The following is a 42627-nucleotide window of genomic DNA, read 5'->3' as shown; positions in this document are numbered from 1 at the left end:
GCCTGATCACCCACCCCAAGACCGGGGTGCTCATCAAGACCGACCCCACCACCTACCGTCCCACCGCCGAGACCGAACGCCACGTCATCGCCCGCGACGCGACCTGCGCCTTCCCTTCCTGCCAGATGCCCGCCCACCGCTGCGACCTCGACCACATCCAACCCTTCAACCACCAGGACCCGAAAGCGGGCGGGCCGACGGAACCGGACAACCTCATGCCCCTGTGCCGACGCCACCACCTCCTCAAACACCGCGCCGGATGGGAAGTGGAACGCAACCCGGGTACCGGCGAAGTCCACTGGACGGCACCGACCGGCCACACCTACACCAACCCACCCCACACCCCCACCACCTAACCCCCGGCAGCAGCAGCGGGCTCACCGGGCCAGCCCCTCCGCCACCGCGCGGAGGGGCCCACACCCATGCCCAAAATCACGAGACCACCCACACCGCGCCAACCAACCCCCAGGCACCGCACGGCAGTCGGGTCAGCAACGGGCACTAAAGGCTCCTGGCGGAGGTGTGGCTTCTCCATGCCTTCACAGCACCCCGAGCCAGGTCGTCAGCGACACCCGGAGCCCAGTCGTGAAACCCAGCCCGTCCACCGGGGAGACCCGGACCGAAAACTGCGACGCCCCGCCCTCCAGGCCGACCAACCGCGTGCCCCCCTGACCGGGCACCGGGCACCGGGCACCGGGCACCGGGCACCGGGCACCGGGCACCGGGCACCGGGCACCGGGCACCGGGCACCGGGCACCGGGCACCCGAACCGACCCCGGCGGCATAAGGCCCCGGATAGACGACCGACCACGGGCCAACCCCCGGCACGGATGCCGTAACCCCAGCCGCAGCGACACCCGCCGGACCGCGACGCACCCGCCACCACCACCGCGCCGCCCACCCGGCGCCCGAACCCCAACCCACCCACCGGCGTCACAGGCAAGCGGCGCAGCAATTCCCAGCAGGGCGGCTACGGTCAACGACCCGCAACGCACCTGTCGTCGCCAGTACCCAACAGCCACCAACGCGGCCGGGCCACCACGGCGAGCACCGCCGGTGCACAGCCGCCACCCACCGTGCATCCGGCACGGCGCGGCGCGGCGCAGCGCGGCACGGCACGGCGCGGCACGGCACGGCACGGCACGGCGCGGCACGGCACGGCACGGCACGGCACGGCACGGCGCAGCAACGCTGCGCCTCCCTCGGGCCTTCGGCCCCGCGCCGCCCTCCTCCCCACCTTCTGCTTCTCGCTCCCACCCCCGCGCTGCGCTCACTCTGCGCTGCTCGCACTCCCCCACCCCTTCGTTGAAGACAATTCTGCAAAAATAATTTTGCAGAGTCCTCAACCGCCGCTAGTCTCACCTCCCATGGCCCACGAAGAGCGCGAACGCGTCCTCGACCCGGAGCAGGACTCCGCGGCTTTGAAAGCCCTCACCCACCCTCTGCGCATCCGGCTGCTCGGGATGCTGCGGCAGGACGGGCCCGCCACCGCTACCGAACTGTCCGGCAGGACTCGGGAATCGTCCGCGTCCACCAGCTATCACCTGCGAGTTCTGGCCAAGTACGGATTCGTGGCCGAGGCCGAACACCGCGACGGCCGCGAGCGTCGCTGGCGGGCGGTGCACGCCGTCACGTCCTGGAACAACGCAGCAGTCAGCGCCTCCCCCGAGCACCGGGCCTTCCTCGACGTGGTGCGCAGAGCACAGATCGAGCACTTGGAGCGCTCTCTCGTCCGGCACCACGAGGATCTGGCAGCAGCACGACTCGGCCCGGAGTGGCGGAAGCCATCCGGCATCTCCGACCTCGTCCTGCGCCTGACGCCCGAATCCCTCGGGCAACTCCTTGAGCACTTCGCACGGCACGCCGAAGAACTCGCCGCCGGTGACGCGTCCGATCCACGCGCCGAGCCAGTCGTGCTCTTCACCGCCGGCCTACCCGTCGCCGCCCGCGACGGCGAAGTCGGTGCGGGACATCCCGAGTCCGCCGCGCGGGCGGAGACGCGATCGGGCGCGGGCACAGGCGCGAACGCGAACGCGGGCGCAGACACCAACACAGGCACAGACGCACAGCAGGGTCCACGGTCGAGCGCCGAGCCAGGCGCGAAGGCGGCCGTATCGGCGAGTCCCGGCCGGAGCAGCGCTCACCCCCGCGCCCCTGCCGACGCCGGCAGCCCGGCCCACGCCGACACGGACACTGGCAGCCAGGCCCGAGCCCATGCCCGCACTCACACCGACACCAGCACCAGCACCAGCACCAGCACCGGTACCGACACCGGTACCGACACCGACACCGGCACCGGCTCGAGCGCCGGTATCTCATGAACCGGACTCTCACTCCCCGAAGCGCCCGCCGTCGGTTCGCTGCCGTCAACTTTCTGTTCTGGCTGCCGGTTGGGCTCTACATCCCCTCTCAAGTCCTGCTGCTCGGTGAGCGCGGCATGGGGCTTCCGGCGATCGCCGCGCTCTTCGCCGTGCACTCCCTCACCGTCGCCGCGCTGGAACTGCCGACCGGGGGTCTGTCCGACGTCATCGGCCGCCGCACCGTTCTGGCCGCCGCCGGCGTGCTCAGCGTCGCCACCCTCATCCTGCTGGCCCTGGGTACGAGCCTCTGGGTACTCACCCTCGCCATGGTTCTCATGGGTTCCGGCCGGGCCCTGTCCAGCGGGCCAGCGGAGGCCTGGTACGTCGACACCGTGCAGGCCCATTCCGGCCCCGGCGCCGAGCTGCGCACCGGTCTGGCCCGTGGCAATACGGCATCCGCCGCCGCGCTTGCCGTCGGCACTCTCGTCGGCGGTGCGCTGCCCTGGCTCCTGCACGGTCCGGCTTCGCGGCTCGGTGACCGGCTGTACGCCGCGACCGACGGTTCGGTGCTGCCGCTCTCCGTGCCGGCGCTGCTCGGCGCGGCGGTCGGGCTGGTCTTCGTGACGTACGCGCTGACCGCTCTTCCGGAGCCGCCCCGGCCGCCGGCCACACTGCGCGGTGCGCTGCGGGGGGTTCCGGCGACAGTCCTGGACGGGCTCCGGCTGGGATCCCGGGACGGTTTGGTGCGCCGGGTACTGCTCACGGCCGCGGCGGCCGGAACGGCCCTGGCCACGATTGAGCTCCTGGCCCCCGGACGCGCTTCCGCGCTCACCGGTGCCGCCGAGTCGGGAGCGCTGCTCTTCGCGTCGCTCGCCTGTGCGGGCTTTCTCTGCACGGCTCTGGGCAGCCACTGCGCACCGTCGGCTGCCCGGTTGACGGGGAGTGGCGAGCGGGCGGTTCTGGTGAGTCTCGCCGTGAGCGCCACGGGTCTGGCGCTGCTCGGTGCGACCCTGCTGTGGGCGGGGACGACCGCCCTTGTGTTCGCCGCCCTCGGCTATGCCCTGGTCTACTTCGGGCTCGGCTCGGCGGGGCCGAACGAGAACGATCTGCTGCACCGCCGGGTGGGCAGCGCGGGCCGGGCCACCGCGTTGTCCACACAGTCCCTGGCGCTGCAATTGGCCGGCGCCTTGGCGGGTCTCCTCGCGGGTGTGCTCCCGGCCGGACCGCTGCCCTGGCTCTTCGCGGCCCTCGTCCTGCTGGTGGGAGCAGCGCTGTGGGCTCGCCCCGCGCCGCTGCCGACAGGGTGTGCCGGATCCGCGGGGTCTGCGGGATCGGCTGGGCAAACCGACTGGGCGGAGCCTGCGAGGTCGGTGGAGCCGGTGAGGCCGGCGGCGGTTGACGCATCACGGGCCGAGCCGGCCCCGGTGGTGCACCGCTCCGGAGCGGACCGGTCGCCCACACCCGGCCGGCCCGTCCCACCCTGACTCCTCCCACCGGCGGGCCGGCTGTCCCTTCAGCAGCCCGGGCGCCCTCCAGCGGGCAGGCACGACAAGGCAGGGCGCCTCGATCCGGCCGGCCGGTCAGCCGATCGGCAAGTTCGCCGGCCGGCCTGCCGGTCCGTTGGCCGGGCGGCCGGCCGGTGCGGGACGAACCGCCGGACGGACCACAGAGGGAACCACCGGCGGGGCTCCCGGAGAGAGCCCCGCCGGGCCCGCCCCGGAGGGCGGTTACGAGCCTGCCGGAGGGCCATCGGGAGACCCCGGGATCGGCCCGTCACCCATCGGGTTGAGCAGGTCCGCCCGGCCCTCGAAGGCGTGGAGCAACAGGTCGGCCATCGTGAAGGTGCCCCTCCGCCGCGCCGGCAGGCTCGGACGCCAGCGGCGGTCCCGGACGATGGAGTGGCGGCTGCCCTCCATGGCCCGGTGGAAGACCTCCGCCACCAGATTGCCGCCCACGCCCGTCAGCCGCCCCGGCTGCTTCGGGTTCACCTCGGCCTCGCGGAGGACGTAGAACCACAGCGGAGTGTGGGCCACCAGTTCCTCCCGTTCGGCGTCCGTGAGCCCGTCGAGCGGGGCGCCCCCGTTGCCGGTGAGGATCTGCTCGTCGGTCAGCGGGTCGAGCCCCATCTCCTTGGCCAGTTGCGGGCCGGTCGCCAGCTCGACCATGGCGGCGCGGGTGAGGTTGCGGAAGGCCAGGTTGAGGTGGATGGGGTCGGGGGCCGGCCCCCCGTCGCGGCCGCCGAAGGTGCCGGTCGGGAGGGTGGCCAGCGGATCGACGAGTACGGTGTCGATCCGGCGGGTGAGGTTGAACTCGGCCGCCGGTACGGTGAGATCGGACCTCCCCGCCTCACCGAAGTCGTACAGCCGCCGGAAGTCGGCGATCCAGTTGCTGGGCAGCCGGAGGTTGTCCCCGGCCTCCGGGTCGTTCAGGTCCGAGAGGTCGTCCGGTCCGGGGCTGAGGTTGCCCGAGGTGCCGCTGAAGCGGAACATCAGGCCGAGGGTGCCGATGCCGCCCGGTCCGGTGTTGCCGTTGAAGACCCGGTTCCACTGATACGCGCCGCGGATCATGCTGTGGCCGAGCCGGTACGCGGCGACGGAGAACTCGACCGGCATGGTCGGCCGGTCGCCGTGCCGCATACCGGGGAAGGGGCCGGGCCGACCCGCAGGCACTTCGAAGAAGCGCCGGCCCTCGGTGAAGACGCTCTCGACGATCTCCTCGTCGACGATCCTCGGCAGGAAGTCGGTGCGCAGCATCCACTGGTAGTGCTTGACGACCAGTTCGCGAGCCTCCGGGAACAGCCGGCCCGGCGGGAGGCCCCGGCGCTTGAGGTCGGCGTGGACGCGGTTGTGGAGGCGGATGAAGGCGAGATGGGTCTGGGCGACGATCAGGTTCTCGTCGTTGCGCGGGTCGGGGATGAGCGGCGCGCGCCGGTCGGCCCTGGTGCCGCCGGCGGATTCACCCGCCCTGGGCAGGTCGAAGCCGGGCTGGTCGGTGTTGGCGGGTTCGAAGTCCGCGGGGAAGGGCACACCGAGGGCGGTTCCGGTCCTGAGCCGGCCGTCACGCTCGTAGAAGGCCCGGGAGCCGGGGTGGCCCGGGCCGAGGCCGTACACGGAGTCCAGGTCGAGCGCGGGCGAGCGGCCCTGCTCGAGTTCCTCGACGGGCAGGTTCTCGCCGAGGTCGATCCGGGTGGCGTCCATCGTCAGATCGTGGTCGACGAACTGGCCGAGGTAGGTGTATCCGGCCGGGATGCCCGGGTCCGAGTCCTGGTCGACCGTGCCGGAGGCCGTCATGGCCAGGGCGAGCTTGGTACGTAACTCCTCGCTGATCTGCTGCCCCTTCTCGCGGCTGAGCCGGGAGAAACGGAAGCGGGACTCCCGCTCCTCGGCGGTGGCGGGCCGCGCGGTGGGCCTCCCGGCCGAGGTCTCCAGTACGCGGCCGTCACCGCCCTCGTTGACGATGAAGTAGCTCTCGCGGTGGTGGCGCGGGTGCGGGCTCCGGCGCGGGCTCCGTGTACCCCGGCGCCGGTCCTGCCGCCGCCCGTCCCCGGTGTGGTCCTGCTCCTGGTGCTGTTCCCGGTCCTGCTGCCGGGCCTGCTCCTGATGCCGGTCCCGGTGCTGCTCTTGGTGCTGCATGAGTCGTTCCCCCGTATCTCGGCCCGTTCGGGGCGGACAGCCGCGGCTTCGGACGGCGCCCGTCCGGGCGTCCGCAGTCCACTGACCGCCGGGCGGCTTACGCCCGGACGGCCGCGCGGCCGGTTCCGCCGGAAGGGACGATCGGTGTCCTCTGTCGGCGGGAGTTGCTCCCCTTGTCCTGGGAGACCTCACCGGGGGGAGGAATGGTTGACTGCCACTTTTGGGCGGATAGATCCGGGCTGGTCGCGGTGGCACGGGCCGCCAGAACGGGACGTTCCGGATCCGCGCGCCCCCGCGCGGTGCGGCCCCGCGCGGCCCTGCACGGCCCGTGCGACCCGCGCGAGACCCCCTGCCCGCGCCCCGGACGGGAGACGCGGGCAGTGATCGCGGCGGACATCCGGGACGCCGACGCCCTACTTGCTGTGTGCGATCTGGATCAGGTTGCCGCAGGTGTCGTCCAGAACGGCAGTGGTGATCGGACCCATGTCGAGGGGTTCCTGGGTGAAGTGCACCCCGAGTTCGCGCAGCCGGGCGAACTCCGCACGCACGTCGTCCACGGCGAAGGATGCGGCCGGGATGCCGTCCTGGACCAGCGCCGTCTTGTACGGCTGCACCGCGGGATGACCTGAGGGCTCAAGCACCAGTTCGGTCCCGTCGGGATCTTCCGGTGAGACCACGGTCAGCCACCGGTGCTCGCCCATCGGGACGTCGTGCTTCTTCACGAAGCCCAGCGCGTCCGTGTAGAAGCGCAGGGCCTTCTCCTGGTCGTCGACGAAGACGCTGGTCAGATGAATCCTCATGGGGTGCTCTCCGGTTCGTCGGGCCTGAGCCACCGGGTCACGATGTGCTCAAGGGGTTCGGTGTTCAGGTCGTGGAACTTGTAGCGGCCCTGGCGGCGCGTGATGACCAGACCCGCGGATTCGAGCACAGCCAGATGCTGGCTGATCGCCTGGCGGGACAGACCCAGGCCGTGCTTGGTCACCAGCCGGGTGCATATCTCGAACAACGTCTGGCCGTCCCGTTCCGCCAGCTCGTCGAGGATGCGGCGACGGGTCGGATCGGCCAGCGCCTTGAAGACATCCTCAGCCATGACCGACACCATAGGCAAGTATCCACTTGCCTATCAAGGGCGAGGGCTTCGAGAGGGCATTCTCGAGTTGGGTGCCGGCCAGTCGCCGGGCCGTGGTGGGATGCTGTCCGCCCTCTCTCTTCGCGCCGGAGAAGGGCATGAACGGCCCCGCCGGGACCGGCCTCGTCGGGACCGGCCTCGTCGACAACCCGGGACAACCCGGGCCCCATCGTCGGCGTTCGGGGGCCGGGCCGCGCCGCGCCGCTGGCCTCAGCCTCAGTCTCGGTCTCAGCCTTGGTCGAGGGCCCGGCCTCAGCCCTGACCTCAGGCGCGTGCCCCCGACCGCGACGCGCCCTCGGGCCTCGGCCTTGACCTCAACCACGGTTCACCTACAACGCTTTGGCGCATGGAGATCACGAACAGCGGCACCATTCTCTTCCGCAACACCATGCGCATCACCGACGGCCACCTCGACGGCTTCCGGCACGCCATCGCACGGGCGGTGGCCTTCGCGCGGGAGAACGGCCCTCAGCTCATGGTGGAAGTCTTCATCGACGAGGAGCGGATGCTGGCGCACAGCTTCCAGCTCTACCGCGACTCCGAAGCCATCCGCGCCCACTGGCGGCTGTCGGACCCCTACATCCGCGAGGTGATGGAGCACTGCACCGTGCAGCGCTTCGAGGCATTCGGCGAACCGGACCACGACGTCGTGGCGGCCCTCAGGGCCCCCGACGGCGCGTCCTTCCCCGTCACCGTCTCGCCCCGTCTCGCAGGGTTCAGCCGTTTGGGGACGTCCGAAGAGGGAGCGTCACCCTCTGACGTCGCCTGAGCGAAGAGACCCGCCCTGACGCCCGGACGGCGAAACGGGCCGGGAGGCCCGGGCGCGGGCCAGGTGTGTACCGCGTTCGAGGAAGACCATCCGCGCCCGCTTCTCCGGCAGTTCGATCTCGGGGCCGAGTTCGAAGCCCGTGCGCAGCAAGCGTTCGATGGCTTTCGCGTTCCGGGCGTCGGGCTCGGCGACGATCCTTGTGCGGTGCGGGTCCTCCGCCAGCAGGTGGTCGAGGAAGACGGAGAGGAGGGTTTCGGTGAAGCCGGGTTCGGGGGCACCGTCGGCGGGACCGATCATCAGGTGGAGGCCGAAATCCCCGGGCTGCACGTCGTAGCACTCGCCCACCGGGTCGGCGGAGGGGTCGTAGGTCTGGAAGAGCGCCGCCGGCCGGCCGTCCCGGTGGATCAGATAGGCGTGGTGGGTGGGGAGGGAATCGAGGAACTCGTAGATCTCGCGGACCTGTTCGCGCGAATGCTCACGCATGCCCCAGAAGCGGGCGCGGTCCCGGGTGACCCAGTCGTGGAGGAGATCCGTGTCGCGGGCGGGATCGACCGGCACGACGCGGACGGTCCCGAAGCCGTCGACGTGCGTTTCGTGGACAGGGGCGCGGGGAGGGGTGGCCATGGCCCGGGCGCCGGCTCCGGCCCCGGTCTCCACCCCGGCCTTGATCCGGGTGCCGGCCCCGGCCTCGGCCTCAGTGGTGATGGGGGTGCCGCCCCCGGCGTTGGTCCGGCTGCTGCCCGCGGCCTCTGCCCCGGCTTGGGCTCCGGCATCAGTCTCGGCTCCGACGGAGTCCGGGGCGGGGACGGGGGCGGCGGCACCGGCCTCCGGCGCGTCGGTCCGGGCTGTGGCTGCGGGGTCACGGAAGTCGTCGGGGAGCATGCCTCTCCTGGGTCGGCTGTGAGGTGGGCGGCGGAGTGACGGTGGACGGTTTCCTGACCGGGTCAGTGACGGGATGAGAGTCGGTGGTGAGGGCACCGCCCATCGCATCCTGAACGCCTGCCGACTCCGGAACGCCTGCCGGCTTCGGGCCGGTCGCGTCCGGAGCGGTGGTCTTCAGAACCGTGGTTCCCGGGCCGGTGGTCCCCGGAGCCGTGGTTCCCGGAACGGCGCTCTCCGGAGCCGTGGTTCTTGTACCGGCCCCGTTCGGACCGGTGGTCTCCGGAGTGAGCCGGCTCCAGTCGGTGACCACGGGGACGAGATCGCCCCGTATCCAGAGCGGCAGTTGGTCTCTGTGGTGCGGATGGCCCGGTAGCCCGGACGCGCCCAGGGGTACGACCCACCGGCTGTCCTCGCGGCGGGCCAGGTCCCACACGAAACGGGCGGCCGAGGCTCTGGCGCTGTGGTGGGTGAGACCGGGCACGCTGGAGGTGGCCAGCACGCAGTCGTGGTCACCGGAGAGTCCGGGCCAGGAGCGGGGAGGCGCGTCCGGCGCCGCCGGTACGGACACGGCTGCCGTGTCCGGGCCGGCTTGTCCGCCCGGCTCGGGCTTCTCCTGCCCACGCGGTGCCCCGGCCTCCGGCTCCGGCTCCGGCTCCGGCTCCGGCTCCGGCTCCGGCTCCGGCTCCGGCAAAGCCTGCCACGGGGCCAGGCGGTGCAGGTCTCCCCACCGCCGTGGCGGGCCGGCCGCTGCGGCCTCCTCCGCTGCCGTCTCCTCGACGGCCCGCCGTACGGCCTCGGCCCGGTCCGTCTCCGGTATCCGGTCCACCGTCAGCAGGGTCTCCAGGGCGAAGGCCACCCGGGGTACCAGGGCCAGCCAGGGCTGGAACACCTCCGGGTGGGGCGGAGGCACGGCAAGCGGCGCGAGAGCGGGATGCTCAGCCAGCCGCCGGACGACTCGTGCCCGTACGGTGGCGAACGTCGCCGCGTCGGCGCTGTCCGCGTCCATGTGGCGGTCCCAGCGCAGCAGCCGGTCCCGCAGCTCCACGCCCGCACGGCTCAACCGGCGGGCGGCGGACGCGACGCCGGGCCGGGCCTCCGGCGCAACAGGCCCCGCCGCGCGGTCGAGGGTCGCGAGGAGCCGCAACAGCGGTTCGGCGGACGCCAGTCGGGTGTCCTGGTGGATCGCTGCCATGTCCGCGGCGGACCAGGAGGCCGACCGGTCCAGCAGGTGGCTGATGCGCTCGGCCCGGTGCGGCGGCGCGAACTCCACACCGAGCGGGCTCGCGATCCCCCGCTGGTTCGCCATGACCGCAGGTCCCCGCACGGTCTCCCGTGGCATCGGGTGGTGCCAGCCCTGCCATGCGCGGCCGGCCTCCCACGCCGGTACGACGCGCATCCGGTTCTCGTGGTGGCGCAGCGGTACGGCGCCGGCCACGCGGTGCAGCGTGCCGCCGGCGGTGTCGGCCGCGTGGACGACGTTCACCGGCTCGACCCACCGGTCCAGCGCCCGGTCGACGTCGGCGACGCTCTTGGCCCGCAACAACGCGGGCAGTACGGAGAACCCGAGGTCCGCACGCACGCGGGGCGGGTAACGCAGGCTGATGGCATACGAGTCGCCACCCGCCCGGGCGCGTCCGTCCGCGCCCTCCCCGGGCACCGGACCGTCTCCGGCCCCACCGGCCGGCACTGACGCAGACTCGGGCTCAGGGACCGGCTCAGGCGCCGACTCAGGCGCCGACTCAGGCGCCGACTCAGGCGCCGGCTCCGGATCGGGTACCGGATCGGGTACCGGCACAGCCACTGGCACGAGACCGGAAACCGGCGCGGGCACAGGCACAGACACAGACACAGGCACAGACGGGATGATCACCGGCCCGCGCTCCGTCTCCAGGATCTCGACCCGCACCGGATCGGCGCCCGCCACCTCGATGGTCTCGACATGGCGGCTCACCGGCCGCCAGCCGTCCGGACCGAGCGCCTCGACCGTGCCGGAGGCGCCCGCCTCACCGGCGCAGCCCGCGCCGTCCGCATCGCCCGCACCGCCCGCGCCGTCCACATCACCCGCACAGTCCGCACAGTCCGCACAGTCCACACCGTCCGTGCCTTCCGCACCGCCTCGCCCGCCGCCGCGCCGGAGTCGTTCGGCGTACAGGTCCTGGTAGTCCGCCATGGCATTGGTGATCGACCAGGCGACGTGACCGGTGTGGCCGAAGTGGGCGATGCCCGGGACGCCCGGTACGGCCAGCCCGATGACGTCGAACTCCGGGCAGGCCAGCCGGATCTGCTGATAGACGCCCGGGGCCTCGATGAAGCGGTGCGGGTCTCCGGCAAGGACGGCCGCGCCGGTGGCGGTGCGGTCGCCGGGTACGAGCCAGCCGTTGCTGCCCGACGTTCCGGGCCCGTCGGTGGCGAACAGCCCGGTCCATTCCTCGCCGAGGCGCCGGGCCACCTCCTCGCGCCACAGTTTGGTGGGGAAGCCCGCGAAGAGGATGTGAGTGGACAGCCAGATTCCCAGCGGTGTCCACGGTTCCCAGCGCCCGGGGACGAGCCCGGCCGCGGCGAACTCCGGTGCGTGGGACGCCCCTTCGGCCAGGCCCGCGTTGACGCCGTCGACGTAGGCACGGAGCCACGTCGCGGTGTCCGGGTCCTCCCGGTCCAGGGTGCGCAGGCAGCGTCGGGCGGTGTCGTCCAGCCGGGCCTGCCGGGCGAACCGGTCCCAGCCGACGGCTTCCGGACCCAGGAACGCGGCCGTGGTGCCCCGGGACCGGTGCCGTTCCACCTCGATCTGCCAGGCCCGGTCCAGGGCGGCGTTGTGCCCCTGGGCGAAGGCGAGTTCGATCGCGCTGTCCGCCCGGAGATGCGGGATCCCCCAGGCGTCGCGGTAGACCCTCATGTCCGGTTTCCTCTCCTGCGGCCGTCATCGGGCGGGCCGGGTACGTCGGGCGCGGCGGGTGCGGCCGGTGCGGTCCGTGCGGCGGGTACGGCCGGTGGGGCGGGAGCTGGTGCGGCGGGTACGGCCGGTGCCGGGGACACAGCCGGGGCGGCGCCGGGCGCGGCACGGCGCAGCAGGTACCCCGCCACGCAGCCGCCCAGGAGCACGGCCGCCGCGCCCGCCAGTTGGCCCGTCTCCAGGCCGGAGGCGAAAGCCGAGGTGATCCGGTCCCGCTCCGCCTCGCCGGCGGCACGGCCCAGGGCCTCGGGGAGCGAATCGGCACCGGCCGCCGGAGCGGGCAGCAGACCGCTGAACCGGGAGGCGAGGACGGCGCCGAGGACGGCGACGCCGAGCCCCGCTCCCAGTTCGGCCAGGGTGCTGTTGACCCCGGCGCCCGCACCGGCCTTCTCCTTCGGGATGGACCCCATGACGGCCTCGGCGATGGCGGGGTTGGCGAAGGCGCAGCCGACTCCCATCAGCACCAGGCCGAGCAGCAGCCCCCCGTATCCCCCGCCGCCCACCAGGGCCACCACCACGAATCCGGCCGCCAGCACGGCCATTCCGCCGGTGATGACCGCCGGCAGGCCGAAGCCGCGGATGAGCCGGGCCGAGACGCCGGTGAAGTTCAGCGCCACCACGGTCAGCGCGAACGGCGCGATGGCCAGCCCCGCCTCCAGCGGAGTGCCGCCGCGGACGAACTGGAGCTGCTGGGTGAGCAGGTAGAGCGCTCCCCCGCTGCCGAAGGTGATGAGGACGACGCCCGTCACGGCGCCCGTGAAGCGGCGGTTCCGGAACAGCCGGGGGTCCAGCATGGGGTGCGGGACACGGCGTTCCCAGGCGGCGAAGAGGGCGAGCGCGGTCAGGCCCAGCAGCGCGGGGAGGACGACCTGCCCGGAGGTCCAGCCGTGCTCCGGTCCGGTGATCACCGCGTACACCAGTGCCGTCATGCCGGCGACGGACAGGGCGGCGCCCGGCAGGTCGGGGCGGCCGGCGGCCGGATCGCGGCTCTCCGGGACGAGGACCGCCACGGCGCCCAGGGCGAGCAGCACCACGGGGATGTTGACCAGGAAGATGGCGCCCCACCAGTAGTGGCTGAGCACCAGGCCGCCGACGACCGGTCCGGCGGCGAAGCCGAGCGCGTTGACGGCGGCCCAGATGCCGATGGCCTTGGGGCGTTCCGCCGCGTCGAAGATCTGCAGGACGACGGCGAGCGTGGTGGTGAGCAGCAGGGCCGCGCCCACGCCCATGCCCGCCCGCGCGGCGATCAGCTGCCCGGCGGATCCGGCGAGTCCGGCGGCGAGGGAGCCGGCGCCGAACAGGAGGAGCCCGGCGAGCAGCATCCGTTTGCGTCCGTAGCGGTCGGCGGTGGCGCCCGCGGTGAGCAGCAGCCCGGCCTGGACCAGCGCGTAGGCGTTGATCACCCATTGGATGTCGGCGGTGGAGGCGCCGAGCTCCGCCGTGAGGGCCGGGATCGCCACGTTGAGCACGGTGTTGTCCAGGACAACGACCAGCTCGGCGAGGCAGATGACGCCGAGGATCAGCCACCGGGCGGGGTGGCCGGGGCCGGGCTCCGGGGCCGGCTCCGGGCCCGGGCCGGGCGGCGGTTCCGTGCCCGTGCTCGCCCGCGCGTCCGTGCGCGTGCCCAGGTCCGGGCCCGTGCCCCTTCCCGTCCCCGTGCCGGCCGCGGTCACGCCCGGTCCTCCGCCGGGGCCGCGAGGGCCGGAACAGCCCGGTCCGGGGCGTCACGGTGCGCCGGGGCATGGTCGGCGATCGGGTTCCGCAGGGTGCCGGCCAGTTGCAGGGCGCCGGAGGGGTCCTGGAGGTCGACCATCTGCCGGTTGTTGCGCAGTTGGAGCCGGTTCAGGCAGGACAGGGCGAACTCGCCGGCGAAGATGTCGTAGCGCGCGAAGCGGTCGGCGAGTTCGGGCACGGACTCCTGGTAGGCGGTGACGGTCTCGGCGACCGTGCGCCAGAACGCGTCCTCGTCGATGACGTCCTCCACCGCCAGCACGGCCCCCAGATGGCGCAGGAAGCAGTCGAAGACGTCGGTGAGGATGGACAGCAGTTTCATGTCCTCCGGCACCTCGGCACGGACGCGTTCGACCTCGGGCGGCAGCTCCGCCTCGGGGTTCATGACGACGATCTCCTCGGCGATGTCCTTGAAGACCACCCGGGCGACGGCGTCGTCCTCCAGGACGAGGATGACGTTCTCGCCGTGCGGCATGTACGCCAGGTCGTGGGCGTAGAAGCTGTGCAGCAGCGGGGTGAGGTAGGCGTCGAGATAGCGGCGCAGCCAGACCTCGGCGGTGAGGCCGGAGCGCTCGATGAGGGCGGCGGTGAGGGAGCGGCCGTCGCGGTCGGTGTGGAGGAGGGCGGCCATGGTGGCGAGGCGCTGTCCGGGGCGCAGGCCGGGGACGGGGCTCTCGCGCCAGAGGGCGGCGAGCATCTTGCGGTACGGGGAGTGCTTGTCGGTGGCGGCCTCGTAGCCGCGGTGGCGGTAGCCGATGGCGGCGCGTTCGCGGATGACGGTGAGGCCGGTGCGGCGGAGGACGGGGTCGCGGGCGATGAGGTCCGCGAGCCAGTCGTTGATGGCCGGGGTGGCCTCCATGTAGGCGGCGGACAGGCCGCGCATGAAGCCCATGTTGAGCACGGAGAGGGCTGTCTTGACGTAGTGCCGGGCCGGGTCGCTGGTGTTGAAGAAGGTGCGGATGGACTGCTGGGCGAGGTACTCGTCCTCGCCGGGGCCGAGGCAGACGAGGCGCCGCTCGGCCAGCTCGGCGGCGAAGGTGACGGACAGTTTGTTCCACCACTGCCAGGGGTGGACGGGTATGAGCAGGTAGTCGGCGGGGTCGAGGCCGAGACCGGTGAGCGTGGCGGTGAAGCGGGCGAGGAGGTCCTCGCCGAGTTCGGCGCGGAGCAGGGTGTCGTAGTCGGTGTCGGCGGAGCAGGTGAAGGTGGTGTGGTCGCGGTGGGCGGCCAGCCACAGCAGCCGGACGGGGGCGGCGGCCTCGGGCGCGTAGGCGTGGTAGTCGTGGATGCCGAAGCCGAGGCGGCCGTTGTTGGCGACGAAGCAGGGGTGTCCCTCGGTCATGCCGGTCTCGATGGCCTGGAAGCCGGCGGCGGCCAGTCCGGCGGCGCCGGCGGAGGGTTTGGCGAGCTTGTAGGCGGTGCCGGAGAGGGTGGAGCCGATCTCCTCCAGGTAGACGGGGAGGATGTCGTCGGCGATGCCGAGGGTGGCGCGGAGTTCGGTGAAGAAGGCGAGCCCGTCGAGCGGGAGTTCGGGGCCGGGGGCGCCGTCGGCGGCGTGCGCCTCCCCGGGACCGACGCGGTGGCGGGTGATGCTGCCGGGGTCGATGTGCCAGTGGTCGAGCCGCATCCGCCGGGCGGCGAAGCGGTACTCGACGGTGCCGTCGTCGCCGGTGACGCGGTAGCGGCCGTCGGGCAGCGGGGCCGGGTCGAGCAGGCGCTCGTGGGAGAACTCGGCGAGGGCCTTGCGGATCAGCAGCCGGACGGCGGTCTGCCAGTGTTCGGGGGTGAGGTGGGCGACGGCCTCGTGGGGGGCGGTGGTGCTCATGTGGCTGCTCCTCGTACGGCTGCTGCGAACCGGTCGCGGGTGCAGACGCTCAGCAGGGCGTCCTTCTCCGGTTTGGCGATGGTGGTGACGGTCTCGAAGCCGACGGCGGCGTTCAGCCGGTGGACGGCGGTGTTGCGGACGTCCGGCTCGACGACGACCCGTCGCGCCGCCGGGTCGTCGAACAGCATCGCCATGACGGTGGTGATCACGGCGAGGGTGAGGCCGTGCACGGGAGTCGCGGGGGTGCCGCCGGTCGCGGTGAGGGGCGCGGTGAGGAAGTGCATGCCGACGTCACCGGGCCGCGCGTCGTAGAGCCCGGCGAGTTCCACGTGCGCGGGGTCGTAGCGCTCGACGAGGAAGGCGGGCCGGCCCCGGTGGAGGCCGAGGAAGGCGTCGTGGTGCGGGTGGGCCGCGATGCGCTCGTACTCCTCGGCCACGTCCTTCTCGTCCGCGTCCCCCATCAGCCAGAAGGCGGCCTTGGGGTCCGTCACCCAGCGGTGCAGCAGGGCGGCGTCGGCGTGCGGGTCGAGGGGGACGACGGCGAACTCGCCGAGCCGGGGGTCCTCGCGGCGGAACACGGGGGCGCGGGAGCCGGGGCCGTGGGCCGGGGCGGCGCTCATGCCGGGCTCCCCTCGGGGGCGGAGAAGTCCTGGAAGGTGAAGGACTTCTCGACCGGGTAGACCTCGCGGCCGAGGACGTCCCGGATGATGCAGGAGTTGCGGTACGGGCCCATGCCCAGGTCGGGCGAGGTGACGCTGTGCGCGTGGACGGCGCCGTTCTGCAGGAACACGCCGCGGCCGTCGAGGTCGACGCTGTAGTCGCGGGCCGGGTCGAGGCGTCCGCGGCTGTCGAAGCGCAGCCGGTCGCGGATGCCGTCGAGGAAGGCGGGGAGCCGGTAGCCGTAGCCGGTGGCGAGGATCAATCCTTCGGTGGTGAGCGAGAACGCGCGGTCCTGTTCCCGCTGGTGGAGCCCGAGGGTGTAGGTGCCGGTGGACTCGTCGTACGCGGCGTCGGTGAGCGCCGTGTTGCTGATGAGCCGGGTCGGGACGGGGCCTGCGGCGCTCTTCTCGTAGAGCAGGTCGTAGATGGCGTTGATGAGATCGGAGTTGATGCCCTTGTAGAGCGGCTTCTGCTCCTCCGCCAGCCGGTGGCGGGTGTCCTCGGGGAGGGCGTGGAAGTAGTCCACGTACTCGGGGGAAGTCATCTCCAGGGTGAGCTTGGTGTATTCGAGCGGGAAGAAGCGCGGGGAGCGGGTGATCCAGTCGAGCCGGTAGCCGTGGGTGCCGGTCTCGGAGAGCAGTTCGTGGTAGATCTCGGCGGCGCTCTGGCCGCTGCCGACGATCGTGATGCTCCGCTTGGCCTGGAGCGCCTCCTTGTGCTCCAGATAGCGGGAGTTGTGGAGGACATCGCCGCCGAGGCCTTCGCACACCTCGGGGACGTACGGCGAGGTGCCGGTGCCGAGGACGAGGTGGCGGGCCCGGTGCTCGGTGCGTTCGCCGGTGGCGGCGCGGACGGCGTGGACGGTGTAGAGGCCGTCGGTCTCGTCGTACGTCACCGAGGTGACCTCGTGGCCGAAGCGGAGGGTGCCGAGGCGGGCCGCGGCCCAGCGGCAGTAGGCGTCGTACTCCGAGCGCAGCGGGTAGAAGTTCTCCCGGATGTAGAAGGGGTAGAGCCGGCCGGTCTCCTTCAGGTAGCAGAGGAAGGAGTAGGGCGAGGCGGGGTCGGCCATGGTCACGAGGTCGGCCATGAACGGGGTCTGTAGATGCGTGCCGGGCAGCATCATGCCGGGGTGCCAGGAGAATTCGGGGCGGCTCTCCAGGAAGAGGGCGTCCAGGTCGGCGACGGGTTCGGTGAGGCAGGCCAGGCCGAGGTTGAAGGGGCCCAGGCCGATGCCGATGAGGTCGTGCGGGGCGGAACGGGCCCGGTCGGCGGGTGTTCCGGCCGCGGTCGTGGTGGCGGGCGCGCTGTTGGTGTCGGACACGTCGGTCTCCGTGGAGGGTGAGGACTGGAGGTCTGGAAGTCTGGCGGGCCGGCGGACGGGCTGAGGGCTGCGGCCGGAGCCGTGATCGGGGCCGCGACCGGGGCCGGGCCGCGACCGGGGCTGTTCCGGCTGCCGCGGCTGGGCTGTCGCTCCGGCCCGGCGGGTGACGGCTGTCAGACGGCCGGCGAACCGGCGGCGCGGCCGGCCGCTGCCGCCGCTCGTTCCGGGGCGGCGGCGTGGTCGTCGGCGTGGGCGGCGACGAGGTCGAGCACGGCGCGGATGTCGTCGAGCGTGGTGCGCGGGTTGAGCAGGGTGAATTTGAGGTGGTGCCGGCCGTCGACGACCGTTCCGGCGACCAGGGCCTCACCGGAGGCCGCCAGGGCCTCGCGGGCGTGCAGATTGGCCAGGTCGGCCCGGCGCCGGCCGGCCTCGGTGTGCTCGCCGCCGGCCGGTACGTACCGGAAGACCAGGGTGGACAGGGACGGCTGGGTGACGACCTCGAAGCGCGGGTCGGCGTCCAGCACCCGCCAGGCCGCGGCGGCGAGATCGACGACCTCGTCGAAGAGCCGTCCCACCGCGTCGGCGCCCATGATGCGCAGCGTCAGCCACATTTTGAGGGCGTCGAACCGCCGCGTGGTCTGCAGGCTCTTGTCGACCTGGTTCGGGATGCGCCGCTCCGCGCTGCGGGCCGGGTTGAGGTAGTCCGCGTAGTAGGTGGCGTGGCGCAGCGTGGCGCCGTCGCGGACCAGGAGGGCACTCGAACTGACCGGCTGGAAGAAGGACTTGTGGTAATCGACGGTGACGGACGAGGCCCGTTCGATGCCGTCGAGCAGATGGCGGCGGGTCGGGGAGACCAGGAGGCCGCAGCCGTAGGCGGCGTCCACGTGCATCCAGATGCCGGCGCCCTCGCAGAGTGCGGCGATGGCGGGGAGCGGGTCGATGGAACCGAAGTCGGTGGTTCCGGCGGTGGCGACCACGGCCATGACGGTCAGGTCGGCAGCCGAGCAGCGGTCGATCTCGCGGGCGAGGAGGTCGGCGCGCATCCGCCGGTCGCGGTCGGAGGGCACGGGGATGACGGATTCGGGGGCCAGGCCGAGGAGTTTGGCACTTTTCTGGACGGAGAAGTGGCTGTCCTCGGAGGTGAGGATGCGCAGCCGCGGCAGCAGCTCGGCGAGTGGTGCCGGGGCGGGGAGGTTCTTCCGGAGCATCCGGCAGCTCTCCTCCCGGGCCAGCAGCAGGGCCTGGAGGTTGGACTGGGTGCCGCCGCTGGTGAAGATGCCGTCGGCGGCGCGGCCGAGGCCGATGCGGCCGGCGGTCCAGTCGATGACGTGACGTTCCATCAGGGTGCCGCCGGCGCTCTGGTCCCAGGTGTCCAGGGAGGAGTTGACGGCGGAGAGGACGGCCTCGCCGAGGAGGGCGGGGAGCACCACCGGGCAGTTGAGGTGGGCGAGGTAGCGGGGGTGGTGGAAGTAGACCGCGTCGCGCAGGTACACCTCCTCCAGTTCGGCGAGGGCGGCGGCCGGGTCGCCCAAGGGCCGGTCGAGGTCGATCGCGCCGACGCGGGGGGCGAGTTCGTCCGGGGAGACGCCGGTGAAGGGGCGGTCCGTCCGGGCCACCGCGCCGGCGACCATCGCCACGCCGTCGGTGACCAGGCGCCGGTAGTCGTCGGCCGTCTCGTTCCCCAGCAGATGGGAGCGGGGGTCGGTGGGGGCGGCCGGTGCGGCCACGCCGGTCAGGGCGGCGGGGAGAGGTCCCTGAAGACTCACGTGCACGTCCTCCGTCGAGGGGGGCGGGGATAAAGGTTAGCCTAACCTAACCTGACCTGCCCTCACTCCACACCCCGGGCTTTCCCGCCATGCGGTTTCCCGCCACCCCGTCACCCCGTCACCCCGTCACCCCGTCACCCCGTCACCCCGTCACCCGCGGATACCTGCCGCCCGGCCGGAGAATCGGCCGGAGACGCGCTTCACGCCCCCGCGGACCCGGGGGCGTGGACGCGGAGGCGTGGGCGCGGAGGCGTGGGCGCGGAGGCGTGGGCGCGGAGGCGTGGGCGCGGAGGCGTGGGCGCGGAGGCGTGAAGGTGCGGGGAAAACGGGCACGGCCGCCCCGGACACGGAAGAACACCCGGGGCGCGCCCCGGACATGCCTGGCCCCGGCGCGTCCGGGGCGGGGCCGCGGACGGGCCGCGTGCCACCCGGCGGGCCCGCGCCGTGCCGCCGTGCACCGGCACGGCCCGGAACCGGACGGAGCGTCAGTCGAGCTTCTTCGCCCCGTCGATCGCCTCGGCCAGGTTCTCCAGCAGCGGGGCGGCGCCCTGGTAGGAGAAGCGCGGGACCGGGTCCCACTCCACGACCTGGCCGGCCTCGACCGCGTCCAGCTTCTTCCACGTCGGCTTGGACTCCAGGTCCTTCGGCTGCAGCGCGGTGCCGCGGTTGTCGAGGATGATCAGGTCGGCGTCGTACTTGTCGGCGTTCTCCCAGCTCAGGCTCTCGAAGTAACCGCCGCTCTCCTTGACGTCCTTCGGGGTGACGAACTCGACGCCCAGCTCCTCGAAGTACTTCAGGTCGGCGGCGGGGCCCGGGGTGGAGACGTAGAAGTAGTCGGCGCTGCCGGAGGCGGCCATGACCTTCAGCCCGCCGTTGGCCTTCGCGGTCTTCCGCAGCTTCTCGGCGGCCTTCTCGAAGCGGGCCTTGCCCTCGGTGACCTGCTTCGACTTCAGGTCCGCGCCGAGGGATTCGGCCAGTTCGGCGTAGCGCTGGATGGGCTCGGTCAGGGAGACGTTCGCGACCTGCACGGCGGCGCTGGGCGCGACCTTGCCGATCTTGTCCGCGCTCTCCTCGGGAACGTACCAGAGCGAGCCCTTGTCGTACTGGTGGGTGACCAGCAGGTCGGGGTTGAGTGCCGCGTACTTCTCGATGTCGAACTCGCCCCAGGCGTTGCCGAGCACCTCGACCTTCTTCACGTCGAGGTCGCCGGCCTGCGGGTGGGCGGAGCCGTCCTCGAGGGTGGTCTCGCCGAAGACACCCACGATCTTGTCCTTGAGGCCGAAGTCGGCGAGGGCCGCGGCGGTACCGGTGAAGGCGACGATCCGCTGCGGGGTGCTGTCCGCGCTCAGCTTCTTCTTGCGGTCGTCGGTGAAGGACCACGGCTTACCCTTGCCGTCGGCGCCGGACGAGGAGCCGGAGGAGGAGCCGGAGTCGCCGCCGCAGGCCGTCAGGAGAACGCTGAGACCGAGAGCGCCGGTCGCGGCGAGCAGACCGCGACGGGAGGGAGAAGCGGGACGATTCCTGGACATGGTGGTGCCTTTCGTGCAGAGCGGAGGAATGCGGAGAAGGCCGGCGGAGACCGCGGCGGCCGATCAGCAGATGTTAGGTTAACCTAACCAAAGTTTCCGCCCAAGGGTGCGGGTTCTCCCCGCCCCCCGGCCCGACCGGAGCCGTACGTGTCAGTCACCGAGCCGTCCCCGGCGACGCGGAGCACCGCCCCGGCTCCGCCGCCGCCCCGTCCGCCGGCCGGACGGCGCACGGGTGCCCGACAGGCCCTGCGCGCCGCGGGGTTGGCGGCCGCGCTCGCCCTCCTGCTGGCGCTGACGGTGCTCAGCCTCGGCTTCGGTGCCCGGCCGCTCACGGCGGGCGAGGTGTGGCACGGCCTGTTCGACAGCGACGCCGCGGCCTATCAGGTGGTGCACGGGATGCGGCTGCCGCGCACCCTGCTCGGCCTGCTCGTCGGCGTCGCCCTCGGCCTGGCGGGCGGGGTGATGCAGGCCCTCACCCGCAACCCGCTGGCCGACCCCGGGATCCTGGGGATCAACGCGGGCGCCTCGGCGTCCGTGGTCACCGCCATCACCTTCCTCGGCGTCACCACCTTCACCGGCTATGTGTGGTTCGCGCTGGCGGGCGCCGCCGTCGTCTCCGCCCTCGTCTACACCGTCGGCGGCGGACGCGGGGCGACCCCGGCGCGGCTGGCGCTGGCCGGGGCCGCGCTCAACGCCGCGCTCTACTCCTACGTCAACGCCGCGATGATCCTCGACACGGTGTCCCTGGACCGGATGCGGTTCTGGACCGTCGGCTCGCTCGCCTCCGCCCAGCCGGGCACGGTGACGAAGGTCCTGCCGTTCATCGCCGCCGGGGTGCTGGTGGCGCTGGCGCTGGCCCGGCCGCTCAACGCCCTGGCCCTCGGCGACGACCAGGCACGTGCCCTGGGCGCCCGGCCGGCCCGGGTGCGGGTCGCCTCCATCGTCGCCGTCACCCTGCTGTGCGGGGCGGCCACCGCCGCCGCGGGGCCGATCGTCTTCGTCGGGCTCATGGTCCCGCACCTGGTGCGGGCGCTGACCGGCCCGGATCTGCGCTGGATGCTGCCCTACTGCGCGGTGCTCGCACCGGTGCTCCTGCTGGGCGCCGACGTGCTCGGGCGGCTCCTCGGGCGGCCCGGCGAGCTCCAGGTCGGCATCGTGACGGCGGTGCTCGGCGGGCCCCTGTTCCTGTACGTCCTGCGGCGCCGGAAGGTGGCGGGAGCATGAAGACCCCGGAGACCCGGAACACGGCCGCACCGGAGCGGAGCGGCACGGGCGAAGCCGTCGCCGGCACGGCAGCCGGCGGAGGTCCGGGAGCCGGCGCCGGCACGGAGGGCCGCGGCGGCAGGGGAGCCGGCCGTGCCGCCGGCCCGGGCGGCGTGCCCCGCGCGCGGCGCCCGTGGCGCCGGGGCACGGCCCGCGCACCGCTCGGCGGGACGCTGCGCACCCTGCGCCCGCTCCCCGCCGTCAGCCTCCGCTACCGCCCGCGGACGGTGGTCGCGGCGGCCGGCTGCCTGCTGGTCGCGCTGGCCGTCGGCGTGCTGAGCGTCGGCACCGGCGATTTCCCGATCGGCCCCGTGGAGGTGCTGCGCACCGTCGCCGGATCGGGCACGCCCGCCCAGGACTTCATCGTGAACGAACTGCGCCTGCCCCGGGTGATCGCGGCGCTGCTGGCCGGCGCGGCCCTGGCGCTGTCGGGCGCGGTGTTCCAGTCCGTCGTCCGCAACCCGCTCGGCAGTCCCGATCTGCTCGGACTGACGCAGGGCGCCTCGACCGGTGCGCTGCTCGTCGTCATCACCGGTGGCAGCAGTGCCGCGCTGGCGGGCGGTGCCGTCGCCGGAGGGCTGCTCACCGGTCTGCTGATCTTCGCCCTGGCGTGGCGGCAGGGGCTGCACGGCCTGCGGCTCGTGCTGATCGGCATCGGTGTGATGGCCATGCTCACCGGCGTCAACGGCTATCTGCTGACCCGGGCGAAGCTGATGGAGGCCTCCCGCGCCGTCCTCTGGCTGACCGGCAGCCTGGACGGGCGCGGCTGGCCCGAGGTGACGCCCCTGCTGATCGCGGTGGCGGTGCTGCTCCCCGTGACCGTCGCCGGCTGCGGCCGGGCGCTGCGCATGGCCGAGATGGGCGACGACGCGGCGCACGCCCTGGGCATCCCCGTGGAACGGGTCCGGCTGGTGGCGCTGGGCTCGGCCGTGGCGCTGGCCTCCTTCGCCGCTGCCTGCGCCGGCCCGGTGGCCTTCGTCGCGCTCACCGCCCCACAGCTCGCCAAACGCCTCACGAAAGCGCCCGGCCCCAACCTGCTCCCGGCGGCCTGCATGGGGGCCGCGCTGCTGGTGGTCGCCGACTGGGCCGCGCAGAACGCCTTCGGCGGGCGGCAGTTGCCGGTCGGCGTGGTGACGGGCCTGCTCGGCGGCGGCTACCTGGTGTGGCTGCTCGCCCGGCAGCGACGGGCGGGACTGCTGTGACCGGGAGGAGCGGCACGGCGGTGAGCGGCCCGGGAGTGAGCGGGGCGCGGGCGGGCAGGGCGGACGGGACCGGGTCCGGCCGGGGCGACGAGCACAGCGAGGACGGAGCACAGCACATGTGGGCGGGACAGCGGCAGCACACGGGAACGGCAACGGAACCCGCCGGGCAGATCCCGGACACCGGGCGGGCCGGGGCGGAGGGCACCGCGAGCCGGCTGAGCGGCGGCGGGCTGACGCTCGCCTACGACCGGCGGACCGTCGCCGAGGATCTGACCGTCGCGATCCCCGACCGCTCGTTCACCGTCATCATCGGCCCCAACGCCTGCGGCAAGTCCACCCTGCTGCGCGCGCTGTCCCGGATGCTCAAGCCGGCGGCGGGCAGCGTGCTGCTCGACGGCCGGGACATCTCCGCGACGCCGGCGAAGCAGGTGGCCCGCACCCTCGGTCTGCTGCCGCAGTCCTCGATCGCCCCGGACGGCATCGGCGTCTCCGAGCTCGTCTCCCGCGGCCGGTATCCGCACCAGGGGCTGCTGCGCCAGTGGTCCTCGGAGGACGAGCGGGTCGTCGCCGAGTCGATGGCCGCCACGGGGGTGACCGACCTCGCCGACCGCACCGTGGACGAACTCTCCGGCGGGCAGCGGCAGCGCGTGTGGATCGCCATGGCCCTGGCGCAGCAGACACCGCTGCTGCTCCTCGACGAGCCGACGACCTTCCTGGACCTCGCCCACCAGATCGAGATCCTGGACCTGTGCGCCCGCCTCCACGAGGAGGAGGGCCGCACCCTCGTCGCCGTCCTCCACGACCTCAACCACGCCGCCCGGTACGCCACCCATCTCATCGCCATGCGCGAGGGGCGGATCGTCGCCTCCGGGCCGCCCGCGGAGATCGTGACGGCGGACCTCGTGGAGGAGGTGTTCGGCCTCCCCTGCCGCGTCATCGACGACCCGGAGACCGGCACACCGCTCGTGGTACCGGCGGCCCGGCGACGCGGCCCCGGGCCGGCGGCGAGGCCGGCGGCCGGGCCGGAAGCCGGGCCGGCGGCCGGGCCGGCCGAAACGGTGTAGGCGGCGCACGCGGCGCCGGTGCGGACAGTGAACGCGGGCCCGGTGCGCGATCCGGCCCCGGAGCCGGACGGGAGCGAGCGGGCGCCGGGCCGGGAGCCGAGCGGGGAGCCGGCCGGAGCGATCCGGACGGCTCGCGCGGCGTGCGCGCACGAGCCGTCACGATCGCTCCGGGTGCGCGGACCTCTTCGGGGACCTCTTCCGTTTCCCTCCCGCGGCGGCCGGTCGTCGGGGACCATGGGGGCCGATACCCCTACGCCCCTGCTGGAGCCCGAACATGGCGGAGAGCGTGCCGGTGCGCTGCCCCTCGTGCCGCCGCGAGCACTCGTACACCCCGGCCACCTACCCCTGCGCCTGCGGCGCCCCGCTGACCCCGCGCATCCTGCGCGGCGGGCCTCCCGTGCGCGTCGAACACCACACCTGGGAGGAGACCTGGGTCACGGTGCGCTGCGATGCCTGCGGGCGCCGCAGCCAGTGGCCGTGTCCCGAACTGGGCTGTCCCTGCGGCCTGTTGCTGCGACTGCCCGTCGCGCCGCTCACGGCCGCCCAGCCGGCCGGATCGGGCTCCCCCGCGGATCCGCCCGGGCGGCCCACCCCGACCTCGGCGGTGCCGCGGCCCGCGTTCCGGCCGGTGACGATCCGCACCGGCCGGGACGCGGTCAACGCCGCCGCGAAGTACCTGCGCTGGCTCGGCTTCCGCGACGTCCTGGCCTGCGACGACCGACCCGGCAGCACGGTGGACCTGCGCGGCGCCGGGGTCGTCGCCCAGGTGGACCCGACCACCCGGCCGTCCTCGCTGCGCGAGGTCGAGTGCCTCTGGCTGAACGGTCTCAACGCCTCGGCGGTCGGGGTGTTCTTCTCCCTGGCCGGTTACGCCCACGACGCCCGGAGCCGCGCCGACGAGCTGCTGGTGCCGCTGTTCGTCATGGATCTGACCGGCACCCCGCAGCCCGTCAACGACGCGGCGGACGACCTCATCCGGATGGGCGCCTGAGCCCGGGCCTGCCGGGGCGGCGGGCCGCTCGGGACGGCCCGGCCGCTGCTGCCGGCCGGTGGGTTCCCCTGCCGCCGGTCACGTCGTGGCGCGGGCGCGTTCCAGGGAGCGCGACTGCTGCGGGGGGCGGGCCTGTGCCGTAAAGCCCTCGCGCAGTTCGACCTTGCGCACCTTGCCGCTGACGGTGGTGGGGAAGGACTCCATGATCCGCAGATGGCGGGGCACCTTGAAGTGCGCGAGTCGGCCGCGGCAGTAGCGGGCGAGCTCGTCGCGGGTCAGGGGGTTCGCCGGGTCGCGGAGGATGACGCAGGCCAGGATCTCCTCGCCGTAGGTCTCGTCCGGCACGCCGACCACCTGCACATCGGCGATCTTGGGGTGGCTGTACAGGAACTCCTCGATCTCGCGAGGATAGACGTTCTCACCACCCCGGATGATCATGTCCTTGATGCGTCCGACGATCCGGACGTAGCCGTCCTCCCCCATCACCGCCAGGTCGCCGGTGTGCATCCAGCGGGCGTGGTCGATGACCTCCGCGGTGCGCTCGGGCTCCTCCCAGTAGCCGAGCATCACCGAGTAGCCGCGGGTGCAGAGTTCGCCCGCGGTGCCGCGCGGCACGGTGAGGCCGGTCGCCGGGTCGGTGATCTTCACCTCCAGGTGCGGCAGCACCCGGCCGACGGTGCCGACGCGGCGCTCCAGGTCGTCCTCGCGCCGGGTCTGCGTGGAGACCGGGGAGGTCTCCGTCATGCCGTAACAGATCGACACCTCGGCCATGTTCATCTCGCTGACGACCCGCTTCATCACCTCCACCGGGCAGGGCGAACCCGCCATGATGCCGGTGCGCAGCGAGGAGAGGTCGTAGTCCTCGAAGCCGGGCAGGTCCAGTTCGGCGATGAACATCGTCGGCACCCCGTAGAGGGAGGTGCAGCGTTCGGCGGCGACGGCTTCGAGGGTGGCGGCGGGATCGAAGGAGCGGGCCGGGATGACGACGCAGGCGCCGTGGGTGGTGGCGGCGAGATTGCCCATGACCATGCCGAAGCAGTGGTAGAAGGGCACCGGCAGGCAGACGCGGTCCTGCTCGGTGTAGTGGATCAGCTCGCCCACCCAGTAGCCGTTGTTGAGGATGTTGTGGTGGGAGAGGGTGGCGCCCTTGGGGAAGCCGGTGGTGCCCGAGGTGTACTGGATGTTGACGGGGTCGTCGCAGCTGAGTTCGGCGGCGCGGGCGGCCAGGCGCCCGCGCGGCACGCCCTGGCCGGCCCGGATGAGGCCCTGCCAGGTGGAGTCCTCGATGTAGACGACGTCGCGCAGGGCGGGGGCGTGGGCGCGGACCTGTTCGACCATGCGCCGGTAGTCGCTCGTCTTGTGCTCGACGGAGGAGACCATCACGCCGATCCCGGCCTGCTTGAGCACATACGCCAGTTCGTGCACGCGGTAGGCCGGGTTGATGTTGACCATGATGGCGCCGATGCGGGCGGTGGCGTACTGCACGAGGACCCACTCGGGGCAGTTGACGGCCCAGATGCCGACCCGGTCGCCCTTGAGGACGCCCTTGGCGAGCAGGCCGAGCGCCACCTCGTCGACGGCCGCGCCGAATTCGGCGTAGGTCCAGCGGCGGCCGGACGGGACGTCGACCAGCGCCTCGCGGTCGGGGTGCGCGGCGATCGCCCGGTCGAGGTTGGCCCCGATGGTGTCGCCGAGCAGCGGCCCGTCCGCGGTGCCGGCGGCGTACGAGAGCTCGGGGGCGGCCGGTGCCGCTGCGCCGGCCGGGCCCGTCCCCTCCGGGGCGGTGCCGTTGCCGGAGACGGCGGAGCGCTTACTCATGGGTGGTCCCCCTCGCGGTATGCGGTAGTGCTTCCCTCTGCAGTACGCCGTCGCAGCTCGATGCGGCGGATCTTGCCCGAGACCGTTTTCGGCAGTTCGGCGAACTCGATCAGGCGTACCCGTTTGTATGGTGCCAAGTTCCGCCGGGAATGGGCGAAAAGCTCCCGGGCTGTCTCGGGCCCGGGCGTCCAGCCCTCGGCCAGGACGACGTAGGCCTTGGGCACGGACAGCCGCAGCGGATCGGGCGCGGGGACGACGGCGGCCTCGGCGACCGCCTCGTGCTCCAGCAGCGCGCTCTCCAGCTCGAAGGGCGAGATCTTGTAGTCGGAGGACTTGAAGACGTCGTCGTCGCGGCCGACGTAGGTGAGGTAGCCGTCGGCGTCGCGGGAGGCGAGGTCACCGGTGTGGTAGTGGCCGCCGGCCATCGCCTCGGCGGTGCGGGCCTCGTCGCCGTGGTAGCCCGTCATGAGGCCGACGGGGCGTTCGCCGTCGGCGCCGGTGAGGCGCACGCACACCTCGCCCTCGTCGCCGGGCTCGCCGGTGGCCGGGTCGAGCAGGTCGATGGCGAAGCCGGGCATCGGGCGGCCCATGGAGCCGGGTCTGACGGGCTGTCCGGGGCTGTTGGCGATCTGGACGGCGGTCTCCGTCTGGCCGAAGCCGTCCCGGATCGTCACCCCCCAGGCCGCGCGGACCCGTTCGATGACCTCCGGGTTGAGCGGCTCCCCCGCGGCGACGACCTCGCGCGGCGGGGTGGCCAGCCGGGTCAGGTCGGCCTGGACGAGCATCCGCCAGACGGTGGGCGGGGCGCAGAAGCTGGTGACGCCGAGGCGGTCCATGTGGTCCATGAGCCGGGCCGCGTCGAAGCGGGTGTAGTTGTGCACGACGACGGTGGCCTCGGCGTTCCACGGGGCGAAGAAGCTGCTCCAGGCGTGCTTGGCCCAGCCGGGCGAGGAGATGTTGAGGTGGGCGTCGCCGGGCCGCAGCCCGATCCAGTACATGGTGGCCAAGTGGCCGACGGGATACGACAGATGACTGTGTTCGACGAGTTTGGGGCGGGCCGTGGTGCCGGAGGTGAAGTACAGCAGCAGCGGGTCGTCCGCGGCGGTGGGGCCGTCGGGCGTGAAGCCGGCGGGGAAGCCGCGGGCCTCCTCGTACGGGAGCCAGCCGGGGGGCGGGCCGGAGGCGTCCGGTCCGGTGCCGGAGACGGCGATGCGGGTGTAGTCGCCGGGGACGTCCGCGAACTTGGCGGTGTCCCCGGACCGGACGACGACGTGCGCCGCCCGGCCGCGGGCGACGCGGTCGGCCAGGTCGGCCGGGCCGAGCAGGGGGGTCGCGGGGATGACGACGGCGCGCAGCTTCATGGCGGCGAGCGCCGTCTCCCACAGCTCCGTCTGGTTGCCGAGCATGACGACGATCCGGTCGCCGGCCCGCACCCCCTGGGCGCGGAGCCAGCCCGCCACCCGGCCGGAGCGGGCGGAGAGCTCCGCGAAGGAACTGCGGCTCTCGCGGCCGTCCTCCTCGACGATGTGCAGCGCGGTGCGGTCGTTGCCCTCGGCGATCCGGTCGAACCAGTCCAGGGCCCAGTTGAAGCGGGCGGGGCGCGGCCAGCGGAAGCCGGCGCGGGCGGCGTCGCAGTCCTCCCGGTGCCGGAGGAGGAAGTCCCGGGCACGGCGGAACTCCTCCGTGGCACCGGCCGGCTCACCGGCGCCGGCCGAGTCCGTGGTTCCGCTTCCCGTCATCCGTCCTCCTCGTGGTGGTGCGGCTGAGTAGCATCTTGAGGCAGTGACCTGGGTCTCACTACCCCCGGACGGGGGTGACAGCGGTATATGCGTACGGGGGAGGGGAGTTGACCGTGGCCGAACGGGAGCACGGGGGCGCGCGGGCGGACGGACCGCGTACGCCGGGCGCGACCGCCGAGGTCGGAGCGGCGCTGCTGCGCCTGCGGCGGGCCAGCGGGCTGCCTGTGGCCTTCGGCGGGCTGCTGGTGGACTCCACGCGGCTGCGCATCGGCGAACTCAGCGGCGCGGCCACCGATTCGCTGCAGGGCCTGTCGGTGACGACCGGCAACGGCCTGGGCGGCAAGGCGCTGGCACTGTCCCGGCCGGTGACGGTCACCGACTACCCGGCCTCACGGACCATCAGCCACGAGTACGACGGCGCGGTGACGGCCGAGGGCCTGCGCGCGGTCCTCGCGGTCCCGGTGATCGTGGGCCGGCAGGTGCGGGGTGTGCTCTACGGGGCGCTGCGGCGGCCGGTGCCGCTGGGTGACCGCACCCTGCACGCCGCGATGGGCGTCGCGCGGGAACTGGAGCGGACCCTGGCGGTGCGCGACGAGGCGCAGCGGCTGCTGGCGGAGCGGCGGACCGGGGCTGCGGGGGCGGCCGGGGCGTTCGCGGGGCCGGGAGCGGGGGACGGGATGCCGGGCGGGATGCGCGGCGGGACGCCGGGCGGGGCGAGCGGGACATCCGGCCGGCCCGGGAGCCCCGGCGACCGCCGCGCCCCCGGTGGCCCGGGCCCCGCCGGCGGGCCCGGTGATGCGGGCGGAACCGGAGGGGCGATGTCCGGGGCGGCGTGGGAGAGGGTGCGCGAGGCGCACGCCCGGCTGCGCGCGCTGGCGCCGCGGGTGGCCGACCCGGAGCTGCGGGACGAGGTGCTGGCGGTCTGCGAACGACTGGCCGAGGCCGGTTCGGCGGACCCGGGAGCGGGCGGCCGCGGGGCCCCGGGCGGTACGGGGCTGGCGCCGCGCGAGCTGGACGTCCTGGCGTGTGTGGCGGCCGGGGCCACCAACGCCGACGCGGCGGAGCGGCTGGGGGTGCGGCCGGAGACCGTGAAGGCGTATCTGCGGTCGGCGATGCGGAGGCTGGGGGCGCACAGCCGCCTGGAGGCGGTGGTCGCGGCCCGCCGGGCGGGCCTGCTGCCGTAACCGGCCGGGCGGGTCGCTGCCGTATCCGGCTGGCCGGTCTGCTGCCGTAGCCGGTCGGACCGCTGGCCGGGCGGGCGAGCCTGCTGCCGTAGCCGGTCGGCTGCCGGCGGGCTCGCGGCGCCCTCCTGTGGCCGGGCCCCCGGGGCGGACGACTTGAGCGGCACTAGGCCGGGCCCGCGTCCAGCACCCGCCGCTCGACCGTGGGCTTCCCGTGCTCGGACGGACATCGGAGCGGGCGGAAGGACGCAAGAGGCCGCGCAAGAGAGGGCGGCGGGAACAAGAGGCGGCAGGCCCGGTGCGATGACCCGCGCGGACCCCGGCTCCGGCCGGGTACCCGCCCCCCGGGAGCCCTCCACCCCGGCAGCCCACCACCCCGGGAAACCGCCGTCGCGGGAGCCTGCAGCCCTGGCAGCCCCGGCCTCGGGAGGCCCGCCGTCTCGGCAGCCCACCACCCCGGCACTCGCCGTCCCGGGAGCCCCGGCCTCGGGTTCCCCTCCGCCCCGGCGGCCCTCCACCCCGGGAACCCGCCACCCCGGGAACCCGCCACCCCGGCAGCCCGAACCCCGTTCCTCCGCAGGTGAGTTGCCCCGGAGGCCAGTGCGGCGAGCCCACCCGCCGCGCACCCCGCGGCACAGCATCGCGCGTTCCCGGCCCGGGCCCCGGCCCGCCCGTCAGGGCCTGCGGCCCGCTCGGCGCGATTGGCTGGCCGGGGAACTCGTCTTGTAGATTCGAACAAAAGACGGGGCCCCCGGATCGACCCGATCCCACTGGCCCCGGCCTCTCCCCCCACCGTCCCCTGCACCCACTTTCGACCGATCGGCGGGCGACCATGCGGCTCCGCGCACTGCTGGAGAACGACAGCCTGGGCCTGCGCCTGCTCGGCGGCGAGGCGGAGCTGGACCGCACCGTGCGCGGTGTCATGACCACCGACCTGCGCGACCCCGGCCGCTATCTGTCGGGCGGCGAACTGGTGCTCAGCGGCCTGGCCTGGCACCACGGGCCGGAGGACTCGGAGCGGTTCGTCGCGATACTCGCCGATGCCGGCGCCGCGGGACTGGCGGCCGGCGAGGCAGAACTGCGCGCCATCCCGGCGGACCTGGTCGCGGCCTGCGAACGGCACCGGCTGCCGCTGTTCGCGGTGGACGAGAAGGTGGCGTTCGCCACGATCACCGAGCACGTGGTGCGCCAGGTCTCCGGCGAGCGGGCCGGCGATCTGGCCGCCGTCGTGGACCGGCACCACAGGATGATGGCGGCCGGGCCGTCGGGCCGCGGCCCGGAGGTGGTCCTCGATCTGCTCGGCAGCGATCTGGATCTGCGGGCCTGGGTGCTCTCCCCCACCGGCCGGCTCATCGCCGGCCCCGGGGCCGGCGGAGGACCGGAGGCGGACACAGGAGCGGACACCGGTGCGGGATCCGGCACCGGCGGGGAGCGGCCGGGCCCGGAGCTGCGCGCGGCACTCGCGGGCGGGCATCTGGCCGCGGAGGCGTCCGGGCGGCCGGCACCGCACCGTGTCACCGCCCCGGGCACCGTCCACTCGCTCTTCCCGGTGCGCGCCACCGGCCCCGCCTCCGTGCGGGAGACCGGCGACACGCCCGCGGCCGTGCTCTCCGACTGGCTTCTCGCCGTGGAGGCCGACGCGGCCGACTGGCCCGGTGAACGGCTCGATCTGCTGTACGGGGTGACCCAGCTGATCGCCGCCGAGCGCGGCCGGCGTGACGCCGCCCGGACGGTCCGGCGGCGGCTGGCGCAGGAGGTCGTGGAACTGCTCCGGGACGGTGCGCCGCCGGCCGAGGTCGCGGCCCGGCTGCGGGCCGCCGCGCCCGTGCTGCTCCCCGGCCTCGGCAGCGCGCCGCACTGGCAGATCCTGGTCGCCCGGCTGGAACGGGACACCGCCGGACCGGCGGAGGCCACCGCCGGGGGCGGGAGCGGGGACGGCGGACGCGGACCGGCGGCGCGGGCGCTGCTGGAGGAGATCCTCCTCGACCCCCGCGCGGGCTGCCCGGACCCGGCCGACCGCAGCGCCGTGGCGTACGGCGGCGACGAGGCCGTCGCCCTGATACCGCTGCCCGCGGTGGCCGGCCCGGACGGCACCGCCCCCGACGGCACCGCCCCGGCCGGCGGGGGCATCCGGGCGGAGGACCTGCTCGGCGCCGCGTGCGGGCCGCTGGAACGAGGACTGGAAGCGGCCGGCGAACGGCTCACGCTGGGCGTCAGCGCGGTGGCGCTCACCCCCGAAGGGTTGCGCGGCGCCCTGGACGAGGCCCGGCACGCCCGCCGGGTGGCCGCGGCCCGGCCCGGCCGGGTGTGTGCGGCCGGACACCAGGAGCTGGCCTCGCACGTCCTGCTGCTCCCGTTCGTGCCGGACGACGTGCGGCGCGCCTTCACCGCGCGCCTGCTGGAGCCACTGCGGGACTACGACCGCCGGCACCGGGCGGAACTCATCCCCACCCTGGAGGCCTTCCTCGACAGCGACGGTTCCTGGACCCGCTGCGCGGCCCGGCTCCATCTGCACGTCAACACCCTGCGCTATCGCGTCGGCCGCATCGAGCAGCTGACGGGCCGGGACCTGTCCCGCCTGGAGGACAAACTCGACTTCTTCCTGGCCCTGCGGATGAGCTGACCCGGCCCCGGCCCGGCCCGCCCTGCGCACGAACTGATCCGGCCCGGCCCCCTGCGCACGAGCGGCCGGCTCGTCCCGCGCAGGAGCCGGCCGGCTCGCCTCGCGCGAGGGCCGGTGGCCGGTGAGGCCGTCGCGACGGCTGCCGGGAGGGCATTCCGGCATCCCCGCGGGCCCGCACCCGGGGAGCGGGGGTCATGGGCAGCCGGGACCGAGGAGAGCCGGCACCACGAACCGCGACCGCGGAGAGCGGGAACCGCGGAAAGCGGCGCACCGAACCGTGCGGCGGTATCCGGAGGCGTTCCGTCCGCCGGGCGGGCGCCGCCCCGCCGCGCACCGTGCCCACGGGGGCGGCGACACGGTCGGCGCCCCCGTGCGCGAGCACCCTCCCGGGCCCGCTATCCTGCGCGTGACCTGGGTCACAGCAGTCTCGCGGGCTTTGTGAATCCGTTCACCCAACCCCTTGGCTGGGCACCGTGATTCATGCTGAGATTCGCGCACGGCTTTCCGGGCTCGACGGCGCGCATGGGGAGGGAATGTGGCGGATACCGCCATGTCACGTTCTGGACCGAAGAACCCCGCTACGGAACCGGTTCCCTGGGACGACCCGCTCCAGAGCGCCGTGTGGCGGCTCCGCTCCCGCGGCTGCTGGGAGGACGCCGCCGCGCTGCTCGCCCCCTCGGCCGTCACGGAATCCGCCGCCGCCCTCGGACGGACCACCCTCCTGGTGGAACGGTGCCTGTTCACGGCCACCGGCTGGGAGGAGGCCGACGACGCCCTCCGCGCGGCCGAGGCCCTGGTCACCGGTGACGAGGAACGCGGCAGCGCCGCCTGCGAACGCGGCCATCTCGCCTACGCCTCCACCCTGTTCGGGGTACGGGACCGCGCCGACGAGGCCCGCTCGGCCCTCGGCCGGGCCGCCGCGCTGCTGCCGCCCGGCTCGCCGAACCGCCCGCTGCTGGACTTCCGGCGCGGACTCGTCGCCCAGCATCTGGCGGGGGACCCGCGCGGCGCGCAGGCGGCGTTCGCCCGGGCGCACGCGGGCGCCTCCGCCCTCGGCGACGCGCTGCTGCTCTCGTTCACCTGGCGGCATCTGGCCTCGACGGCGGAGCAGGAGGGCAACCGGGCGGAGGCCCGGCGCGGCTTCGCGGAGTCGCTGCGCATCCGCGAGGAGCTCGGCTATCTGATCGGCATCGCCCCGGCCCTGTCGGCCCTGGCCGACGTCGAGCCGGAGCCCGAGGCCTCCCGGCTGCGCGCGGAGGCTCTGCGGCTGGTGCGGCTGCTGGGCGGCGTGCCGTCCTGGCTGGAGGACCGGCTGCTGCCCACCGGGGCGACGGCGGCGGAGACGGCCGAGGCACCGGAGCCGGGCGAGGCAGCCGTCTCCGGGAACGCGGCGCCGCCCGCGGAAGCATCGGACGATCCAGCGGTCGCGGCGGCGGACGTTCCGGCGGTCGCGGCAAGGGACGAAGCAGCGGTCGCGACGACCTCACCGGCCACCGTGACAACAGCCGCGGCAGTGACCCCCGCGGCCGCCGGGGCCGCCGAGGCCCGGAGTCTCCCCCGCCCGGATTGACGGACCCGGGGTCGTGGAAACCGGCCGGGTGCCGTCTCCGTCGCCGGTCCGGACGTGCACGGGTGCGGGGGCTCAGCCCCGGGCCGGCCGGGCGCCCGTGAAGTGCTCACGGACGAGCTGTTCGACGGCCTGCGCGTCGCCCGCGGCCAGGGCATCCAGCAGGGCGTTGTGCTCGGCCGCCTCCGCCAGGAGGTCCGCGGTGCCGGTGGCCGCGCCCCGGCCCGCCGGCGTCCGGCCCCGCCGGTACAGTTCGTCGCCGATCAGGGCGAGCTGGCGGTTCCCCGAGAGGGCGAGCAGGGCGTGGTGGAAGGCGCGGTCCGCCTCGGCGTAGCCGACCCGGTCGCCCCGGGCGGCGGCCGCCACACCGGCCGCTGCGAGCGGGCGCAGCTCCTCCCAGCTGCCGGGCGGCCGGGTCCGCGCCAGCCGGAGCAGCACCGGCACCTCCAACAGGGCGCGCACCTCGGCCAGTTCCGCGAGATCGCGCTCGCTGCGGCGGGCCACCCGGAAGCCCCGGTTGGGAACGACCTCCACCGCGCCCTCGGTGGCGAGCTGCTGCATCGCCTCCCGCACGGGCGTCGGGGAGACCCCGTACCGCGCGGCGAGCGCGGGCGCCGAGTACACCTCGCCGGGCCGGAGGTCACCGCCGACCAGCGCGGTACGGAGCGCGTCGAGTATCTGGCCGCGTACGGAGTGGCGGGTGGGCGGCTTGCGCGGCGCCGGCCGTCCGGGGGCCCGCGCCGCCCCGTCCGGCTGCTCCCCCGGGCCATAGGTGTGCGCGCCCTGCGCGTGCTCGTCCCCCGGGGGTCCTTCCGGCCCCTCCGCGCGGCGCCCGGCGGCGTCCCGGCCCGCGCGGCGGCCGGCGGCATCCCGGCCCGTGGCGTCCCGGCCGCGCTCGCCCCGGCCGGTCTCGTCCCGGGTACGCTCCTCCCGGCCGTACGGGATCCGCCGCGCCGGACCCGGCCATCGGCCGCCCCGCGTGCCCGCTCCGTACGAGGCGTGCCCGTGTCCCGGGTGGACCGCCTCACCCGGACGGGCGTCCTCCGCCGGCGCGCGGAACCCCGGCGGCGGTGCGCCCGCGCCCTGCCCCGCTGCTCCGCCGCTCCCCCCGGCCGCTGCGGCTCGCGACTGCTCCATCGGGTCCTCCTGTGGTTCCCCAGAACGATAAGCGGACCCCTTCGCACTTCAAAGATCCGGGGCGTCGGGTAAGGTAAGGCTTACCTGCAAACGATCGCGTTGAGTTGGTGGTCCCCGCATGTCCGTGGCACCGGTCGTACCGGCCCTCTCGCACCACCCCGTGGCGGGGGCGTACTCCCGGCTCGCCGAGGTGCTCCCCGCCGTGCGGCTGCTGGAGGGCGCCCCGCGCTCGGGCGGCGGCTGGGTCACCGCCCGCGAGCTGGCGTCGGGCGGCCCCGCCCTCGACGCCTTCCTGGCCGCCGAAGAGGCGGAGGTCATCGGCAACTACGGGCAGCCGGCCCGCCCGGATGTGACCGCCGGTTTCGGACTGCACCGCTACGCCTGGTCCGCGTGCCTGCTCATCACCGTTCCCTGGTTCCTGCTGCGCCGGGTGCCGCGGCTGCCGGCCGGTGAGGTGTCGTTCCACCGCGGGCAGGGCCGGATGACCGCGCGGGTGCGGGAGTTCGCGTGCCTGCCGGACGATCCGGCGGCCGGGCTGCCGGGCGCGCGGGTCGTCAGTGGCGAGGACGCCCTGCGGGCCGAGGTGCGCGGGGCACTCTCCGAGCACCTGGAACCGGTGCTGGAGGGTTTCCGCCCCCGGATGCGGCGCGGGCCGCGCGCCATGTGGGGCATGGCCACCGACGAGATCGTCGAGAGCCTCTGGTACACCGGCCATCTGCTCGGTGAGGAGCGCCGGGCCATCACGGAGCTGGAAGCCCTGCTGCCGGGGGCCACGAAGCCGTTCGTCGGCGCGCCGTCCTTCCGGGAGCTGACCGGACCGGCCGGGGAGGTGCTGTCCACCCGTGACCGGGCGAGCTGCTGCATGTTCTACACCCTGCGGCCGGAGGACACCTGCGTCACCTGCCCCCGCACCTGCGACGCGGAGCGTGTGGCCCGGCTCAGCGGCGGCGCCTGACCGTAGGGGAGCTCCGCCCTCCCGCCCCTTCCGTCCCTCGGCCTCTTCCGTCCTTCGGCCCCCGCCGGTCCGGGTATCCGCGGTTCCGGCGCCCGGCGCCGTTCTGGTGCCCGGTGCCGTTGCGCGCCTGGTGCCGATCCGTGCGCGGTGCCGTCCTCGCGGTGACGGCGGCCGGTTCGGACAGGGGAACGAAAAGCCCCGCGCCGCCGTGCCGGGAGTCCCCGGCCTCCCAAGGGACACTGCCCGCGTTCCGTCCACATGATCGGACCATTCGATCGGTTCTGATCGTGCGGACATATCTTCGATCGCGCCTTCTGCCCGATGTCGATCCCTTGCCCTGAATCGCCCTGGCACAAGAACCGATTCCGCCAAGATGTCGCGGGCAGGACCGCACGCGGCACGGCACGGGCGGGACGGAAGCGAGGCGAGGGGCCCGAGATGAGACTGACGGACATGGCGCTGAACTGGGTTCTACCGGGCGCGGTGTTGCTCGTCGGCATCGCGGGCGCGGCGGTGGTCCTCGCCCGTGGCCGGCGCGCGGCCGGCGCGGAGGACGGCAAGCCCGTCGACTCCTGGGAACGCAGCGAGGAGCGCCGCCGGCGCAAGGAGGCCTTCTACGGTTCCGCCTCGTACGTCCTGCTGTTCTGCTGCGCCGCGGTCGCCGCCGCCCTCTCCTTCCACGGCCTGGTCGGCTTCGGCCGGCAGAACCTCAATCTCTCCGGCGGCTGGGAGTATCTGGTCCCCTTCGGGCTCGACGGCGCGGCGATGTTCTGTTCGGTCCTGGCCGTGCGGGAGGCCAGCCACGGGGACGCGGCCCTCGGCTCCCGGCTGCTCGTCTGGACGTTCGCGGGCGCGGCGGCCTGGTTCAACTGGGTGCACGCGCCGCGCGGCCTCGGCCACGCGGGCGCCCCGCAGTTCTTCGCCGGAATGTCCCTGTCGGCCGCGGTCCTCTTCGACCGGGCGCTCAAGCAGACGCGACGGGCCGCGCTGCGCGAGCAGGGACTCGTCCCGAGGCCGCTGCCGCAGATCCGCGTCGTCCGCTGGCTGCGCGCCCCGCGCGAGACCTTCGCGGCCTGGTCGCTGATGCTGCTGGAGGGCGTGCGCTCGCTGGACGAGGCGGTCGACGAGGTCCGCGAGGACCGGCGGCTGAAGCAGCAGACCCGGCAGCGGCGGCGGGACGAGGAGAAGCGTGAGCGCGCCCGCATCAAGGCCCTGCACCGGCAGCACCGGGCCTGGGGGCGCGCCCGGGGCGGCCGTCAGGTCGAGCTGCCGGGGCTGCTGCCGTCCGGCACCGCCCAGGCCGGCTCGGAACCCGCCAGAGCGGAGGGTCAGCCGGCAGCGCTTCCCTCCTCCTCGCCCGCGGACTCCCCCGCGGCCGGCGGCCCGCTGCTGCAGGCCGTCCGCGTCGACCGGACTGACTCACCGGCAGGCCCGGGATCGGACTCCGGCTTGGGCCCCGGCTCCGGCTCGGTCTCCGGCGGCGGCCGTACGGAGCGCGCCTCCCGGACCGTCGACCTCACGGCGGAGGACGACACCTTGACCATTCCCCGCCTCGACTCCCTGGAGCGCAAGCTCCAGGACCTGGAGCAGCAGTTCGGCTGACGAGCCGGAGAGGGCGGTGGCCCGGGCTTGGTGACCGGAGGAGACCGATGGCCGGGACCGGGCGCCCGGACAGGGCAATGCCCGGCACCGCCGGGAGTACGGTGCCGGGCATCCAGGGGAGGACGTTCGCGCGGTGGAGATCCGCGGCGCAACAGTCACTGACGAGTGGATTCCCCGGTCTTTTTCCTTACATGTCAGGTATCCCGCTTTTCACGCGATTGCCGCAACCGCGAGCGGCGCGAGACGGTTGCCGGCCGGCGGGAGTCGTCGCGCCCGGTGCGGCAAAGCAAGCAACGGGGCCCGTGTCCCGGCCCGGACGCACCGGGCACCCGGCGGCTCCCCGGCGGGTCCGGCCCGGGCCCGTGGGTGCGGGGGCCGGGCCGGTGCCGGGTCAGTCCTCCCAGACGGCGGCGGCGGTCCGGTCGTCCGCGTAGCCCTTCACCCGGAGCTGCACGTCGGAGAGGTACGCGGCGAGGCCCGGCGCCGGGGACACCGCCCAGCGCGCCGCCAGGAGACCGGCCAGCGCGGGCTCGCCCCGCAGCGGGTCGGCCAGTCCGGCGGTGCACAGCAGCAAGGTGTCCCCGGGGCGGGCCACGGAGGCGCGGAAGCGGAAGGGCGCGAGGGCGGGGCCGCCCGCCTCACCGGAACGGCCCGGGCCGCGCGTCCCCAGGTCCACGGTGAGCCGGTCCACGGCCGGAACGGGCGCCCGGTCCGGCCCCGCGAACTCCCGGCCGTCCACCGGGCCCGCCGCACCGGCCGGGCCGCCTGCGGTGGGCGGTACCGCCGGGCCGGCCGGGCCGGAGACCGCGGCCGCTTCCGCACCGGCGGGAGCGGAGGCGCCCCGCGCGGCGCCTCCCTGGCCCGGCAGCGTGGTGCCGGAGCCCGCCGGCGTCCCGTCGGCCGTCTGCGGCTGCGCGGGCACCGAAGGCTCCAGGTCCTGCCATTCGCCGTCCCGCAGCCGGAACAGCCCGCCCCCGCCGATGCCGAAGAACACCCGGGTCCGGCACGCCGGATCGACGGGGAGCAGCAGACAGCGCAGCCCCGAGGTGTACGCGGCGGGCTGCAGACCCAGCTCCGCCGCCCGCGCCCGGAGCTTGCCGTACGAACGGTCCGTCAGCCGGTGCAGTCCCGACTTGAGGGCCCCGCGCCGCCCCTCCCTGATGTCCTCGGCCAGCCGGCCGTGGGCGCGGCCGACCGCTTCGGCCACCCATCGGCAGACGTCGGCGGCCGCCCGGTGGGCATCCCCGGCGGCCCGGCCGCCGGTGGCCGTGGCGATCAGCAGCAGTGCCCGGTCGCCGCTGCCGAACCGGGCCGTCAGCAGCGCGTCCCGGCGCGGCTCGCCCCGGTAGCGCGCGGAGTCGCCGCGCAGGGAGGCGGCCCGCAGGGTCATCGTGCCGTAACGGGCGCCGTCAAGAACCGTGTCCGGGACGAGGCCGTCCAGGTCCCCGGGGTCGGCCTCGGGGAGGGCCGTCGGCTCGCCCTGATAGGTGGGCGGGCGCTCGCCGACGTAACCGGGCTCCACCCCGGCCCGCGGACCACCTCCGGTGCCGGCCCCTCCGGTGCTGCCGGATCCGGTGCCGGCTCCAGTGCTGCCGGGTCCGGTGCCGCCGGCTCCGGTGCTGCCGGGTCCGGCGGCGCTCCCGTGCCGGCTGCCGTCGCCGGCGGCCTCGCCGCCGTCGCGCCGAAGCGTGCCCACTGCCACATGTCCTCCATCGGTCCGCGCCGCCGCCCCGTCCGGGTCCGGACCGGGCTCCGCCGGTGCCCCGGCCGACGTGCTCTGCATGTTCTCGGTGTCGGTGTTCTGGGTCTCGGTGTTCTGGGTCTCGGTGTTCTGGGCGTTCCGTGCGCTCGGGTCTCTCCGCCACAGCGGTACCGCGGTGCGGTCCGCCTCGGGAGCCGCGCCGTCCGACTCGCCCGATCCGCCATCAGACCCGATGTCCGGCCCGACGTCCGGCCCAACGCCCGGGCGGCTTTCCGGGCCACCTTCCGGTCGCTGAGGCGGCCGTCCGGTCTGCTCGTACGGAGGGGTGGGTGACGTTCCATCCCGTTGACGGTCCCACACCTGGTCACGGGGCGTGGCCTCTTCACCCTCCCACGACTCCGAGGGGTCGAGCGGCGGCTCCCACGGAGCGCGCGGGGGTGTCATGGAGCGCGGGGGACTGGTGTCGCGGGGGGCCGGCGCCGGGGTTGGGAACGGGGCTTCCGAAACCGGGTCCGCCGAACCGGGGGCCGTCGCCCCGTCGGGTGCGGGGGGACCGGGCGGCGCGGAAGCGGACGGCACGGAGGTGGGCGGCTCCGGAACGGGTGGCGTGGAAGTGGGTGACTCAGGAGCGGGCGCCGCGGAAGCAGGCGCCGCGGGAGTGACTGATGTGTCGGCAGCCGGCCTCCCCGCGCCGGTCTCCCGCGCGGTCGGCGTGCCGGCCTCCCCCGCGGTCGGCGGGCCGGCCTCCAGCTCGGCCGTCGTGCCGGTCCCCGCTGCCGTCGGCGGAGCGGAAGACGGTGGCGCCGACGGTGATGGCGCCGACGGTGGCGGCGACGACGCAAAGGGACTGTCCGTGGGCTGAGTTGATCCGGTTGCCGGCTCAGGCGCCTGCCACGGCGCGCCCGGGCCGGGCGCGGACGGGGGCGAGGGCGGCGGTGGGGACGATGGCCCGGGCGGCGGTCCGGCGCTGTCCCCGGAAACCTGGGGTCCGGTCACGGGCCAAGGCGTGGCCGGGGTACTGAACCACCATTCGTCCGGGGCGGACTCCGCGGAGGGCCGGGACACGGCGGCCGTATCCCAAGGGCCTCCGCTCCCGGCCCCTCCGCCCTCCCGGTCCGGGTGCGGGCCCTGCCTCCGCGGTGGCTCCTCCCACTGCTCCGGCGCGGCGATCTCGTCCGAAGCGGGAGCACTGTCACCGGCACCGGCACCGGCACCGGCGTCGGCACTGACACCGCCGTCCGCATCGGCATCCGCGCCGGCGTCGAGGCCCGGACCCGGATCGGCGCCCGTGTCCGAAGGCGCGTTGCCGCCTGCGGAGCTAGCGCCGCCCCGGTCGGCGCTCCCGGTCCCCGTCCGGGCCCGGTGACCGGTGCCGCCGGCGCCGTGCCCCGTGGACGTGCCCGGGGTGCCGGTGTCGCCGGCGGCCACCGGGCCGGTGCCGCGCTCCTCACCCGGTCCGGCCGGGGTGCCGGTGCCGCCCTCCTCACCCGGTCGGCGCGGGGTGCCGCCGCCGCGCTCCGGAGCCTGCGGGTCGCCGTGGGGGAAGCCCGCGGCGGCGAACCACCCGGGGCGGGGGTCCTCTCCGGCCGGTCTGTCCCCGGCGGGCCGCTCCCGCGCCGGTCCGGGGTGGGCCGGCGGCGAACCGACCGCGCGGGAGGCGGAGTCGAAACGGTCGTCCAGGGAGTCGTCCGCCGCGGCCGGTCCCGCGTCGGGCTTCTCCTCGCCGTACAACTCGCGCCACCACGCGTCCTCGTGGCTGTTCCGCTCCCCGTACTGACTCATGCCCATATTGTCCATCCCGGCCGGCCCCGGGCGAAGGCAGCGCGAGCCGCGCCCGCCCGTACGGCGGTCCGGCCGGCCCGGGTGGACGACGGCGGGGAAGGTGGGGAACGGTGGCAGGGAGGGCCGCGGTGCGGGGATGATGTCCCGGTACGGGAGGGGAGACATGCCGGGTTCAGCAGACTTGGACGAGGACCACGCGTCCGCGTACCGCGCGCTCGTCGGCCTGGGCGGCGCCGAACCGGCGGAGCTGGCGGCCCGGTTGACGCTCCCCGAGGACGACGCCCTGAGGCTCCTGCGGCGGCTGGAGGGACACGGGCTGGCCGTGCGCTCGCCGGCCCGCCCCGGCCGGTGGCTGGCGGCCGGGGCGGCGCGCCCGGGCGGCCCCGGAGCCCCGCGGCAGCGGTCGTCCCCCGGGGCGGGAGAGCCGCACTCCGGGAGGGCGCGGCCCGCGGCCGCCGGCGAGGAGCCGGACGGCCAGGCCCCACCCGGGGGACCGGCCGTCCGGGACGACCACCGCGCCGCGCTCCACACCGTCGCGGCCGATGCCGGGGAACGGCTGCGCGAGGGGTCCGGCGTGCCCGCCGGAGGGCGGACCACCGGACGGCGGGCCGCCGACGGGCCGGACGCCGTGGATCTGCGCATCCTGTCCCTGCTGCTCGCCGGGCTGACCGACGCGAGCGCCGCGAAACAGCTCGACCTCGGGCTGCGTACCGTCCAGCGGCGGGTGAAGCGGCTGATGGAGATCGCCGGGGTATCCACCCGGCTCCAACTGGGCTGGTACGCCTGCGAACGCGGCTGGCCGGCCCGGAGGCCCGGCACGGTGCCCGGTCCCTCCGTACGGGGGACGGAGGCCGGCGCCGGACCCGCCGTGCGGCCGGCGGACGACGAGCCCCTGCCCGGGCACCCGCCGCCCGGCGCGCACTGAGGACAGGGAGCGTGCCGAGGACCCGGTCCACCTCCTGGGCAGGACGTGCCGCACAGCCTCCCCCGGCCGCACGACGGCCCAGGTGCACGACTGTCCCGGCCACCCCGCGATCCGACCGCCCCGACGCCGCGCTGCCCCGGCCACCCCACTGCCCGACACACGGCCGGAACCTTCCACGTTGCGGCACACGGTTGTCCCACAGTTGCTACCAGACGCGGCGACGTTCGGCTCCACCCGTTCTCGCAGACTGGCTTGGTCGGTAGCTGCCCACACGGCACTGCGGCAGCCTGCCGGCGTCCAGCGCGGCGAGGACCCCGACCAGTGGACTTGCCTGTCCCCGCGAGAGCCGGTCCGCCCTGGGGCAGCGGAACCCGGCGCCCAACCGAGACACCACCCGGGCCCCACCGTGCCACCCTCTGCGGCACACAGCGAAACGGTCCGCATCGCCTGCGTCAGCGGAACGACAAGAAAGGCCGAGGCCCACTAGGCCGTTTCTGATGGCTCTTGGTGGGCGGGGTGGATCTCCTGGTTGGCCGGGCAGGACGCCCGTATGGTGCGGCGACACGAGCTCACGGACGCGCA

At 74.5% G+C, this 42627-nt stretch carries 27 protein-coding genes and 2 pseudogenes; 14 read left to right on the top strand and 15 right to left on the bottom strand.

What is annotated here, in order from left to right; all coding sequences use genetic code 11:
* The 3 genes from IF83_RS0127415 to IF83_RS0127400 all read left to right on the top strand — a co-directional run.
* Positions 1-356, top strand: a 356-nt coding sequence (locus IF83_RS0127415) for an HNH endonuclease signature motif containing protein (protein WP_030548700.1), incomplete at its 5' end; no start/stop codon positions are given.
* Between the two features lie 1011 nt (positions 357-1367).
* The gene (locus IF83_RS35515) at positions 1368-2321 is read left to right on the top strand and encodes an ArsR/SmtB family transcription factor (RefSeq protein WP_347877132.1); all 954 of its coding nucleotides are present in this window, start codon (positions 1368-1370) and stop codon (positions 2319-2321) included.
* The gene (locus IF83_RS0127400; protein WP_107046896.1) at positions 2318-3784 is read left to right on the top strand and encodes an MFS transporter; all 1467 of its coding nucleotides are present in this window, start codon (positions 2318-2320) and stop codon (positions 3782-3784) included. The genes IF83_RS35515 and IF83_RS0127400 overlap by 4 nt, the downstream gene beginning before the upstream one ends.
* A gap of 243 nt (positions 3785-4027) precedes the next feature.
* On the opposite strand, the gene IF83_RS0127395 is transcribed toward IF83_RS0127400, so the two are convergent.
* The 3 genes from IF83_RS0127395 to IF83_RS0127385 all read right to left on the bottom strand — a co-directional run bounded on the left by IF83_RS0127395 (position 4028) and on the right by IF83_RS0127385 (position 7022).
* The gene (locus tag IF83_RS0127395; protein ID WP_078843939.1) at positions 4028-5932 is read right to left on the bottom strand and encodes a peroxidase family protein; all 1905 of its coding nucleotides are present in this window, start codon (positions 5930-5932) and stop codon (positions 4028-4030) included.
* Between the two features lie 413 nt (positions 5933-6345).
* Complete coding sequence (locus IF83_RS0127390) at positions 6346-6732, bottom strand: VOC family protein (protein WP_030548693.1); 387 nt, start codon at positions 6730-6732, stop codon at positions 6346-6348.
* On the bottom strand, positions 6729-7022 hold the full coding sequence (locus IF83_RS0127385) for an ArsR/SmtB family transcription factor (protein WP_030548691.1): 294 nt from the start codon (positions 7020-7022) through the stop codon (positions 6729-6731). Before IF83_RS0127385 ends, IF83_RS0127390 begins: the two co-directional genes overlap by 4 nt.
* Positions 7023-7407: 385 nt before the next feature.
* On the opposite strand from IF83_RS0127385, the gene IF83_RS0127380 reads away from it, so the two are divergent.
* Positions 7408-7830 (top strand): hypothetical protein, encoded by a 423-nt coding sequence (locus tag IF83_RS0127380; protein ID WP_030548690.1) that lies wholly within the window; start codon positions 7408-7410, stop codon positions 7828-7830.
* On the opposite strand, the gene IF83_RS35510 is transcribed toward IF83_RS0127380, so the two are convergent.
* From IF83_RS35510 to IF83_RS0127335, 8 genes are all read right to left on the bottom strand, one after another.
* Positions 7810-8712 carry a GNAT family N-acetyltransferase gene (locus tag IF83_RS35510; protein WP_208605946.1) on the bottom strand — a complete coding sequence of 301 codons (903 nt, stop codon included), beginning with the start codon at positions 8710-8712 and terminating at the stop codon, positions 7810-7812. The genes IF83_RS0127380 and IF83_RS35510 overlap by 21 nt on opposite strands.
* Positions 8690-11605, bottom strand: coding sequence for a penicillin acylase family protein (locus IF83_RS35135; RefSeq protein ID WP_078843938.1), 2916 nt, complete (start codon positions 11603-11605; stop codon positions 8690-8692). Before IF83_RS35135 ends, IF83_RS35510 begins: the two co-directional genes overlap by 23 nt.
* Positions 11602-13290, bottom strand: a complete 1689-nt coding sequence (locus tag IF83_RS0127360; protein ID WP_078843944.1) for an MFS transporter — start codon at positions 13288-13290, stop codon at positions 11602-11604. The genes IF83_RS35135 and IF83_RS0127360 overlap by 4 nt, the downstream gene beginning before the upstream one ends.
* Positions 13291-13331: 41 nt before the next feature.
* Positions 13332-15218 (bottom strand): IucA/IucC family protein, encoded by a 1887-nt coding sequence (locus tag IF83_RS0127355; RefSeq protein WP_051723470.1) that lies wholly within the window; start codon positions 15216-15218, stop codon positions 13332-13334.
* Complete coding sequence (locus tag IF83_RS0127350; RefSeq protein ID WP_037681660.1) at positions 15215-15838, bottom strand: GNAT family N-acetyltransferase; 624 nt, start codon at positions 15836-15838, stop codon at positions 15215-15217. Before IF83_RS0127350 ends, IF83_RS0127355 begins: the two co-directional genes overlap by 4 nt.
* A complete protein-coding gene (locus IF83_RS0127345; protein WP_030548683.1) occupies positions 15835-17115 on the bottom strand; it encodes a lysine N(6)-hydroxylase/L-ornithine N(5)-oxygenase family protein in 1281 nt (426 codons plus the stop codon). Before IF83_RS0127345 ends, IF83_RS0127350 begins: the two co-directional genes overlap by 4 nt.
* A 257-nt stretch (positions 17116-17372) precedes the next feature.
* Complete coding sequence (locus IF83_RS0127340; protein ID WP_037681668.1) at positions 17373-18926, bottom strand: pyridoxal phosphate-dependent decarboxylase family protein; 1554 nt, start codon at positions 18924-18926, stop codon at positions 17373-17375.
* Positions 18927-19450: 524 nt separating this feature from the next.
* Positions 19451-20494, bottom strand: a complete 1044-nt coding sequence (locus tag IF83_RS0127335) for an ABC transporter substrate-binding protein (protein ID WP_030548681.1) — start codon at positions 20492-20494, stop codon at positions 19451-19453.
* Positions 20495-20641: 147 nt separating this feature from the next.
* On the opposite strand from IF83_RS0127335, the gene IF83_RS0127330 reads away from it, so the two are divergent.
* The 4 genes from IF83_RS0127330 (at position 20642) to IF83_RS0127315 (ending at position 25014) form a co-directional block, all read left to right on the top strand.
* Positions 20642-21718: a FecCD family ABC transporter permease gene (locus IF83_RS0127330; RefSeq protein ID WP_030548679.1), complete on the top strand. Its 1077-nt coding sequence runs from the start codon at positions 20642-20644 to the stop codon at positions 21716-21718.
* Positions 21715-22959 (top strand): FecCD family ABC transporter permease, encoded by a 1245-nt coding sequence (locus IF83_RS0127325; RefSeq protein WP_078843936.1) that lies wholly within the window; start codon positions 21715-21717, stop codon positions 22957-22959. Before IF83_RS0127330 ends, IF83_RS0127325 begins: the two co-directional genes overlap by 4 nt.
* A gap of 20 nt (positions 22960-22979) precedes the next feature.
* The gene (locus tag IF83_RS0127320) at positions 22980-24023 is read left to right on the top strand and encodes an ABC transporter ATP-binding protein (RefSeq protein ID WP_244177229.1); all 1044 of its coding nucleotides are present in this window, start codon (positions 22980-22982) and stop codon (positions 24021-24023) included.
* Between the two features lie 274 nt (positions 24024-24297).
* A complete protein-coding gene (locus IF83_RS0127315) occupies positions 24298-25014 on the top strand; it encodes a hypothetical protein (RefSeq protein ID WP_030548673.1) in 717 nt (238 codons plus the stop codon).
* A gap of 78 nt (positions 25015-25092) precedes the next feature.
* On the opposite strand, the gene IF83_RS0127310 is transcribed toward IF83_RS0127315, so the two are convergent.
* The gene (locus IF83_RS0127310; protein WP_030548672.1) at positions 25093-26832 is read right to left on the bottom strand and encodes an AMP-binding protein; all 1740 of its coding nucleotides are present in this window, start codon (positions 26830-26832) and stop codon (positions 25093-25095) included.
* Positions 26829-28571, bottom strand: a complete 1743-nt coding sequence (locus IF83_RS0127305) for an AMP-binding protein (protein WP_037681657.1) — start codon at positions 28569-28571, stop codon at positions 26829-26831. Before IF83_RS0127305 ends, IF83_RS0127310 begins: the two co-directional genes overlap by 4 nt.
* A 113-nt stretch (positions 28572-28684) precedes the next feature.
* Between IF83_RS0127305 and IF83_RS35130 the strand changes: the two genes are divergently transcribed.
* The 3 genes and pseudogenes from IF83_RS35130 to IF83_RS0127290 all read left to right on the top strand — a co-directional run.
* Positions 28685-29755 carry a LuxR C-terminal-related transcriptional regulator gene (locus IF83_RS35130; protein ID WP_347877131.1) on the top strand — a complete coding sequence of 357 codons (1071 nt, stop codon included), beginning with the start codon at positions 28685-28687 and terminating at the stop codon, positions 29753-29755.
* A gap of 829 nt (positions 29756-30584) precedes the next feature.
* Positions 30585-32375, top strand: coding sequence for a PucR family transcriptional regulator (locus IF83_RS0127295; RefSeq protein WP_030548668.1), 1791 nt, complete (start codon positions 30585-30587; stop codon positions 32373-32375).
* Between the two features lie 550 nt (positions 32376-32925).
* Positions 32926-33714: pseudogene (locus IF83_RS0127290) on the top strand (hypothetical protein); the annotation flags it as partial.
* A gap of 303 nt (positions 33715-34017) precedes the next feature.
* Here IF83_RS0127290 and IF83_RS32625 read toward each other — a convergent pair.
* Entirely contained in the window at positions 34018-35079 is a 1062-nt protein-coding gene (locus IF83_RS32625) for a GntR family transcriptional regulator (protein ID WP_078843935.1), read from the bottom strand.
* 118 nt (positions 35080-35197) lie between these two features.
* Here IF83_RS32625 and IF83_RS0127280 point away from each other — a divergent pair, with 118 nt between their 5' ends.
* Together IF83_RS0127280 and IF83_RS0127275 are read left to right on the top strand one after the other, a co-directional pair.
* Entirely contained in the window at positions 35198-36034 is an 837-nt protein-coding gene (locus IF83_RS0127280) for a (2Fe-2S)-binding protein (RefSeq protein ID WP_030548663.1), read from the top strand.
* A 438-nt stretch (positions 36035-36472) separates the two neighbouring features.
* Positions 36473-37636, top strand: a complete 1164-nt coding sequence (locus tag IF83_RS0127275; protein WP_030548661.1) for a DUF2637 domain-containing protein — start codon at positions 36473-36475, stop codon at positions 37634-37636.
* Positions 37637-38027: 391 nt separating this feature from the next.
* On the opposite strand, the pseudogene IF83_RS33420 reads toward IF83_RS0127275, so the two are convergent.
* Positions 38028-39304: pseudogene (locus tag IF83_RS33420) on the bottom strand (protein phosphatase 2C domain-containing protein); the annotation flags it as partial.
* A gap of 1979 nt (positions 39305-41283) precedes the next feature.
* Between IF83_RS33420 and IF83_RS35685 the strand changes: the two are divergent.
* Complete coding sequence (locus IF83_RS35685; RefSeq protein ID WP_394297388.1) at positions 41284-42045, top strand: helix-turn-helix transcriptional regulator; 762 nt, start codon at positions 41284-41286, stop codon at positions 42043-42045.
* Positions 42046-42627: the final 582 nt, after the last annotated feature.

Origin of the sequence: Streptomyces albus subsp. albus (assembly GCF_000719865.1) — a bacterium.
Classification (GTDB): domain Bacteria; phylum Actinomycetota; class Actinomycetes; order Streptomycetales; family Streptomycetaceae; genus Streptomyces; species Streptomyces albus_E.
This window is presented reverse-complemented; position numbering and strand designations above follow the sequence as displayed.

Coding starts and splice junctions, on each gene's coding strand:
- IF83_RS35515 (WP_347877132.1), top strand. CDS start 1,368: ATGGCCCACGAAGAGCGCGAACGCGTCCTCGACCCGGAGCAGGACTCC.
- IF83_RS0127400 (WP_107046896.1), top strand. CDS start 2,318: ATGAACCGGACTCTCACTCCCCGAAGCGCCCGCCGTCGGTTCGCTGCC.
- IF83_RS0127395 (WP_078843939.1), bottom strand. CDS start 5,932: ATGCAGCACCAAGAGCAGCACCGGGACCGGCATCAGGAGCAGGCCCGG.
- IF83_RS0127390 (WP_030548693.1), bottom strand. CDS start 6,732: ATGAGGATTCATCTGACCAGCGTCTTCGTCGACGACCAGGAGAAGGCC.
- IF83_RS0127385 (WP_030548691.1), bottom strand. CDS start 7,022: ATGGCTGAGGATGTCTTCAAGGCGCTGGCCGATCCGACCCGTCGCCGC.
- IF83_RS0127380 (WP_030548690.1), top strand. CDS start 7,408: ATGGAGATCACGAACAGCGGCACCATTCTCTTCCGCAACACCATGCGC.
- IF83_RS35510 (WP_208605946.1), bottom strand. CDS start 8,712: ATGCTCCCCGACGACTTCCGTGACCCCGCAGCCACAGCCCGGACCGAC.
- IF83_RS35135 (WP_078843938.1), bottom strand. CDS start 11,605: ATGAGGGTCTACCGCGACGCCTGGGGGATCCCGCATCTCCGGGCGGAC.
- IF83_RS0127355 (WP_051723470.1), bottom strand. CDS start 15,218: ATGAGCACCACCGCCCCCCACGAGGCCGTCGCCCACCTCACCCCCGAA.
- IF83_RS0127350 (WP_037681660.1), bottom strand. CDS start 15,838: ATGAGCGCCGCCCCGGCCCACGGCCCCGGCTCCCGCGCCCCCGTGTTC.
- IF83_RS0127335 (WP_030548681.1), bottom strand. CDS start 20,494: ATGTCCAGGAATCGTCCCGCTTCTCCCTCCCGTCGCGGTCTGCTCGCC.
- IF83_RS0127325 (WP_078843936.1), top strand. CDS start 21,715: ATGAAGACCCCGGAGACCCGGAACACGGCCGCACCGGAGCGGAGCGGC.
- IF83_RS0127315 (WP_030548673.1), top strand. CDS start 24,298: ATGGCGGAGAGCGTGCCGGTGCGCTGCCCCTCGTGCCGCCGCGAGCAC.
- IF83_RS0127310 (WP_030548672.1), bottom strand. CDS start 26,832: ATGAGTAAGCGCTCCGCCGTCTCCGGCAACGGCACCGCCCCGGAGGGG.
- IF83_RS0127305 (WP_037681657.1), bottom strand. CDS start 28,571: ATGACGGGAAGCGGAACCACGGACTCGGCCGGCGCCGGTGAGCCGGCC.
- IF83_RS0127295 (WP_030548668.1), top strand. CDS start 30,585: ATGCGGCTCCGCGCACTGCTGGAGAACGACAGCCTGGGCCTGCGCCTG.
- IF83_RS32625 (WP_078843935.1), bottom strand. CDS start 35,079: ATGGAGCAGTCGCGAGCCGCAGCGGCCGGGGGGAGCGGCGGAGCAGCG.
- IF83_RS0127280 (WP_030548663.1), top strand. CDS start 35,198: ATGTCCGTGGCACCGGTCGTACCGGCCCTCTCGCACCACCCCGTGGCG.
- IF83_RS0127275 (WP_030548661.1), top strand. CDS start 36,473: ATGAGACTGACGGACATGGCGCTGAACTGGGTTCTACCGGGCGCGGTG.
- IF83_RS35685 (WP_394297388.1), top strand. CDS start 41,284: ATGCCGGGTTCAGCAGACTTGGACGAGGACCACGCGTCCGCGTACCGC.